Below are 54,139 nucleotides of genomic sequence, written 5' to 3'. Positions count from 1 at the left end.
ACATTACATAAGTAATGTTTGAATTGACTGTGCTGAATCCGAAGATTCAATGGTCACTTCGTATCATTGAAACCTAATTTGATACCAAGGTATCGAATTGGATTATCATCAACGAGTGCCCACACAGATTGATAGGTTCTTATTTTTAAAGAGCTTTTCTAACGTTTTCAGCAACTTAGTTGCTCGTCGTTAGGGGTGCGTATCTTACTTCACACCGTGAGAGAGTCAAGCATTTTTTTCAAATTCTTTTTTCTCTCTTCTCGACTCGCTGTGTGACTTTCGTCTCACTCCGTGTCGGTGGATGCGCAGTATAGGGGGTTGAGAAATTAGTACAAGCGTTTTTTGCAAATAAAAAACCAACCGGTCACAAATTATCCAAAAGTGCGATATTTGCATATTTCTTCGTCACATTTGAGACATATCACAGCAATTGGTTGGAAAAACACCAACCATATACGTAAGATTCATGTGTCTATTCTGTTAATGGACAATCGATCTCTTTATCACTATGTGTAGTAATTAAAATGACGTCTAAAAAAAATCTGATTTTATGTGTTGGGCTGGCCATCGTTGGGGGAATCATCTTCTCTCAATTCATCATCCCACCAGCCTTGAGCTTCCTCATTGGTGTTATCGCTACTGCTTTTCTTTTTTCATTTTCTAGCAAAACACCTATTCTTCAATCTTCGGATCCTGATCCTTCAACTAAAACGCTGTATGTCGGCAACCTTCCTTATAAGGCCAATGAGAGTCATGTTCGCGATTTGTTTGCTGAATATGGACAGGTCTATGCAGTACGCTTAATGAAAGATAAGCGCACTGGAAAAAGAAGAGGGTTTGGTTTTGTAGTGATGGCTGCGGCAGATGCCAAGCCAGCTATCGCTAAACTTAATGAAAAGGAATATATGGAGAGAACGCTAAAAGTGAGAATTGCGAACGATCCTAAACATCCGGATGGCGGTAAACCTGAACAGGATTAAAACCTAGCTTCTTTAAACAAATGTTCAGTGCATCTTCCTGCCAAGGAGTTGCACTGGCATAAATCGACTTACTTCCCTCTTCTGTATCCTCAATTTCATCACTTAATAGCAATGCTTTTACTCGACGTGCAATCGCTGCGCCTGAATCAATTAAAGTAACGTCCCCACCCAAAGCTTGATGAATCTCCTCTTTGATTAAAGGGAAGTGAGTACAACCGAGCACCGCAACATCGACTTTATCGCGAAGGGGAAGCAGGATATTTGTCAGTTCGTCGAGAGAAACGCTGTTGCCTCGCAACTTCTCTTCGGCCATATCTACCAAGCGAGTTGATCCCACCAGCTCAACTGGTTTGCCTTGCGCAAAGTCCCGTATTAACTCGTGAGTATATTGGCGTGTTACTGTCGCCGGAGTGGCGATCAGCCCTACCCCTTTTGATGCTAAAAGCGATGCGGGTTTAATCGCAGGGACAACACCAACAACGGGAATCGATAAATTTTCGCGTAAGGAAGGAAGCACTATGGTGCTCGCCGTGTTGCAAGCAATGACAACAACGTCGACTTGGTGTTCTTCGACTAATGAAGAGACCAGTTGGTTAACTCGTGAAATGAGTACAGCCTGATCGAGTTCACCATAAGGGTAAGCCTGATTATCGAATAAGTATAAGTAGTCTAACTGGGGCAATAGGCGATGTATCTCTTGGAATACAGAAAGACCACCAACACCAGAGTCAAAAACTAGGACTTTTTTCTTACTTGCTACTCGCACGAGTCTTACCTAAAGAACAGAAACGTTGCGATCATACTGCGTAGATTTGTTTTGGCAATGCTTTAGCATGGTATCTTTGATGGCTGAATCTATCTCCAGATTCTACATCTCGCTCCGTCAACTCGATATGTCCTTGAAAAGATGGCGAAGACGTAACCAATGTGTGAAATTCACCATTTTCCCCACAGGGATCAATTTGACTTGGTAATGACTCTATTAGGGCTTTGTCATACCAGCGACCACACCATTCTGGAGGGAGAACTCTTCCGTCGATGGTGATTAACATAGTTTGAATACCACGCTCTATGATTTCCATCGCTAGTTTTTCGCTGCTCTCCCCTAATAGAGGAAAGACGCATTCCCAGCCAACAGGTTCAATATAGCTGCGTCGGTAATCGGCAATGCCATTACAAAACATATCACCAAATGCGACAGCTTCTATATTCAGACCACTACTTTGTAATGCATTAACGATGGTCGATTGATAAATGTCGTTACTTGGAAAGACTTCAGGTAGCTCGATAGTAATGAGCGGAAGCGCAAGTAAGTCTGCTTGCATTTGTACGACTTCAAGCGGAGTTGCTTGGAAAGGGACTTCTTTCCCTACGTAAGTCGTGTACAAACCGACAACTTGATAATTTGGATTCTCGTTAAGGCGCTCAAGCGTTAATGTCGAATCTTTACCGCTGGACCAACTGATCACCACTCGCTTGGGTTTCTTCATTCGATTTTCCACCACAAAATATTAAAAACCGCCCGAAGGCGGTTTGTGCTCATTCACGATTAGAATTCGTAGCCAACGTTGAGATAGTACGCTCGCTCTGCAGCAGGGTAACCTTTTGCCATCTCATACTCTTCATCAAGTAGATTATCGATACGAGCGCTAATAGAGGTCGACTCATTCGGATAGTAAGTCACCGCCGTATCAACCAACGAGTAAGAAGAAAGCGTAATATCTTGTGAAGGCCAAGTGCTGTAATCCACATCTGGACGCTTACCGACGTACTGATAGCTAACCGACCAATCCACTTTATCGAAGCTCACTAAAGCATTCCACTTATACATTTCTTTAGCGCGGCGCTGCAACTGATGCCCTTTATCGTCTTCAGCATCTTTGTAATCTGCACTCAACTGGTGCTGCACAATCCCTGTATCAAACTCAGCAACAAGCTCCACACCTTGGATATGTGTTTCACCATCGACATTCAAATATTTGTATGTGGTTGGATGGTAATCGATAAGATTCGTGATTTTATAGTCATAACCCGTGACGGACCAAAAAACGCCTTGGACATCACCGCTGAATGCTAGCTCCCAAGCATCTGACTCTTCCGGCTTCAGATCTTTCTCACCGTATGTTGGGTCATACTGTTGATATAGGTTTGGAGCCTTAAACGCAGTACCAAAAGAAGCTTTAACCCCAAACTCTGGCACAAATTGGTAACCAGCCGCTAAACTGTAAGTGAACTCACTACCGTATTCTTCGTTATCATCAAGGCGAGCACTGCCCTCAAGCATTGCTTTATCAATACTAGTCGTTGCCATACCAAACAGAGCGCCATTGGTACGATCAAACGTTTTATTCGCACTCTTGTCTTTATAAGACTCATTACGCCAATCAATACCACCAGCCAACGTCGTATTGTTGTTTAGCAAGTAACTGTTGGTCCACTGTACATTCTGCTGCTCAAGTTCATCTTTAGTACCTGAGTGTTTGCCTTTTGCTTGCTCATAGTTCCAAGACTTCTGTTTCTGTGCCGTTACTTGTAGTTCTGACATTACATTATCAGACTGATACTTACCGCCCAGAGTGACAGAAAGATCGTCTTTTTCTGCTTCGTAGTAACCGCGACTGCCGTAGCTGCTGTCATATTGATAAACATTTTCGTAAGCACGTAGGTTACCAAATGCAGACCACTGATCATTGAAGTTATGCACGTAACCTAGCAGACCATTCTTTGTATCAAAGCCATGGCGATCACCGTCATTAACTCCCGGTACAGGACGAACGTTATAACCATCATCACTTTCACTACCAAGCGCGATATTTAGCTGGCCGCTCTCTGTGACTTTAATACCAGATGCCACACTCAATTCCTGGTAATCTAAGCTGCCTAAACCCGCACTTAACTTCGTTCCTTCTTCGTCAGCACGCGCAATGGTGATGATATTGATCACGCCACCAATCGCTTCTGAGCCGTAAAGTGACGCACGCGCACCACGCACGTACTCAATACGTTGAACGTAAGTAAGCGGGATTTGGTTAAAGTCCACAGCGCCCTTCGCTGCTCGTGCAAAACGTACGCCATCAACCAGTACTAAAACTTGGTCGGAACTGGTTCCACGAACAAATAAAGACGCTAGCTGACCACGACCACCATTTTGTGAAACTTGAATCCCGGTAAGGCGACGCAATACATCTGGTAGGGTTTTCGCTTGAATGCGATCGATGTCTTGTCGAGTAACTACTTCGACATCTGCCAACGTACGGCTTTCGGCTTGCTCAAAACGGTTTGCCGTAACAACGATGGTTTCGTCAGTGGAGGTTTCTTGGGCCTGTAGATAAGAGACAGGTGAAAGCAGCGATGCCAAAGTGATCGCCAGTGCGGATTTTCTCATTGTATTGTCCTAAATCGCGTAATTCCTTCCGAGCCCTGTCATCATGACAGTCCAGTGCTGTGGCTCAGTTGTTGGCAGGTATTCGGACTCAAGAGCACGGGTGTACCGCCTACTTGCTCGACTTCCCACATAAACTAATGCAGTGTCTGATGAGCGTTCGTTCTCTTTTACCGCTGCGCGTCAGTTCTGGATTCACACCAGATTCCCATTTCAGCCATCTAGATTGCTAGATAGCACCAACTTGAGGCAAATATTATTCAGCTATTGATTATTTGTCCAGCCAATATTGCCCTTAGAAGTTGTAACGTTTTGATTGATTTTGCTTTCTACTCTGCCTGTACGCACTATCTTTAAATCAATTCCAGTACAAAACTGGACATCCTATTGAGATTGAATAAAATCTGCGCTCTTAAATTGAATGCACCATAAAAGGTAAGATCATGGCTACTCTTGATGTAAACCCACAACGCTACCAAGAACAACTGGCTGAAAAAGTCGAACGTCTCACGGATATGTTCGCGCCATACAACATGCCAGAACTGGAAGTGTTTGAATCACCAGAGCAGCACTACCGCATGCGTGCTGAGTTCCGTGTTTGGCATGAAGGCGAAGATCTTTACTACATCATGTTCAACCAAGAAACTCGTGAGAAGTACCGTGTTGACCAATTCCCTGCAGCAAGCCGTCTGATCAACGACCTGATGCCGCTATTGGTTGAAGCGATGAAAGACAACGACTCACTACGTCGTAAACTGTTCCAAGTGGATTTCCTATCGACGCTAAGTGGTGAGATTCTGGTCTCACTCCTTTACCATCGCCAACTTGATGAAGAGTGGATTGAAAACGCGAAAGCCCTTAAACAGCGTTTAAATGATGAAGGCTTTAACCTAAACATCATTGGTCGCGCTCGTAAGATGAAGATTGTCCTAGACCGAGACTACGTTATCGAGAAGCTCGATGTAAATGGTCAAAGCTACATCTACCAACAAGTAGAGAACAGCTTCACTCAGCCGAACGGCAAAGTCGCAGAGAAGATGCTGGAATGGGCGGTCGACTGTACCCAAGAAAGCACTGGCGACCTACTAGAGCTTTACTGTGGTAACGGTAACTTCTCGCTGGCGTTGGCACAGAATTTCGACCGCGTACTGGCAACTGAGCTAGCGAAGCCATCTGTGGTATCTGCACAGTACAACATCGCCGCCAATAAGATTGATAACGTACAAATCTTACGTCTATCGGCAGAGGAATTTACTCAAGCGATCGAAGGTAAGCGTGAATTCCGTCGTCTACAAGATGCAGGTGTGGATCTGAAGAGCTACAACTGCAACACGATTTTTGTCGATCCACCACGTGCTGGGATGGATGTCGATACTTGTAAAATGGTGCAAGGTTACGAGCGCATCATGTACATCTCTTGTAACCCTGAGACTCTAAAAGAGAACTTGGACATTCTATGCGAAACACACAACGTGACGCGTTTTGCTCTGTTTGACCAATTCCCTTATACACACCACATGGAAGCTGGCGTGCTATTGGAACGTAAAGCTTAGTCCACCAGCTTCAGACAAAAAAAAGCGAGCTCAATGGCTCGCTTTTTTTAATTTGATTCGTTTGCTTATTCCGCAGAAGTCTTCTTGCTGACAAAACCTAGCTTCTTACCAATCCATGCGAGTAAGATCATTGAAACCATGATCGCGAAGAAGTTTGAGCCTGCTTCTGGGTATTGCGCTTTAATAAACGCAGAGTGACCAAACGCACCTACGAAGAAACACGCCAAGCCAACTAATGGGATATCTTCTGATACCGGATTATTTAGGTACTCTTGGTAAAGAGCTTGTACAGCCAGTACGAGTGCAATCAATGGGAAGATTGAAAAAGACACTTCACTCATGGTCAACCATGACAACAAAGCATCACCACACATACCTGCAACCAGTGCCAAAATCAGCGTTTTCTTTTCAGATTTATTTCCATTCGACATTATTCTATCCCGCCTTTTAATCGGTTACGTTCACGTTCTTTGCGATACCAATAGGCCCCTTTGGCTATCATTCGCAATTGCATGATCAATCGCTCGGCGAGTTCATCGCGCTCACGTCGATCTAAATCTAAAGCTTCAGCCCCCGAACTGAAAACCAAAGTCACAGACGCTTCTGCTTGAGTATACGCCTCTTCTCTGGTCACGCCGGTGCTCATTAAATACTCGGTTAATTCTGCCGCAAAATGCTGGATTTCTCGAGCAACAGCGGTACGAAATTCAGCAGAAGTGCCGGAGCGCTCACGCAACAACAAACGAAAAACGTTCGGACTACTTTCAATGAATTCCATAAAGGTTTCGACCGAGGTACGAATTACGCTACCTTCTTTCACAATACGTTGACGCGCCTGACGCATCAGTTGGCGTAGTAGCAAACCGCCTTCATCAACCATGGTTAAGCCTAGCTCATCCATATCTTTGAAGTGACGATAAAAAGAAGTCGGTGCAATCCCTGCCTCTCGGGCGACTTCTCGCAAGCTAAGGCTGGAAAAGCTGCGATCCGCACTTAACTGACTAAATGCCGCATCGATCAATGATCGACGTGTCTTCTCTTTTTGCTGTGCGCGGATTCCCATCGATTTCATTCTTAACTTGCTCTTTTTCTATAGGGTACAAGAGCCTCAATATAACGCAATTTGCTCCTACGGAGAAAGATATGTTGCTTCGCTCGCTCTGAGCGCCGAGAACGTTACTATTGGCATGCATCTAATTGCAATGTTCTCGATGCAATTTATAGACATACAACATACCAAATCACCCTTTTGGTCGATTCTGCGTGATCACTTCCACTCTCTAACAGGCATGACGTGTACCAATAGAGTAAATGAGTTAAAATCGCGCTAAAGCAATGTTAAGCAAATATAACAAGGAAGGCATCATGGCGCATGTTAATCACTATGACGTGATCGTAATCGGTAGTGGCCCTGGCGGAGAAGGGGCTGCAATGGGATTAACCAAAGCGGGACTGAATGTTGCCATTGTCGAGAAAGAAAGCAGTGTCGGCGGCGGTTGTACTCACTGGGGTACCATTCCATCAAAAGCACTGCGTCATGCCGTTAGCCGCATCATCGAATTTAATAGCAACCCGCTATTTTGTCGAAACAACACCAGCGTTCATGCAACATTTTCTGACATTTTAGATCATGCTAAATCGGTCATTGATAAGCAAACTCGACTTCGTCAGGGCTTTTATGACCGTAACTCATGCACACTTTTGTTCGGAACCGCGCGATTTATCGATAACTACTCAATTGCAGTGATGCAAAGCGACGGTACAGAAGAAATCTATTCTGCAGATAAGTTTGTCATCGCGACGGGTTCTCGTCCGTATCAGCCTAACGACGTAGATTTCTTGCATGAGCGCATCTACGACAGTGATTCCATTTTGAGCCTGAAACACGACCCTCGCCATATCATCATTTACGGTGCGGGCGTTATCGGTTGTGAATACGCTTCTATCTTCCGCGGACTTGGAGTGAAAACCGACCTTATCAATACCCGCGACCGCTTGTTGGAGTTTTTGGATAACGAAGTGTCAGATGCGCTGTCTTACCACTTCTGGAACAGTGGTGTGGTAATTCGTAATGATGAGACCTATGAAAAAATCGAAGGCACAGAAGATGGCGTGATTATTCACCTACAATCTGGCAAGAAGATGAAGGCAGACTGCTTGTTGTATGCGAATGGTCGAACAGGTAACACCGATAAGTTGAATTTGGGTGCAGTGGGTCTGGAAGCGGACTCTCGCGGACAACTAAAAGTAAACCGTAACTACCAAACCGATATCGAACACATTTACGCTGTAGGCGATGTCATCGGTTACCCTAGCCTTGCAAGCGCCGCTTATGACCAAGGGCGATTTGTCGCACAAGCCATTACGAAAGGTCAGGCAGAAAACTACCTGATTGATGATATTCCAACGGGTATCTACACCATCCCAGAGATTAGCTCTGTGGGTAAAACCGAGCAAGAGCTAACAGCTGCGAAAGTACCGTATGAAGTAGGACGCTCTTCGTTCAAGCATCTAGCTCGTGCACAGATCGCAGGAAAAGACATCGGTAGCTTGAAGATATTGTTCCATCGTGAAACCAAAGAAATTTTAGGGATTCACTGTTTTGGCGAACGTGCCGCGGAAATTATCCACATCGGTCAAGCCATTATGGAGCAAAAAGGCTCAGCGAATACCATCGAGTATTTCGTCAATACCACCTTCAACTATCCAACAATGGCCGAAGCGTATCGTGTCGCTGCGTTGAATGGTTTGAACCGCTTGTTCTAATCGATGCTTCTTGATAGCAGACAGAAAAACAGCAGGCTTGGACCTGCTGTTTTTATATCAACATTGTGCTAGGAAGGTATCCTTGTGCCATTGGTAGAGAAAGATAACCCCTAAACCAATACCCCGCATCAACATAAAGCTCGTCATTGCAAACCACAGCGCGTGATTTTCCCACTCGGCGAATAAGTAAAAGACAACGAAGAAACTGCTGGTCGCGACAAACATACTATTGCGCATGTCTTTGCCTTTGGTTGCACCGACAAAAATGCCATCCAATAGAAAGCACCACATCGACGCAAGTGGCATCACCACCAGCCAAGGTAGATACACCGCTGCTTGCTGTTGGACCGTCTCAATTGAAGTGATCATGGCGATCAACTCCGATCCCGCCAAACCAAAGAGCGCGGTCAGTCCTAAGCAAATAACCAAACTCCAAAAGAAAGTGCCGACAAGCGATGCACTCAATTGTTGCCTATCTTTGGCACCAATCGCCTTCCCGACCATGGCCTCCATCGCATAAGCAAAGCCATCCATGCCATACGAGATAATCATCAGGAAGCTCATCAGAACCGCATTTGCAGCGACAACCTCATCACCCAAGCTCGCGCCTTGGAACGTCATAAAGCTAAAAGCCGCTTGCAGACACAAAGAGCGTAAGAAAATATCGCGATTCAATTTCACGAATCGCCCTAAACCGTGTTGAGTGCTGGCTAGCAACTTTTGAGGTGATGGTAATTGCCTCTCTCGCCAGGTTTTCCAGACACACATGAGACCAAAACCCATGCCAGAGTAGTCAGCAATCACCGATGCCAGCGCAGCGCCTTCTACTTTCCACCCCAAACCAATCACAAACAACAAATCGAGGGCAATATTCGTCACGTTGGTGATGATCACCATCCACATTGGTGCTTTGGAATTTTGCGTTCCGAGCAGCCACCCCAACAACACAAAGTTCATTAGCGCAGCGGGGGCACTCCACACACGGATAGAGAAATATTGCATACCGTAGTGTTTTACCTCTGCGCTGGCGTCACTCCAACCAAAGATCAAATCAGCTATCGGGGTATGGGCAATAAGGAAGACTAACGCAAACAGCAGCGCCATAAGTGAGCCTTGCATAAACACCAAGGCAAGTTGCTTTCGGTCTTCACCGCCATAGGACTGCGCCGCCAACCCAGTAGTCGACATACGCAAAAAACCAAGCAGCCAAAACGTCACGCTGATCATGGTGCTGCCCAACGCAACACCACCCAAATACCAAGCGTGGTCTAGATGACCAATCACCGCAGCATCGACCAAACCAAGCAATGGAACAGTAATATTCGACAGCACCATAGGTATAGCTAAAGCTAAGACTTGGCGATGAACTTTTGGGTTAGATAAAGGAGAGAAGATTGAATTTGTCACAGGCACCTCATCAGTAAGATCGACGAGTGTACCTGAGCGCTTAACGACTAGCCAATTACCACTTGATATGAACGAGTACTGGCGTGAGGCGATGCTTCAACATTGGAATCTTATTAAGCCAACGCTGCCAAGCTTTCCAACGAGAACAGAATCTATCGAATGGCGAGAAAGCTTTCACCCACTGTGCCCATGGTAACCATTGCAATATCTGTGCTGCAGGCGCTTCAAAGCCATGAGCATAACGATCAGAGCCAAGCTTTTGTCCCCACTTGGTTTCCGTTAAATCTCCTGCCAGCACCATACACAGTTCAGCAGAAACAAAATGTCGACCTAAGGTTTGAATAAATTTCGCGACTTGACGCTCTGTGCAATCGAGCAGTGCCATTTCACATAAAATGAGTACCGGTGCTTGCTCTGGAATGGCTAACGTCTCTAGCCACGACATTTCATCCACACTGCCACAGCGATGTTCATAACGTTCATTTTTGTGGAACAAACGCTGACGCCATACCAAATTTTCCGTCACATCCAGCTCTATCCAATGGCAGCGTCCATTATCCAAACGATAAAAGCGGGTATCCAACCCCGCTCCGACATTGATTATCCAGGCATCGGGATACTGCTGTAAGAAGTGACTAACCTGCTGGTCACAAAGCTGAGTCAGCGTCACGTGCAGCAATTGCTTCTGCGCAATATCACCACTCAAACAATCCGGCGCCATCTTACAGCTCAAACACGCTTTAGCAGCTATCGGATCGTACACCAAGCCATTGTCGACCATGCTTTCACGGCTACGCAATAACAGTGGCTTTAATAAATGGTTAGGAACTTGATGTTTAGACTGAGACATGGGCATTTCCTGCGCCAGAGAGAAAACATAGACATTAATAAAGATGATAATGAATATCAATTACATTATCAAGCTTATAAATTGGTCAAAACAAACAAGGTCAAGATGATGAGCAAGCTTTTGGAGGAAGTAGAAAAAGAGAAAAGACAAAACAGCCCAGATGAACTGGGCTGCTTAAACACACTTACATCCAATCGGTATTGCGAATAATACCAACGGCTAAGCCTTCAATCGTAAGGTGCTGAGACGTTAAGTCCACTTGGATTGGGGCAAACTCTTCATTCTCAGCATGCAGTAATATGGTTGAACCTTTGCGCTCCAAACGCTTCACAGTCACATCATCATCAACACGCGCAACGACAACTTGACCGTCTCTCACATCTTGGGTTTTATGCACCGCGAGCAAATCGCCATCCATAATCCCGATGTCTTTCATACTCTCGCCATTTACACGAAGTAAGAAATCCGCTTGCGGTTTGAACATCGCAGGATCGACTTGGTAGTGCGCCTCTACGTGCTCTTGAGCCAGAATTGGCTCACCCGCTGCGACTTGACCAATCAAAGGCAAACCCTGCTCATCATTGGCTGCGTCTTCAAGCAGGATACGAATCCCACGAGAAGCGCCTGGAATAATTTCAATTGCTTGCTTACGAGCAAGCGCTTTTAGGTGTTCCTCTGCGGCATTCGCAGAGCGGAAGCCAAGCTCACGCGCAATCTCTGCACGAGTTGGTGGCATTCCGGTGTCGTCGATTTTACTTTTAATCAAATCGAAGACTTGTTGTTGGCGTGGCGTTAACGGCTTCATGTCTCACCTGTCTTTTTATACAGTTAACTGTGAGTATATCCAGTAAATGCTCAAATGAAAACCCAATTGGTTGTTTTTTAATTTATTTGTGGGGAGCTTTCAGCTTACCAATTAAGTTCATTCTTTATTCGTTTAAAACACCGACTTTTCAGTTAATCAAGTCAAAGCAATAACTTAGGGGTTCGACTAATTTACAGCCAATAAAATTAAAAGGTTTGACCAGTTTCTGGTATCCTTGCAGCGCTTAAATTTTATCGCCTAGGCTTATTTCTATTGCCGTACTCATCTCTTTTTATAGAGAAGACATGCAAAGCGGAAACTGAAATAAGGTTAGGCCTGTTTGAATACCTATTGAGGCTGTGAACTTTATGTCTTCTGGACAATCATTTTCACGTTCATTACTAAAACTACCTTTATCGGTACTGGTAAAGGGCACCGCAATCCCGTCGAACCCGATTGAAGATCTGAACATCGACCTAACTAAACCGATTGTATATGCCCTGCCGTTCCGCTCGAACGTGGATTTGCTGACACTGCAAAAACAAGCCATGAGCCTTGGTCTACCCGACCCGCTCAGCCCGCTGGAAATCAATGGCAAAACGCTGAACCGTTTCGTCTTTATCGCTGCGCGTCCAACTGTGATGAACAACGATAATGATGTCCCAACCGATTCTGTTTCTCTGTTCACTGACTTACTGGAACTGCACAAGCTGGATAGTGAGTTGGATGTTCAAATGATCCCTGCAACCGTGCTTTGGGGTCGTAAGCCAGGTAAAGAAGAGAACCAAAAGCCTTACCTTCAACCGATGAATGGTCCGCAAAAAGCCAAAGCGGTAATGGCGGCGGGACGCGACTGCTTAGTTCGCTTTAGTCCCGTGGTATCTCTGCGTTATATGGCAGACTCCCACGGTACCGACAGCGCAATTGCGCACAAACTGGCTCGCGTGGCGCGTATCCACTTCTCACGCCAGAAACTGGCTGCTTCAGGCCCAAACCTGCCACAACGCCAAGTGTTGTTTGCTCGTTTACTAAAATCTCCAGCTATTGAACTGGCGATTGCTGACGAAGCCAAGAGCAAAAACATCTCGATTGATAAGGCACGTAAAGAAGCCCACGACATCATGGATGAAATCGCTGCCGACTTCTCCTATAGTCTGGTGAAAAACGGCGACCGCATCCTGAGTTGGTTATGGACAAAACTATACCAAGGTTTGCACATCAATAACGCCTCGACTGTGCGTCGTTTAGCGCAAGACGGCCACGAAATTGTGTACGTTCCTTGTCACCGTAGTCATATGGACTACCTGCTGTTGTCTTATGTTTTATACCATGAAGGCATGGTGCCTCCGCACATTGCGGCAGGCATTAACTTGAACTTCTTCCCGGCCGGTCCCCTTTTCCGTCGTGGTGGGGCGTTCTTTATTCGTCGTAGTTTTAAAGGCAACAAACTGTACTCAACCATTTTCCGTGAGTATCTAGCTGAGCTGTTTGCCAAAGGCTATTCAGTCGAGTACTTCAGTGAGGGTGGTCGTTCACGTACAGGTCGCTTACTGCAAGCGAAAACGGGTATGCTGGCTATGACCATCCAAGCAATGCTACGTGGTTTAAACCGCCCAGTAACGCTAGTGCCGGTCTACATAGGCTACGAGCACGTAATGGAAGTGGGCACTTACGCGAAAGAGCTGCGTGGCAAACGCAAAGAGAAAGAAAACGCAGGGCTTGTACTGCGTACTCTGCGTAAACTGCGTAACTTTGGTTTGGGCTATGTGAACTTCGGTGAGCCAATTCAGCTCAACCAATACTTGAACGAGCATGCTCCTGAGTGGACGAAAGACATCGACAGCATGGGTGGTAACAAACCACAATGGATGAATCCTGTGGTGAACGACCTTGCTAATAAGATGATGACGCACATCAACGATGCGGCGGCGGCAAACGCGTTGACCTTGTGTGCAACCGCACTGCTTGCTTCTCGTCAACGTGCACTTTCTCGTGACTCGCTGATCAATCAGATTGAGTGTTACTTAAAGCTACTCAAAAATAACCCGTACTCAAGCACCTCCACTATCCCTACCGAAAGTGCTGAGGAGTTGGTCGATCATGCAATTTCGCTTGATAAGTTCGTGATTGAAACCGATAGCATGGGTGACATCATTTCGCTGGACCGTAGCCAATCGATCCTGATGACCTACTATCGCAACAACATCATCCACTTGTTCGCTCTGCCGTCATTAATTGCCCAAATGCTCATTCGTCAGCGCAACCTTTCGGTAGCCAAGATTCAAGCGAATGTCGCGCAAATCTACCCATTCTTGAAGAAAGAGCTGTTCTTAAGTTACCAAGAAGACGAGTTAGATGAATTGGTCGTTAAAACACTGCATGAATTTGCCGATCAGAAAATGATTAGTCTGGATGGTGATAAGCTAGAGATCAATCAATCGAACAACCAGCCTTTGGTTCTGTTAGGTCGAACGATAACTGAAACGCTGCAACGCTACTCTATCGCGATGAACTTGCTTGTTGCTTACCCTGAGCTGGGTAAATCGGACCTAGAGCAGAAGAGCCAAGATATTGCTCAGCGCCTAGGGCGTTTGCACGGTATTAATGCGCCAGAATTCTTCGATAAAGGTGTGTTTACCGCCATGTTCAATACGCTCAAACAGCAAAAATACCTCGATAACGATGGTAACTGTGACACGAAGAAAACGCAGCAATTTGCACGGCTACTGTTCACTCTGCTTTATCCAGAAGTGAAACTGACGATCGAAGAGAGTATTCACCAACTTCGGTCGTAACCGTTTTACCTTCTTCCAATAAGAAAAAAGGCATCCAATCGGATGCCTTTTTCTATTTCTTCGCTTACCAAAATGCGACCAGTAACCCTATCGCTATCACCATGCCAACATAATTGTTGTTAAGGAAAGCCTTAAAGCACAACTCACGCTCACGGTGACGAATTAAGTGCTGCTGATAAACAAACAACGACGCTGCAATCAAAAGGGTCCAGTAGTAACTTTGTCCCAATTGGTAGAACTGCCCTAACCAAACCAACATCGCGAGTGTAATCAGTTGCAACACACCAATAATAAGCTTGTCATGACGACCAAACAGAATTGCCGTCGATTTAATGCCAATCTTTAGATCATCATCTCGGTCTACCATCGCATATTGAGTGTCGTACGCAATGGTCCACAAAGCATTAATGAGGAACAAAAACCAAACAATTAATGGTAATTCCCCAGTTTGTGCAGCCCACGCCATTGGAATCGCCCAGCTAAAAGCCAAGCCTAAAAATAGCTGTGGAATATGAGTGTAACGCTTCATAAATGGATAGATGAACGCCAACACAATGCCAGCGAAGGATAGCTGAATCGTCAGCGGGTTCATGGTCAGCACTAACAAAAACGAGCTGATACCCAAAACCAAAAATAATCCAATCGCTTCTTTTGCTGTCACTTTCCCTGATGGCAGTGGACGTTGCTTAGTACGCTTTACATGGCCGTCGACTTTGCGATCTGCAAAATCATTAATCACGCACCCCGCACTACGCATTAGGAAAACACCCAATACAAACACGATGAATACATCCCAACTTGGCATCCCTTGGGCTGAGATAATTAGCGCCCAAATCGTTGGCCACATCAGTAACAGTGAACCAATCGGGCGATCCATGCGCATCAGTTGCCAATATGCTTTGGCTTTTTCTGCGGACATTTACACTGTCTCCTTAGCGTAAACTGGTGAATTAGATAAGAATAACTCGGCGACTAGCATCGGTTTGTGATTCATCCACAACCTTGAGCGTCGCGCTAACAAACGTCCTTCTGGTACGGCTACCCATCCCATTTGCAAAGAGTCCCGCTCAACGTTATCTGCGCTGAACACAGTTAGTCCTAATGGGATATCCCCTTGTTGAGCCAAATCATACTGCTGATCAACTAAGGTTGAGCGAGGAATCAATGTCCGCCCAATAACCCAGTTATTATTGTCACCGCACAAAATTACCTCTCTCAGTAAGCAATCTTGTTCGGACAATAACTGGCTTTCGTCCTGTTTTAATGTCGCTGCAGTGACGATCTGATTTTGTAGCAATTCTACCGTTAACGCTTGGCAGTGCTGTTTTAAACGACGTGACAAAGACCCTTGCTCTTCAAGCCAGTGCTTGGCAAATTCATTTGGAAATTCGAATTCTTCGGGGTTTTGCCACTCTACTTCCAATAAAGAAGCAAGATAGAGTGATGTTGGCTGATTCATACTAGTATTCAATTGGAGGCTTTATGCGTACAATAAAGCAACAACTTACCGTCCATAGTAATGTATGTAACCGTAAGTTCCGTTATTTGTTATAGACGGCCCATTGTATCAAGACTGAAGCGATTCGAATATCGCGATCCAGAGAAAGAAAAGTTAGAAATATGTACAAACGTTATATAGCCCAAATTATTTTTGCGTTAACCATACTATTCGCCGCACCAAGTTGGGCTGAAACGGAAGAAGCTGGACCTAAGTTGGCATACTTTACCCTAGAGCCTGACCTCACTACTAACTTTTACACCAAAGGCAAAAAGTTAGGTTATGTGCAAGTGCGCATCGACATCATGGTAATGAGTCAACAAGATTTATCAGTTGTTGAGCATCACCAACCTTTGATTCGCGATGCAGTGATTGAATTATTGGGTAAGCAAACAGAAGATACGATTAAGTCCCTGTCTGGCCGAGAAGATCTGCGCAAAACCTTAGTGACGACCCTCAACGAAACGCTTTTGCCTGAAACAGGTAAAACCATCATTGCCGATTTGTTGTTTACAAAATACCTTTATCAATAAACCCAAATCCGTTTTGAACATAAAAAAGACCGCTCTTGAGCGGTCTTTTCATTTCATCTGCTTTAGGCTTGCTGTTGGTATTTCATCTTGCCTGAATCAAACAGCGCAATCGCCATCCCCGACAGTAGCCCAACTAAGTGAGCGGTGTTTGCAATCGCCATAAATGGCTGCACAAAACCAAGAACTAACCATACCAACATAAAGACGATGATTGGCTTAGGTAGCGTAAGGCCTAAATGTGGCAAGCGGTAACCTAATATCCACAAATAACCAAGCAGTGCATAGACCACGCCAGACAAGCCGCCGAAGTTAGCCCCTTCAACATAGAACTGGCCTGCCCCTGAAAGCGCTGCCGACACCACAAAGAGTTGCAATAGCTTACCGGAACCTAGACGACGTTCGATGTCGCCACCCAACTGCCACCACCATAGTAAGTTAAACACGATGTGAGTTACTGAAAAGTGCAGTAACGCATGACTTAGCCATCGCCACACTTGCCATTGTTGCCCCTCAAAAGCCGGGAAGTGCAACAACTTAAACACGCCATTGCCAAAGCCAAACATTTGTAACAAGTAGATGATGATACAGACTGTCATGATCAGCAAAGTCATGGGGCCAGCTTTCGCTTTGACCATGCTCATGATACTCGGGCTGGAATAATGAAATGTGCTCTTACGAGTATCGGCAACGTCCCACGAGGCGGCGCTGTATTTTGAATCAGACGGGTTAGCAAGGAACAGCTTAAGTTCGGCTTCCGCTTCTATTTCATGCTGGCTATCAGTCAGCCACAGCGCAAATTGCCCATCCCCTTCTGGCATCATTTCGATGTCAATTTGGCGAGAGGCCATATAATCAATAAAGGCTTGCGCCATACGTGGATTATTTAACGTTACCAATCTCTTCATTAACTTCTCACTATCGGTAGTTCTGCTCGATGCCAGGCTTCAAAGCCACCATCTACACTGTACACCTGTTCAAAGCCTTGGTTAACCAAATATTGCGCCGCACCTTGGCTACTAATGCCGTGGTAACACATCACCAGAATAGGTTGTTCGAACTCCACTTCATCCATAAACGCAACGATCGTATCGTTAGTTAAATGATACGCGGACTCCGCATGCGCAACGGCAAACGATTGAGGGTCACGGATATCTACAAGCTTCGCATCACCCTGCTCGAGCAGCGCTTGCGCACCTTGTACATCGATATGCTTAAACTGATCCATTTACTTTCTCATTGTCTTATTAATATACCCAAGCAACCTCGAACCTAACGTACTAATCAGCACCCGTGGTACAGCATAAAATCCATATTTGAAGCTGCTTGGGTATACTGCCGCTATTGTAACCTATCCAACGGCAAACTTAGACACATGGATAATCAGGTTTTCCAAAAGTGTACACATTCCAACCATTTGTGGATAAAGCTGTGAATTGCGTTGATAAAGTGTATTTGGATCTTTTGATCCACAATATGTAGTGATGATCCTGATCTAACTGTGTGTATATCTATAACTATCCCCAGATGGAAAAGTGCTTGAATCCCTTATTTTGTCCGGGTTTCGAACAGTTGATAAATAATTACTTCACAGAGTTATACACAGGTAGCACATAAAATCCAGATCGCAAACGCTATCGATTTTCGATCGACAATAAAAAAGCCGAGATCACATGATCTCGGCTTTCTATGAAAATCTTACTTTCAATTAGCAGTGGAAATTAAAATTCACCCACGGCCAATTTTAGTTTCTTCATTGCATTTTTTTCTAGCTGGCGAATACGCTCGGCAGAAACACCGAACTCATCAGCTAAGTCTTGCAATGTTGCTTTCTCATCATCTAACCAACGAGAACGCACGATGCGCTGACTACGCTCATCCAAACTCGCTAATGCATGACCCAAGCGATTGTTGGTGTGCATTTCCCAGTTGGCGGCTTCAATGTTGTCGGCCACATCAGACGATTTGTCTTCTAGGTATAGCATCGGCGCTGTGTAAGCGTTTGAACTGTCGTCTTCATCAGTTGGCATATCAAAGGTTGAATCCACCGCCGCTAAGCGTGATTCCATCTCGCGAACTTCAGAAGGCTCAACACCTAACTCGCGCGCAACGGTTTCCACTTCACCGTTGTTAAACCAACCCAAGCGCTTTTTCGACTTACGCAGGTTGAAGAACAATTTACGTTGCGCTTTAGTGGTCGCAATTTTCACGATACGCCAGTTACGTAGCACGTATTCGTGGATCTCTGCTTTGATCCAGTGGACAGCAAAAGAAACCAAGCGAACCCCTACTTCTGGGTTAAAACGCTTAACGGCTTTCATTAGACCGATGTTACCCTCTTGCACAAGATCCGCCATCGGCAAACCGTAGCCAGAGTAACCACGAGCAACGTGAACAACGAATCGTAGGTGCGAAAGAATTAGACCTTTTGCAGCCTCAATCTCACCTTTATAGTGTAATCGTTCTGCCAGCTCACGCTCTTCGTCTGCAGTCAGCATTGGGTAGCTGTTTACTGAGCGAATATAGCTATCAAGGCTATCTTGCGTGACTAGAGCCATCGGATACGCTTCTTTTGTCATTCAATTCCTCATCAATCTCTGATCTGGAGCATTACATTGCAATTTAGCTTCGATATCTTGAACTCAAAATGAACAAGTTTCAAGAAGGGGAAGCAATTATCCATAAACATTTGGTCTAAGCAAGGGTTCAAAATTAGCTAGTGCTAATGAAATCCAAGTAATAAGACCGCCATCACTTAAACTGGTTCAATTTCTTTTAAATGTCGTTGCGCAGAAAAACGCGCCGCAATACATCCCAAAAGACTCCCAATGATGATTAATAACAAAGATTCATCCCAACTTAGACCAATCAGGCGGAACTGGCTATCGTACAACGCAGCAAGGTCTTCCACCGCACTATTCATGACAATGGTCACTAAAGCCGTTACCAACCACGCAATAGTGGCACCTAACACGCCAAACCACATACCTGTGTACAAGTAAGGGCGCAGAATAAAACTGTCCGTCGCACCGATCAGTTTCATGGTTTGAATCTCTTCTTTATTCGCCAGCACATTAAATCGCAATGTATTGCCAACGATTAAAAATACCGCACCGAGCATCAGCACTGTCAGGGTAATGACAATAATACTCGCGAGAGTTTTGATGGCATCAAGACGCGCCAGCCAGTCTTCGTCAAGTCTCACGTCGGTCACATCTTGTTGCTCTCGAACGTCTTTGGCTAATGACTGAATATCACTTTTTAGCTCCGAATCTGGCGTAATCACCAACACACCAGGAAGCGCATAGCCACTTAAAAGACTGATAGCTTGGTCGAACCCTGCATATTGGCTTAAATCAGATAGACCTTGTTGCGGTGAAATATATTCTACCTCTTTTACCAAAGGCCAAGTTTCAATTTGATCTTTGAGAACCATCACTCGCGCATCCGGCATGCCTTCAACTAAGTAAGCACTAACTTGTGAAGGAGAAGCGACATCTTCCGCTGCCCCTGCAACGTTTTTCCCCAATAGATACAAACAAGCTGGCATGGCAAGTGCCATGGAGATGACCGCTAGGGTCAGAATGTTGCCTAGTGGTCGTTGCCATAAGGCGCTAAAAGAGGATTTAGCTTGTTTTGCGTGGACAGAGAAAAAACCATCGGTATTCGCACGCTTGGCACTACGGCCTTTCCCCTTCTTTTGGGAGTGCTTGTTACCTGCCATAGTCTTCTACCTCACTTAGGAAGCCTTGGTTCAATTCAAAATGACGATACTGTGGGCGAGTGTTTACTAACCCCACATCGTGCGTGGCAAGTAGTATAGTCACGCCCGCACGGTTAAATTCTTCGAATAGACGCAACACACGGTTGGATAATTCTGGGTCAAGGTTACCCGTAGGCTCATCAGCCACCAGCAACGTTGGTCGATTAACCACAGCACGGGCAATACCGACGCGCTGTTGCTCACCACCAGAAAGTTGACTAGGTAGACAACGAGCTTTATCGAGTAAGCCCGTTTTATCTAACGCCGCAGAAACACGGCGTTTGATTTCGTTTTCAGAAATCGATTCGATACGCATTGGCAGAGCGACATTGTCGTACACACTGCGATCCATCAATAGGCGATGATCTTGAAAAACAATCCCAATATTGCGGCGCAAAAAAGGGATGTCTTTGCCTGGAATACGCGTGATGTCGTGGCCATTAAAATGGATTTTGCCATCGGTTGGTCGCTCTATCGCGCAGATCAATTTCAGCAAGGTACTCTTACCAGCCCCGGAATGTCCGCCTAAAAACGCCATTTCACCGCGCCTCAGGTGAAAATCGACTTTTTGCAGTGCTTGTCGACCACCTCGGTAAGCTTTGCTTACTTGCTGAAATTTGATCACCGTTGATTTCCTCTAACTCTTTTTATTCTTCACGACTAAACAGTGCGTCAATAAACTCTTGAGTTTCAAATGGACGCAAGTCTTCGATACCTTCACCCACACCAATGTAACGAATTGGAATACCGAACTGATCAGCAATAGCGAAAATTACGCCGCCCTTGGCTGTACCATCCAGCTTAGTCAAAGTAATCCCGGTTAGAGGGGCAACATCACTGAAAAGTTTCGCTTGGCTAATGGCATTTTGTCCTGTACCTGCGTCAAGCGTTAGCATGATCTCATGTGGTGCAGAGTCATCAATTTTCTTCATCACACGTACAATCTTACGCAGCTCTTCCATTAGGTTCGCTTTGTTCTGTAGACGACCTGCTGTATCAGCAATCACCACATCCACACCACGTGCTTTTGCCGCTTCAATCGCATCATAGATAACAGAGGCACTGTCTGCGCCAGTATGTTGAGCAATCACAGGAACATTATTACGTTCACCCCACACTTGTAGCTGCTCAACCGCTGCGGCACGGAAAGTATCGCCCGCTGCAAGCATCACTTTTTTGCCTTGAGTTTGGAACTGCTTGGCAAGCTTACCGATGGTCGTGGTTTTACCCACGCCATTTACACCCACCATCAAGATGACGTAAGGCGTTTTGTTGCTATCGATTTCTAGTGGCTGTTCGACTTTAGAAAGAATCTCAGCCATTTCTTCTTTCAACAAACCATAAAGGGCTTCGCCGTCTTTCAGATCGCCACGTGTGGCTTTTTCTGTCAGGTTGTTGATGATTTTTGTTGTGGTATTCATGCCCACATCAGCAATAAGCAGTTGCTCTTCTAACTCTTCAAATAAGTCTTCATCGATTTTCTTACCGCTGAATAGACCGAAGAAGCCAGCACCAATATTTGCTTTTGTTCGGCTTAGGCTGCGTTTAAGACGAGCAAAAAAGCTTTCTGTTGGCTTTTCTTGTTCTTGAACACGAGGCGCGGCCGATACGACTTCTGGCTCTTCTGCTTCTGCTTCTGCTTCTGCTTCTGCTTCTGCTTCTGCTGGGGCGGCCTCTGATTGTTTCGCTTCTTCTTCAAGTTCTGGCGTTGCTTCCGCTTGCTCAGCAACCGCTTCGGTTTGCTGCTCTTCAGAAGGCGCTTCCACTGCTTCTTCTTTTACTGTTTCTTCAGTTTTTGGTTTTGGGCTTTGTTCTTCGTCACCAAAACCTAGCCACGAAAGTAATCCGCGCTTCTTTTTTTCCGTCATCTGGGGCTATCCTAGATTGTTCTTTTATCTATTAATGACTCTTTTTTGACAAGATTATTATCTGTCTAAAAAAGGCTAATGACAAAGTTCTGAAAACTTTCCGATTAGGTAATTCTAATCTTATTAGTGTTACACTCTGTCATCTTGAATATTCTGGGCTGTATCCAAGCTCCAAGCTCATTGCTTGGGCGATTAGATATAGTATCACTTTATTAGCGGTCAAAAAATCTATGGTAAGACGTCGCCAGCAAAACTCATCACAAAAAAAGCCAACAACGGGCTTTGTTCGCATTATTAGTGGCTTATGGAGAGGCAGAAAACTTCCTGTACACGATGCTGAAGGCTTACGCCCCACGACCGATCGCGTCAAAGAAACGCTGTTTAACTGGTTAGCTCAAGATGTACCACAGGCAAAATGTCTCGACTTATTTGCTGGCTCTGGCGGCTTGGGATTTGAGTCAGCTTCGCGCCAAGCAGAGCAAGTGACCATGGTTGAGCTAAACCCACAAGCTTTCCAACAGTTACAAAAGAATGTTGCCTCTCTTAACGCGAACAACATCCAAGTGGTAAATACCGACGCACTGAGTTTTTTGAAGCAACCGGGTTCTGCTCACCATGTGGTGTTTATTGACCCACCGTTTCGCAAAGGTCTATTGGATGAGACCGTGGCTCTGCTAGAACAAAATGGCTGGCTCGCGGAAGATGCGATGATTTATATTGAAACAGAAAAAGAACTCAATATTGCCGACTTACCAGAAAACTGGCAATTACATCGAGAAAAAACAGCAGGCCAAGTGAGCTATCGTCTGTACGAACGTACCTCCGCATAACGCCTCGATTTAAAAGGATACTTAAATGAAAGCACTAATTATGCTGGCCAAAGCGGCTATCGCCTTTGTTTGGTTAGTATTAATCCTAAATATTTTTATGCCCTTTCCCGGCAATGCCGCGATTGCGCTATACATCATGACCGCTTTTTTGTTCATCATGCACGGTTTACAAATGGCCATCTTCATTGGTGCATTTGGCGACAAAATAAAAATGAGCAGTTGGGAAAAATATTCAATCCTGATTTTTGGTATTTTTGCCCTACTCGATATTCGTCGTAAACACATGATGTAATCGCTCAGATACGAAAAAGCCGCTCTTGTGAGCGGCTTTTTTCTGCGTTTCGTTCGTCACCCAATGTAACTTTTTACACCATCTAAGAACATTTGAGTGGAGATCATCACCAGTAACAAGCCCATTAAGCGTTCTACCGCCTTCAAGCCACGTTCACCCAACAAGCGATTAAAGAAGCCATAAAACATCAGTATAAAAAATGTTGCGCCCCACGCAATTACGACTGATGCTGACATTTCCAACATTTTCTCTGGATGTTGCGAAGACAGTAAAAGCAAGGCAGCAATCACTGAAGGGCCCGCGATCATAGGAATGGCCATCGGAACAATAAAGGGCTCCTCGCCTGCTGCCAGTCCAGTGATGCTGCCAGCACTCGGGAAAATCATCTTAATCGCAATAATGAAGAGAATAATGCCACCTGAAATGCTGAGCGTTTCTGGCTGGACATGCAAAAAACTTAAGATGCTTTGTCCTGCAAACAGAAACAGCATCAAAATCAGTAAGGCAAACAGTAGTTCACGAATCAATACCTTACGACGACGCTTGGGATCGATATGTTTGAGAATAGACAACACAATCGGCAAGTTACCGAGAGGGTCCATGATTAGAAACAGCATGGTCGCTGCAGAAAGAATGTCCATATTCTGGCCTCACCTAAAAAATGGCGGCCAGTGTATAGCAAACTGACAACATGAGTATATGACTGAGGGCGAAAACACCATAGTCACCCTCGATCTTAGCCGCCGTTTAGTGATTGCAAACTCGCGCCATATTGACCACAAACTTACCTTCAAGCTCACGAATTTTGTCGCGCTTGAGCAAAAATGCTAGTAATGCATCTAAGTCTAGATCATTCAGTTTACAGGTGTGAAAGCGAACGCTAGCACCAAAGTGCTGTGTGAGGGCTTCGCGATCCATTGGTGTTTCTCTAAGTAGGTTTAGCAGCTCGTGAGCATGGATTTCACTCATTATTGACTCCAGTTATTAAGAACAATGCGTTCAGTTTACTGAAATCCTCAAGAGCTGCTTTGACTTAAATTAGTAAATGATTGAGGCAACAATGAGGGCATGAGCAAAAAAGTAACTGCCACTCACCCACAAATAGGCGTGTTTCATCGGTTTTCGATAACCGTGTATCGCGTATGCCAGCGCCGAATAGATGAGAACTAAGGTTCCGCTAAAGCCGATAGCATTGGCGTAACTCGGCACTTGTAACCAAACTTCACCGGCTGCCCAAGCAAGTTGAACCAGCATCATCCCCATGATCACAACAGGGAATACCAGAGAGTCGAGTTGAGGTAGCAACAAAAAGAACGCCACGATACTCGCTGCAAGCAGCAGGGCCAACAGCCACCAGACAATCTCACCATTAAGCTGCACCCAAAATGACTTGCTGTAGCATACCTGGGCAACCAGATAAGCCGTAAAATAGATTAGCTTACGAGTTTTAAACGAGTGCAGCGTATCTGCCACCATAGACACAATAAGCCCACCCGCAATCCAGTAGGTATATGTTGCGGATGCACCTTGAGTTAACACCAACACAAGAAGAAGTAGCAGAGTAAAGATTTTAAACACGAGGGATTGTGTCGGGTTAGCTTGCTTTGCTCCCAACACGGAATACACACCTGATAGCCCTATCGCCAGCCAACTCCACATGCAGTATACACCTTTTACTTAAACTCGCCGCTAGTCTAGGTAGACCAGTTTTGATGTAAAGACACAATCTACGAAAGTTGGATCTCGCTAGCGATTCGAAACATTTTGTAACCCTCAGCCTACGTAATAATAAAGCCGATGAGCCTGAATGATGCCACTAAACATTGGGGCCAAGCTTTGCTCATCAGCCGAACCCATCAAATCACACGACACAATAACCAACGCTTTCTAAAACTATTTAACTGAAAAACAGATAAGTGCTCCAGGTAAGCCGCTACTTCACAAACTGACGATTAAACCACCAGGATGTATGCAATGCAGGCAACAAGAATAAATAACAGACACAAAATAGAAAATAGTCTTAGTAGCGCCCTAAGAGAGGAAAAACTACTGATGACTAGGGGTAAAAACTAAGAAAACCGACCTTAATTCAGTAAAAAAAACATCAGACAAGAAAAGTAAGTCAATGATAAATAAAACCATAATTTCAATAACAGATAAAAGTGCGGACTTCATAAACCATAAAATCACTAAACACTTTTGAAGCCCATATTTTCTCATAAGGTAAGAAAATCTCACTCCATGCTTTCGATTTGACGATGCAACCTCATAGCACATTTTTTAATTTTCTCAATTTTTGAGAAATACAGACAAAATAAAGACCCAACATACCATTCGAAACAAAAAACAATTACAAAGCCAACACCACAAACCATTTAACATTATAAAATCAAACACTTAAAACCCAAAAGGATAAAAAAAAAACAATGTGAACACTTTAAATACAGGACAAAAAACATAGTTTCATTAGTCAGAATCATGTAAAACCAGACAAGTTAAGTGTGGTTTTTGAAAAGATTAACGAGCATATGTTGATCAAACCCCAAAAACAGTGCTATATTAAATTCATCGAGTTCATCAAAGATTAAGGGGTAGTGTTATGATTTCATCTTCTCAAAAACAAGGGCTGGTTATGATTGCAGTGGTTGTGGGTTTAATGACACTGCCAATGATGTACTAACCCAATGATTTAAAATAAAAAAGGACGCAAATGCGTCCTTTTTTATTTATCTGTATAGCTCTACTGAATGTGCTTAGACAAAATATCCCAGTGCATATAGTAGAAACCAAGAGCGGCCAGCGTAATCAACGTCATTAGCAAAATTGCTGTACGCCAAATAAAGCGAGAGCTTCTTGGTGTCAGCTCTTTTTCACAAGCATCACATGCCGCCATAAAGCCTTTACGATCATCCAGCTTGTAATCGTCTTCGTGCACCACTTTGTTACGCACGGTTGCGATGAATCGAAGCTTTGCTATCACGTCATGCGGTAAACGTTCTTCACAACTATTAATAAGTTGGTGCAACCCTTTCCCTTCTGCATGGTACTGAGTACGCAAAAGTTTTTCGATCGTTCGGGTACGCATGACTACTTTTTCAATATCTGACATCGTAACCCTCCTTACCAGACCCTTCCTATGTTCATTATTTTTATTCTTCTATAAATTTAGAGCTTTTTCGAGCCGTTAAGTGCAATTTTACTTTCAATTTGTGCCCTTGAGCTCATATAGCCTAACAAGTGAAAGCCGCTTCGTTCAGCTTTAGTGACTTCGCTTGCAGATGAAGCGACGATTTCATCGTGCATCATTAAGATAAATCGTGAAGTGCGCCGAATAATCTCCATATCCCTTTCATTAGATTATGAATAAGCTACCTCAACTCATCGTTTCGTCAGCGAGTTCTGTAGAATGGGACCCGATAAAACATTGGAGGTTAATATGCCAATCTCACTTATTGTCGCCCTATTCGCCCTTATTGCCTTGGGCGCGTGGGTGTTTTTCCGTTTTTATAGTAAGCACTATGTGGGCGAAGACGCTCCAGAGCAAAGCGCGCAGGTAACGGTTTTAGATAAACAAGCGATAGACATACCAAACGCACCACCAGGTCAAGACGATCAAGAGTATTGGATTTACGTTCAACGTGGTTCTATCGGTCCAAAGCGTGAATTCCAAATTGGAGTGCATTACTACCATGCACTCAACCCTGGAGATAAGGGAACACTGACCTATCGCGGCAACAAGTTCCTTCACTTCGCTATCAAACGTTAAGGCAGTAACCAACGAGTCTTGGCAGAACGAGAAAAGAGATAGCTCATCGCCAAGGCTCCAGATCCACTTAGAACGATCCAGACTGGAATCACCCAAGCAGGATGTCCTGTGTACCAACCGAACTCTTTCATCGGCCATAAGAAAATAGGGTGAAGTAAGTAAATCCCCAAGCTGTGCTGACTGATCACACTGACCGCTTTTTGTACTTTTGGTGATAAGCCTTCACCAAAGTAACGCCCGATCATAAAAATCATCGAAGCCGCTAGAATCACATTCAGTGTTTTATAAGAGAGCCAGCGCCCAACCGTATACTTCTCCGCCTCTAAGCTATTTGTCACAACCATCGTAAAGGTCACTGCCAACGCCACGAGTCCTAGCCCAACAAATAAGGTCACCATAGAGCGATTCAAAGGTACCTTTTGAAATAAAACATACCCCAGTGGAAGGTAACCCATATAAAGCCACATCTGATTACTCCAAGGGCCATCAATCTTGAACAAGAACAGAGTGCTGGTGAAAAGCCAAAATGCGAGATAGGTATACAAGACGTTGTCATCCACGTTGCGTACCATCCATTGAAACAGCGGAATCACAAAATACAGTGGTATAAAGTAATAGAAAAAGCCGAGATGGTAATACGATGCGTGGAATGGGCTATTGCTTAATACCTCTTTTACGGTTTCAAAATCAAAGCCTTGAGAAGTCCAGCCTGAAAGGTATGCATAAAACATCGACCAAATAAGAAATGGAACTAAAACTTTGCCCAAACGCCTTTTGATATAATACTTACCGTCAAATGGTCGAGTGTCACTGAGCATTAGCGCTCCGGTGATCAAAATAAAAACTGGCACTGCCCAGCGGGTTACGCTATTCACGCCTACCGCTGTCAGCCATTGGTCAAATGGAATCACTCCTAACTCATTTCGATACGGTGCCAAAACGTGAATGGCGATCACTGCTACCGCTGCGAAGCAGCGCAATAAATCAAAAAACAGAACCCTTTCTCTCATACCTTTCCCTACTTTGAGTCGCTTATCGTTTATAGCATAGGGTAAATCTCAACCAGTGAAATGGTTAACAATCTGTTTTTGCTTATTTTTAACTCAACAATGACCTACAACGGGGATTTCATCACCACTCTAATCACTTAACGAGAACCAAAAACCAAGCATCAGTATTCACTCTCGATGCCAAACCGACACAATCTGATTACAGCAAACGGCGCATAAGAAACAAAAATGGCTCCGATTTGGAGCCATTTATACCATCGACAGATAGCGATACTGGGGATAGTTACGCAGTAGCAACATTAGCTTTTGGCAACTTAATTGAAATCAGCGTCGTCATTGCCAAGAAAGCAAAAGAAACCCATAAGCACGCTGCAAGACCAGCCTCTTGGTAGATCCAACCCGATAATACCGTGCCAATCAAACGTCCCATCGCATTGGCCATGTAGTAAAAACCGACATCCAACGAGACGCCATCGCCTTTAGCGTAGCTCACTATCAAGTACGAGTGCAGCGAAGAGTTAATGGCAAACACAGCGCCAAAAATCATCAAACCTACCACAATCACCAATTCAGGCTGCCAACCGATTTGCACACCATAAGCAATACCAGCCGTAATTAACGCTAGGACTCCTGCCCACACCAATGCTGCACTACCATCAGGCACACGACCTTGCGCTTTGCCAGTAATACGCGGCGCAAAGCCTTGCACAAACCCATAAGCAATGACCCACGCTGCGAGAAAGCTACCAACCCACAAGTGATCCCAGCCAAACACGCTACCAAGATAAATAGGCAGAGCAACGACAAACCACACATCACGAGCACCAAACAAGAACATGCGTGCTGCGGATAAAATGTTTATCGATTCAGACTTGGAGAATATTTGGCGAAACTTAGGTTTACTCTTTGCTTTACCCATGTCCGCTTCTAGCCAGATCATGCTGCAAACAAACACTAATGTAAGTACACCCGCCATAATAAACATCGAGTTTTGAAAACCCACCCAAGACAGCAGCAAGCCACCAACAAAAAAGCCCGCTCCTTTGAGTGCATTCTTCGAGCCAGTCAAAATCGCTACCCATTTGTAGAGCGCACCTTGCTGTTCGTCTGGTACTAGCGTTTTAATCGCGCTCTTAGCACTCATTTTGTTCAGATCTTTGGCAATCCCCGACAGAGCTTGCGCTGCCATCACCCAAGGAATGGTCAGCCATGCATTTGGTACTGCGAGCATCAGCAACGCAAACACTTGCATCGCCAAACCAATGTTCATGGTTTTATTTAGGCCTAACCTTGCGCCCAACCAACCACCAACCAGGTTTGTCACCACACCAAAAAATTCATAGAAAAGAAACAGTGAGGCAATAGCTAACGTGGAATAACCTAAGTCATGAAAATAGAGCACCACCAGCATACGCAGTGCGCCATCGGTCACCGTAAAGTTCCAATAGTTAAACGTCACTAACATGTACTGACGAATACTTTTGCTTAATTGAGAAATCATATTGACCTCATATGTACAGCGATAGAAGCATTTAGATCATCATGTTCTAAATACTTCCTAACCTGTACAGCAACATTGACCAATACAATGTTGCTGTGATTTTCAAAAAATGCCCCAACATCAATAAAAAGCAAAATACACCTTAAAAACAATGTATTAGTTAATATTAATGGCTTTTTTTGTAAACAGTCGTATCCTGAAGAAGCTCGAATTTAGCTTTTGGGTCATAATGAACCAAAAGCTATTTAAGCTGATCAAGCGTCTTGAGCCACGCGTTCGATGTACTCAACTTGCACAGGTTTTGTAAATGCACCAGGGCGCAATGCCTGTACTTCTCGCACGATATCTTCTAACTGCCATTCCTTTTCTAGGAGTAGGTGAGCAGCGAACAAACCTGTGCGCCCCGAACCACCCATGCAATGCATCGCAACTTTGCCACCTTGAGCAAGAATCGCGTGCAGTTCCGGACTGGCTTGTTGCCACTTCGTCGCAAATTCTTCATTTGGTGCGCAGTCGTCTTCAATCTCGATCTGGAACCATTTCATTCCCAGTTGCTGAGTGGCTTCACCCAATGCAGAGACATTCTTCGCAGCTAATTCACTATCATCTAATGCAGTAACGACCGCTTGAACACCCTGCTCTTTCAACTGTTCTAACGACGCATGCAAATCGACACCTTTCGTTCCTGGGCACGGTGTTAAGATTAAAGCACCGGAGTCCAAATCTAATTGCCATGTAGGATGAGACATTGTGACCCCCTTTTAAGCCAAACCAACGTTACGAACCAGCTCTGCTGTGCGCGTTGCATAACCCATTTCGTTATCGTACCAAGCGTAAATCTTAACCATACGAGAACCCACAACCATGGTTGATTGCGCATCAACGATGGTTGAACGTTGGTCGCCTTTATAATCGATAGAAACTAAAGGACGCTCTTCGAAGCCAAGGATGCCTTTCAAATCACCTTCAGATGCTTCTTTTAACAGTGCATTCACTTCTTCTGCCGTGGTATCACGCTTCACATCAAAAATGATGTCTGTTAACGATGCGTTTGCTAGAGGTACGCGAACCGCATGACCATTAATTTTGTCTTTTAATTCTGGGAAAATTTCGACAATCGCCTTCGCGCTACCCGTAGTGGTTGGGATAAGGCTCATGCCGCATGCTCTTGCACGGCGTAGATCTTTGTGTGGCGCATCCAAAATAGTTTGCGTATTCGTCAGGTCGTGAATGGTCGTAAAAGAAGATTGTTCGATACCCAATTTCTCATGAATGACTTTAACCACAGGTGCGATACAGTTAGTCGTACACGAAGCTGCTGTCACGATACGATGTTTTTCAGGGTCGAAAATATGGTCGTTCACGCCCACCACAATGTTCGCAATACCTTCTTCTTTCACAGGTGCGCTTACCACGACACGTTTCACGCCTTGCTCTAGGTATTTGTTTAGGAATGATGTTTTGCGATGTACGCCTGTCGCTTCAATCACAACATCACAATCAGACCAGTTCACCACATCGATATCGCGTTGTTGAGTCGTGGCAACACGCTTGCCGTTGATGACGAGCTCACTGCCTTCGACCTGAACTCCATGATGCCAACGACCTTGCACTGAATCGAATTCTAATAAGTGACCAAGCGTAGCTGCGTCACCTGCGACATCGTTGATTAACACAAACTCCAATTCTGGCCAATCAAATGCCGCTCGCAGCGCTAAGCGACCAATTCGGCCAAAGCCATTAATTCCTACTTTAATTGTCATAGTTTTACCCTCTAATCTTCTACCTTGAATCTCTATTCGCTGTTAACAGCAAGCCTCACGACTTTTATCGTGTAAGCGTGTGATGTCGTCTTGGTATTCCTGCTTCAAACAGTTTGATGCCACTAAGTCTTCAATTAACTTTCGCATCCAACCTGGTAATTGCTGTGATAACTCGTAATACACCCATTGCCCTTGGCGTTTATCCACCAAGATGCCACTGGATCGTAACTGAGCAAGATGACGAGAAACTTTCGGCTGGCTCTCTTGTAGAGCAAACGCCAAATCGCCAACGCAAGTTTCACCTTCACGGGCCACGAGCATTAAACAACGTACGCGTGTTTCATCGGATAACAGCTTAAAAAACTGATGTGGAAGCATAATGAACATACCTATATATGGATATGCGTATATGTTTATTTAATTAAGATATATCGTCAAGAGGAAACCGTCCATCGTCATAAAAGTTTCACATCTAACGAACAGCTTGATTGTAAAGAGAGAGATTCAAAGAGATAAAAGATAAGACAAGAAATTATGCAGTCGCGATGCTTTGACTCCAGCGAGCCGCTTCACCTAAGGAGAGCTTCACTTCCTCTAAAGGCAACCCCAATTGCATCGTGATTTTTTCAACCCCTGACCAATCGGCACGCTCGTAGCACTCTTCGAGGGAAATAAGTGCACCATAAACCCCTTTGCGATGTAATAGCGCTTGTTGTACTGAATGACTAAGCGGTAACTGCCTAACTAAAGATTCCACCGAAAGATCCAGCAGCGCATCTAGAATCGACAGCAAACCAACCATGAAACCTTGCTCGTTGAGGTGAGAGAATGGCTGATAGCGCGACATCAATTGGCAAAATTGAGCTCGTTGCAATGAAAGGTGATACAGCTCTCGAGGCTTGTTACTGGAGATATACGATGCCACAACCAAAGAGACAAACTGCTTAAGGTTATCCTGGCCAAGATAAATCAATGCCTGACGAAAAGAGCTGATTTCGACAGCCAAATTCGGCGCTTGCGTATTTACAAAACGCAATAATTTATATGACAACGCGACATCTTGCGTAATGATGGACTCGATACGAGTAAAGTCAGGCTCAGGAGCACAAACTTCACGAAACAGTTGCAATGCCAACACTTGCTCAGGACTGACGTATTTAGTCTGCGAGACGAGTGGCTTGCTAAAAAAATAACCTTGGAAAAATTTAAAGCCAGCCGCTTTCGCTTGCTCAAACTCTTCTGCGGTTTCAACACGTTCTGCTAAAAAGTGGTATTTGACGCGTTTGGCAAGGTGTGTTTTGACCAGTTCACAGGCCTTTTCGAGCCCCATCGCCATAATGTCGAGCTTCACAATATGCACATATGGCAAAAAACGACGCCATTCTGGTGTTAGGGTGAAGTCATCCAAAGCGATCAAGTAACCTTCTCGATAAAACTCACGAATCGCATCAAGAAGCTCATCCGTAGGTTGGCACGTTTCCAACACTTCGATGACAATTTTGTTTTTCGGCAAACTGCGCGGCAAACGTCGCACCAAGCTTTGATGAGGAAAGTTAATAAAGCATCTTGAAGAGGCAATCACTGGGTTAGTACCCAGTGATAGGAAGTTTTCGACGATCAGTCGGTATGTCGCTCGATTTGAATCAATATGTGAAGGGTATGCGTTACTCTCCCCGTCTCGAAACAACAATTCATAACCCAGCGTCTGTCTTTTTCGGTTAAAGATCGGCTGGCGAGCGACATACGTTGTATTCATGCTAAAGAAGGACCTATAAATGGCTTATGACTTTGCAGCTGCTAATAATGCACCACAACCCATGAACATTGAACCGAATACTTTGTTTATTTTTCCCATGATTTTATCGGAGCGAATAAAGCGTCCCATTTGTGCTGCCAAGCTCGTGTAACCCAACATTACACACGCATCAATCACGACCGTAGTGACGCCAAGCACCAACAGTTGCGTGATTTGGTCTTTTGCCGGGTCAATAAACTGCGGAAACAACGCCACCAGAAAAACAATCGATTTAGGGTTGGTGAGGTTAATCAACACTGCCTTGTACAACAGCGCCGTGCCTGACATCTCGTTATGGTTTTCAGCTGCGACTAAGCTTGATGTATCGCGCCATTTCTGAATCCCCAGCCAAACCAGATAAGCGGCACCAACCCATTTAATGACAGAAAAGCCGGTTGCTGACTGCGCGACAAGCGCACCAATACCCGCCCCCACCAGCGCGATGTGGATAACTAAACCAATTTGTAAGCCAATAATGGCACCCAGTGATTTACGGGTACCGTAACTCAAACCATTACTGATTGAGTTCACCGTGCCAGAGCCCGGAGCCAAACTAAAAACGATTGCTGTTACTACATAAGCTAACCAGACATGGGTATCCATTGCATTTCCTCACTAATTCTTCGATGATACATCGCGTAAACAACGTATCTTCAGGTAATCAACTAATGGCGACTAACCATTCACCTTTGACTTATACTCAAGAGACATTATTTGAGCAAGCAATTGGTGGTCCGATCGCAGCACTTTGGCAAACTCGCCAAGAGGGCTTTGTTAAAGGGACTGAGAAAAAGAACATTTACTGGTGCAAGCTAACCAACCCAGAGCATAAAAAAGCCGTGCTCATCGTAAATGGACGCATTGAGTCTTCCTGGAAATACCAAGAGCTGTTTTACGATCTCTACCGCCAAGGTTTCGATGTCTATTCCTTTGACCACCGCGGTCAAGGTTTATCAGATCGTTTATTATCTGACTCAGATATGGGTCACGTCTATGACTTTACTGATTATATTGATGATATGGACATCGTCGTAAAAAAACACGACCTTAGCGAATATCAACAATGCTTCATCATCGCGCACTCTATGGGCGGCGCGATCGCCACACGTTACCTGCAAACTCACCCAGAACACCCTTTTACTGGTTTGATTCTAAGTGCGCCCATGTTTGGCATTAACCTGCCATGGTACCTATCACCAATAGCGATTCCGGTCACACAAATTATGTCAGCGGTATCGACTTTGCCACGCTATGCACCAGGACATCAGGCCTACTTCCCTAAGCCCTTTGAAGATAACCCACTTAGCCAAAGTTACGGCCGCTACCAATGGTTCCGAAACCTATATACGGAAAAACCGGAACTGCAAGTCGGTGGGCCAAGCACTCGCTGGGTTTGGCAAGGGCTCATGGCCGCTAAGCAGTGCTTTTTATTAACTCGCCAAGTCAAAATACCAGTCATCCTAATCCAAGCCGGAAACGATCGGATTGTTAGCAATCTCGCGCAAAAGCGTTTTATTGATAAATTGCGGAAAACCAACCCGCACGCGGAGCTGCTTTCTATCGAAGGCGCACAGCATGAAATCTTGTTCGAGACCGACAAGTATCGTAATCAAGCGCTCGATGCGATTTTCCGCTTTATGAATGACCCTAAATCGCCATCAAACGAACAAGCACAATAAGAACTCTAGGCGACCATTTCACGACTAAGATTAAAGAGGAAATGTCTACACATCGATTTACCCTCTTTTTCATCCTCATTTTGGCGTACACTGCTTGAACTTGGCTACTTTGACACTGTGTTTAACCACATAGTGCTACGAGCCCAAGTTCCCCCGCATTCGGAGCAGTACGATCTAGTCAGTCTGCTGTACTCCGTTTGCAATTCACCTGTTCCACACTATCCAAACCGTTTACGAGGACTTCATGAGCACATCGCTACCTTGCAAAGAGATCACCAAAATCGTTGCCTCTGATCTGGATGGCACGTTACTCGCACCTAACCATCAGCTCAGTGCTTACTCAAAAGAGACGCTAAAAGCGCTGCATGAAAAGGGTTATACCTTTGTCTTTGCAACCGGCCGTCACCACGTAGACGTTGCGAGCATCCGTCGCCAAGTTGGCATTCCAGCTTATATGATCACGTCGAATGGTGCCCGAGTGCATGACCAGGAAGATCAGCTAATGTACAGCGAGAATGTCCCTGCGGAACTGGTACAAGGCGTGATCGACACGATCAAACATGATCAAGAAATACTTATTCACATGTATCAAAATGATAGCTGGTTGATGAACAAGGATGATGAAACGTTACGTGACTTCCACGATGAATTCACTTACGTCTTATTTGATGAAGACCACGCCCCAACTGACGGTATTGCGAAAGTTTTCTTCACGCATCCAGGAGAAGACCACGAACGTTTGGTCGTATTTGAAAACAAACTACGTGAGCAGTTTGGTGATAAGCTGAATATCGCATTTTCAACGCCTTGGTGTTTGGAAGTAATGAGCGCTGGCGTGTCTAAAGGTCATGCTCTTGAAGCGGTAGCGAAAAAACTCGACCTCACGTTAGAAAACTGCGTAGCATTTGGTGATGGCATGAATGACGTAGAAATGCTGTCGATGGCAGGTAAAGGGCTAGTTATGGGTACATCACACGAAAAAGTGATGAAAGCTCTACCAAATAATGAAGTAATTGGCAGCAATGCAGAAGATGCGGTTGCACACTACCTACAAGAACACTTGCTGTAAGCTTCAATACTCCAAATAATGAAGGGCTGCACATTCGCAACCCTTCTCTTTTATCGCTGACTTGGCAGCTTCTCTTTGCCAAGAATCGCGTCCCATTCTTCTTCTGTCACGGGCATAATCGACAAGCGATTTCCACGTTTCACCAACGGCATGTTCTCAAGTTCTGGCATCGCTTTCATCACCGACAACGGAATCACTCGCGCCGTTTTACGTACAAACTCGACATCCACCATAATCCAACGCAGGTTGTCTGGGTCTGACTTTGGATCGTAATAATCGCTTTCGGGATCGAATTGGAAATGATCGGGATAGGCTTCTCTCACAACTTTAGCAATACCTGCCACGCCAACATGTTTACAAGAAGAGTGGTAAATCAGGACTAAATCGCCCACCTTCACTTGGTCACGCATCATATTGCGCGCCTGATAATTACGAACTCCCTCCCAACATGAAACCTTTTGGGTTCGAAGCGTGTCAATAGAAAAGGTATCTGGTTCAGTTTTAAATAACCAATATGCCATAATGCCATCCGATGCCGATTGAGTAACAATAATGAGGAAGATATAACATGAAGGCTTTGAAAAACCCAGTGGCGCTTGCCACCCTGCTGGTTCTGCAAGCATGTAGTTCACAGTCGCCACAATCTGGTGCCGCTGACCTAACCTCTCCACCAGCAACCTTAGATAAGCCTGAAACCATTCAACCTCAAACTTTTATGCTGCTCGGAAAAGTGATCGTCGGTCACGAGAGCCAATACATCATGCCTTGTGGCAGCGACAAGCAATATTGGTTGCAACTGTCACCACAGCAAATGCAACGAGCAATTCAGTTAAATAACGAGCCTTACCAGACCATGTATGGCGAGGTTATCGGCCACCTCAACCCACCGGGCATCGATGGGTTTTCTGCTGATTTCGATGCTAACTTTGTCGTGGAACAAGTGAACTTCCTCACAACGGAAAATCCAAACCGTTGTCAGCAACCAAACAAACCAACTCGCGTGTTTGGTAATGAGCCTTCTTGGTCGGCAAGCTTTGAGGCTAATGGACTAACATTCCAGCAAATCGGCAAACAAACCACAAAATTAGCGATTAAAAGCAGTCAGCTTCAACCTCGCCAGCGCACTTATCAACTGCAAGGTGGTGAGCTTCGCTTAACAGAAAACCTCTGCTCAGACACAATGAGCGATTCTTTGTATGGCTGGAAAGCAACACTAAAACATGATGGCGAGACGTATCAAGGTTGTGGTATGGCTGCAAACGTCGATGCAACGCTTGGCTGGGCTAATACCTATGTCGCGACCTCAACCCAATCACAAGGCTTTGAAGTACAAATGACCTTAAACCCAGACCACAGCGCCACAACAAAATACCGTTACGCCAATGGACAAGCACCATTAATCGAGCGTGGTTACTGGCAACAGTTAAGTCCGTCTCAGGTTCAAGTTGTCATGACGCATCATCAACAGCAAAGGCTAATGTCAGAGCGACTGTTTACTCGAGAAGGCAATCAGCTCAAAGCGACCAAAGAAAAAGTCGGTAACTTGGTCTACCCAATCGCCGATGGTGGTTTAGTCCTTTATCCTGCCACCGTTCGTGATGAAGGCATCATGCAACCAGCCGAAAAACGCACCAACAACCCCATCGGTAGTGCTGACGTACCTTCTAGTGCAGAGTTTGATTCAAAAGTAGATGCCGCGGTGCGCAACTACTTCTTTATCCATCAAACCAACCCCAACAATAACCAATACCTTTGGCTAACTTACGACCTAAACAGCGATGGTAACGAAGAGCTATTGGTACAGTTGGATTGGTGTGGTTCCGGTGGCTGTACATTGCTAATATTTGAACATCACGAAAAGGAATGGCGCTTTAATAGCCGCATTACACTAGTGCAAAGCCCGATTATGCTCGGCCAACAAACCTCTCATGGTTGGCGAGATCTGATTTTTAATGTCAGCGGTGGCGGAGCTAAAGCGGCTCAACATGTTATGCAATACACTGGGGTTAGCTACCCACTCAACCCAAGCATGGCGCCAACGGCAACGCCAAACCAAGTCAGTGGTGTGCGTCTGTTCTCTGATGGGATAAGCCCGGTGCGAGAAGGAGTTCGTCTTTAATGTCTCAACCGTGTCCAACCTGCGGTTTTCAATTCAATTGTATGTGCTCGCTGATGCCGAAACTTACCAGTGAGCACAACATCCTGCTGTTAATGCATCCGAATGAACTGAAGCGTGATACTAATACCGGCCAGCTACTAGAGCATTGCCAACTCAACATTGAGCGAGTAATCTGGGATCGCAAACAGCCACCAGCAGAATTACTCTCTCTATTAGCTGATCCGTCGCGGTATCCGGTGTTGCTCTTCCCCTGTGAAGAAAGTATCACACTCGAAGATGTGGTACTCCAAAGCCAGCAACAAACCAAAACTCCGCTGTTTATTATTTTGGATGCCACCTGGCAAGAGGCGCGCAAGATGATCAATAAGAGCCTTTGGTTAGAAGGTATCCCTACTATGGGATTGTCTGCGTCGGCGGACTCACAATATCAGCTGCGACGCAACCAACAACAAGGTAACTTGTGCACGTTTGAAGTCGCTGCACATTTGCTCGGGCAACTTGGAGAACAAAACAACCAACAACAAATGCAGCGCTTTTTTGCCCATTACCTCGCTCTGTTCCAAGCTGAAAAGAGTGGACACGCTCTTAAGCGTTAACCATTAAGCTCAGTAGAAGAACCAAACAAAAAACGCAGCCTACGCTGCGTTTTTTACGACAAGAAGTTTCACGTGAAACATCATTAAAACAGTCGAGTCGGCTCGCCAAGATAGTAACCCTGCAAATAATCCACCCCCATGTCTTGTGCAATGGTACACACCTCCTGATTGTGGACAAACTCCGCCACCGTCTCCGCGTTAAACACCTGGCACAAACGCACCAACTGGGAAGCGATCTTGCGCTGTTTTAAGTCTTTATCAATATCACGAATCAAGCTGCCATCGAGCTTTATGACTTCTGGCTCCAACTTTAGGATTTCATCGATATTCGAATAGCCGGCCCCAAAGTCATCAACAATGATACGCGCCCCTAAGCTTCTAAAATGACTGCACACTTCTATCATTCGGCCGTAGTCTTTGATCTGCTCAGATTCCAGCACTTCTAAACCAATTCGCCTTGGGTCATTTAGCTGGCTAATTTCATGCTCTAAAAGCATTAAAGTTTTATCACTGAGCAAATCTTGCGGCGATAAGTTTATAGAAAAGTCACCTTGCTTATCTCGCATATAATGCAACGTAGAATGAATCATATGCCGACTTAGTCGAGTGTAAAGATGCGTATCAGAGATAATTGGCAGAAAACGCCCTGGCGCAATCACCGTCCCATCGGCTTCCAGAATACGAACCAAACATTCTTGGCTTGCCAATTTGTGGCTACCCGCATGCACAATAGGTTGGCTATAAGTGATGATATTCTGTTTGAGAATGGCTCTACTGACGCAACTTAGCCATCCAAGTTGCTCTTTACGCACATCCTCACTGACTTCAATATCTTTCGCATTACAGATATGAGTATTACTGCGTACACCGGAGCGTCTCGCTTCGATGCCTTTGAGTAAGAGCTCATCCACTGAAGCGGATGGAAAATCTCGACGACTCACTAAGCCGCCGCATAGCGAGATAGAAAGATAATCTATTTCACGTAGACCAATTGGCTCAAAATTAGTTTGTTCTACCGCATCGGCAAAACGCGTAAAGTGCTGTTTGATGGTTTCGCTGCTTTGGTCAGCTTTAAATATGAATGCCCACTCACCAACCCCAATACTATAAAGCTGTAAAGCCGTTGGCATGCCAAAACGCTTTCGTAGTCGATTCGTAAAGTGCATTGAGAGATCTTTGAGTAATTGATCTCCCACTCGGTAGCCGTATTTTTCGTTGATATGACTAAAGTTAAGTAGCTTTAGAGTCAACAAATGCTCATCCAAATCGATGTTACTCAGCCGCTCTTGCAATGCGACCCGGTTTTGTAACCCCGTGCGACTGTCGCGTCGATAGCTTTCTTGTAACTTGCGCGTTTGGCGATCGAGTTGATATCCCATATGCGCGTTCATATGGTTGAGATCGCCGATCGCATTTCGAATCAAGCTAAACAGCGGTGAAATAGAGGAGCTAACGGGCGACTTAGGCAAGTTCAATGTTTGCACTTCGTCTCCCTCTCGCATCGCTAAATACGTCAGGCTGTGATGAAGAATTTCGGGCTGACCAATACCACCATGCAGTTCCCCCATACAGTAACTACCAAACGTCGTCGCAATATCTTTGAAGGCTTGGACTTCGTCGCTGCTGTCAATAAAGTCTAACCGTGACGCGCAGTTAAAAATCATCACGACTTCAGGTTGGTGCATGGCTAACTCAACCACACCATGCCGCACTTGCTCGAGCGTTAACGAGGGATGGTTATAGCAAAATTGCACTTCGTCACCAAGACACCAGGGCCTGTCGAAGCTCATACTGCCATCAGCGTGTAGCTCCGTTACCGTACAAACTTCCTTTCGCCCTAAGCTTTCTCGATACAATGGAAAGCTGAGCAGTTGACTCAGCGTCACGTCATGGCCATCCGCCAAGTAACGCTTGTATACGTCCAGCGCTTTCTTCTCACCTAAACAATACAAGCGCGTTCCTTTTGCATGAGTGACTTTGTGTGGCATGCCAATCGGGTTCCATTCCGAATACGCATCAGTCCATAGCTTCAAAGTATCACTGTGCAAAGCTACGGCAACCACAGCGTTATCGTAAACTCGGTTTTGATATAGCACCCAGCAGCCATCGTCAATACTCTGCGCCAACCCTCCAGAAATCACTACTTCTTCACTGGCGAAGGTTTGAAACAAGGGATAGTCACGTCGTTCAATTTGCACAGCAAAGCTGAGGATCACCTGTGAATTATGCTGCATTAGAAGAGAGCGCTTGAGCTCCCCGCCATCAATGTCAGGGGAGTAAGAGTATGTTTGTACCGCAGAAGTCAGCGTGGTTTGCTCAAATTCAATCACACTCACTAGGCAACCAGAGGTAAATATCTCCCCTTCCAGAATCACATTACGCGTACTATGCCCCATAACATGAGCATTCGGCAGCGACGACAAAACGGCGTCTGCAAGTGTGGTCGTAATTTCGCGCGATTGCGTCGACAATATTTGTACTAAATATTGTTTATCTGAGGAAGTCGGAAAAGTGACTAAAAAGTCATTCAGTTGACTGACATCGTGAACCAGTTTTGAAAAAGCTCGCATGGACCTACCACTGCCGTAACACTATCTTCACCACGACGTGTGGCGTTACTATTTTTATTTAATAGAGAATAATTTACGTGGCTTTGCGCTGCTTTTCTAGACACAAAATGAGATTAGAATGGATTAATGCGAAAGCAATTAAAAAAGTGTGAGTAACGGCTGCAAACTATTGATTTCAATATCAGGTAAAGTACGTGTTTTTGAATGGTTAATGACATTTTTATTCATATCATTAAACCAACAGGCTGCAAAACCAGCCAACTTTGCACCATGCACATCCGTGGTTAGATGATCACCGACATGCAGAATATTCTCCGCAGGAATATCCAAGAATCGCTTCGCTTTAGTAAACATATCGGTTGCGGGTTTCGCCAATCCATCTGGTCCTGCTTTAAGTACCTTTTGGAAATAAGGCGTAAGACCGATGCGGTCTAAATCCACATTACCGTTGGTGATTGCTACCAACGGGATGTGCTGCGCGAGTTCCTCCAGTACATCGAGGCTTTGCTGCGGCACTTCAAAACGGTTACGCCAGTCCAACGCAACGTCTACTGCGGCTTTCGCGGCGGCATGTGCTGCGTCTTCGTCGTAGCCTACTTGGGAGAAAGCTTGCTGAAGTTGCACTAAACGCCATAAAGTGACATCGCTCTTCAGCTCGGGTTGTTGCTGCACAACTCGCTGTTTGAGAGCAAACCAATCCGCTTTGTTCATATGAGCAACCGCTGGATGATGGTGCTTGAGCCAAGATAGCAACTCACGCTCCATGCGAACGATCACAGGATAGTTGTCATAGAGGGTATCATCTAGGTCAAAGGTCATTGCCTTAATAGGCTCGATACGGCGATAAAATTTCATACTTCGGCTCACTCCCCGTTCTTTTTGCGTGCGCGTGGGTGGGCTTGGTCGTAGGCTTGCGCCAAATGTTGGAAATCCAAGTGCGTGTAGATTTGGGTCGTCGAAATGTTCTCGTGCCCTAAAAGCTCCTGCACCGCACGTAAGTTATTGCTTGATTCGAGCATATGTGTCGCAAATGAGTGACGCAATTTATGCGGACTAATATGGCTTGCGACAGACTGTTTCTGCCCCCATTCAGCCATGCGCTTTTGCACGCTACGATGCGAAATACGCGTTCCGAGCTTAGATACAAACAAGGCGGGCTCACCTGGAGCGGCTAAATCACCACGAACGCGTAACCACTTCCCGACCCACTCGGTTGCCATCCCAGAGAACGGTACTTTACGTTCTTTATCGCCTTTACCAATAACACGAAGCTCACCACTACGCAGTTGTACATCACGTACATCCACACCCACCAACTCAGCCAAACGTAAGCCGGCGCCGTACATCAGCTCCATCATGGCGCGATCGCGCACAGCCAACGGGTCGTCCTCGTTGACTTCAAGTAATTGGCTCACTTCGTCAACATCGAGGTTTTTGGGCAACGGGCGTTTTTTGCGAGGTGCTGAAACCCCTTTGGCTGGGTTAGCCGACATCTCGCCACGCAGAATAAGGAAATCGAAAAAGCTACGCAGCGATGAGAGGCGCGTTGCCAAACTGCTGGCTTTCATGCCTTCTCGCATGCCCTTACCTGCTAATTGGCGCACCCAACCAGCATCCACTTGAGACCAATCTTTGAGCCCCATTTCAGCTAGGTGCTGCGCCATTGTTTCTAGCTGCTGTTTGTAATTGCGCTGAGTATGTAGGCTAAGCCCCTTTTCGCTTCGTAAGAATTCATAGAAGCGCTCAAGAGGCTTTTGCAGATTATTTGGCAGAGGAGTGTTGGGAGTTGTCGTCATCGTAACTTTGCCATACCAGTGTTTGAGCGAGATGTGCCACTACTAATGATAGGTGACGCAAAAACAAGGTATCCATATCTGGCTGAAAATGGCCGCCATCTTCACTAGAAAAAGCAAGCACGCCCAGTGTTTGCTGTTTCACGAGCGGTAGTACCACATAGGACCCCATTTCCGGCACTTCCATGTTGCCAAACAAAGCTTCACGATCCACTTTGCGAAGACGTCCTAAGTACGCATCTTTGCCATTTAAGTGAGTGGTCGCAAAGCGTTGATAACTTTCCTTACTCAATTGAATCGATGCGTCGCATTGACTAAACAATCGAACAAACGCACGTAAGCCCAATGCTTTGGCTTTCTCTTCGATAGAGTGAATGACTTGTTTAAAGTCACCACACTTTAGAATCTGCCCCTGCAAATCCATAAATTCGTAAAAGGTGCGATCATTGTTCGCCGCAAGCGACATTAGTGTAGTGATCTCTTCCTCTAACTCTTCAATGCGCTGACGTTGGCGATTCATTTGGATGTGTACCAAAGATACCGCGCCTAAGTCTGAGTGTGGGAAAGATAAACGATCCACAAGCTCTGGACGCTGCACAAAAAAATCGGGATGATCTTTGAGGTACTCGGCCACCACTTCAGCCGTTAAGGCATCTGCTTCTACTTGAGACAAACCGTTTCCTTTTTCTTCTACTAGCAAGACAATTGACCATCAAATACATGCGTTGTAGGTCCGGTCATAAACAACGGCTTACCCGGACCTTGCCACGCAATTCGCAGTTCACCACCTGGTAGAGAAACCTTAACGTTTTCATCCAACAAGCCCTGCAGAATCCCAACCGCTACCGCCGCGCAAGCGCCGCTACCACAAGCTTGTGTTTCACCTGCGCCTCGCTCGTAAACTCGAAGACGAATATGGTCACGACTCACCACCTGCATAAAGCCAGCGTTGACGCGCTCTGGGAAACGCTCGTGCGACTCAAGCAGCGGGCCTAATGTATCGACATCAGCAGTATCCACGTCATCGACCACCGTCACCACATGCGGGTTACCCATGCTTACCGCGCCACAGAACAGCGTTTTTTCACCAGCGCGCATGATGTAAGTTTTCTCTTTTTGCTTCGCTTTGAAAGGAATTTTGTTCGGTTCAAACTCTGGCACGCCCATGTTGACCGTCACTTCCCCATCATCTTCGATGTTGAGAATCATCTTTCCTTTCTTGGTGCTTACGCTGATGCTGTATTTATTGGTCAGCCCCTTCAAGCGAACAAAGCGGGCAAAACAGCGTGCACCGTTACCACACTGTTCAACTTCACTACCATCGGCATTAAAAATCCGATAATGGAAGTCGGTTTCAGGGTCGTAAGGGGCCTCTACCACAAGCAATTGGTCAAAACCAACGCCAGTATGACGATCCGCCAAGCGGCGGATCAGGTCTTGCGAGAAAAACACGTTCTGGGTAATACAGTCGACGACCATGAAGTCGTTGCCCAAACCGTGCATTTTGGAAAAGTGGAAATGCATTTGTTGTGTGTTACTCCGGTAGAATCTGTTCCAGCTGCCACAAACTGGTCAGCTCCTCACGCTGGCGAACTAAGTGGCTTTGTTTACCGTCCACCATCACTTCTGCCGCTCGGGTACGAGTATTGTAGTTCGAAGACATCACAAAACCATAGGCACCTGCTGAACGAACCGCGAGTAGATCACCTTCTTGCAAAACGAGTGCGCGATCTTTACCCAAGAAGTCGCCGGTTTCACAAATAGGACCAACCAAGTCGTAAGTCTGAGCTTCACCCTTTCGCGGTGAAACTGGCACAATATCTTGCCATGCTTGGTATAGCGCAGGACGCATCAAGTCGTTCATTGCAGCGTCGATAATCGCAAAGTTTTTATGCTCAGTATGTTTTAAAAACTCAACACGCGTTAGCAAGATACCTGCGTTCGCAGCAATTGCACGGCCTGGCTCAAAGATCAGCTCCAAGTCTTGGTGATTTTCAAGACGGCCTAGTAACGCTTTGGCGTAATCAGAAGGCTGAGGTGGTAATTCATCACGATAGACCACACCCAAACCGCCACCGACATCAAGATGGCGAATGTTAATGCCTTGCGCTTTTAAATCATCAATCAGAGCTAATAAACGGTCTGTCGCGTCGATAAATGGGTCTATATTGGTCAGCTGAGAACCAATGTGGCAGTCGATACCTTGCACATTCAAGTTAGGCAGGCTTTGCGCGAATTTATAAACATCTGGCGCACGATCAAACGCAATGCCGAATTTATTGTCGCGAAGACCAGTCGAAATGTAAGGGTGTGTTTTCGCGTCGACATCTGGATTGATACGAAGAGAAATTGGCGCAATCACACCAAGCTCACCCGCAACCTTGTTCAAACGTTCTAGCTCTGGCTCAGATTCAACGTTGAAACATTTGATACCTAGCTCAAGAGCGCGCTTCATCTCTGCCGATGTTTTACCAACACCAGAGAAAACGACTTTTTTCGGATCACCGCCTGCGGCAATCACACGCTCAAGTTCACCACCCGACACGATGTCAAAACCCGATCCCAAACGCGCTAGCGTGTTCAATACGCCTAAGTTTGAGTTGGCTTTCACCGCGTAGCAAACCAGGTGAGGATGCTGACCCACAGCACTATCAAACGCCTTCCAATGGCGCTCTAGCGTGGCTCGAGAATATACGTAAAGAGGAGTGCCATATTGCTCTGCAAGAGCTTGAAGTGGGACGTCTTCGGCCCAAAGCTGGCCATCATCCTGATAGTTGAAGTAATCCAAAATTCGCTTCCCTTATTTTATTCGACTGCTGAACCCTAATTTCACCCTAAGGTGCGGTTATTTATTGTGATTGCTCATTCTGTTGAGTGTCATCTGGAATGTATAGTGAGCCAGACTGACCACACCCCGCTAAGGTCGCGGCAACCATCACAAACAACACAGTAACTAATTTTTTCATTTCGCATATCGTGATTATTGAATCAATGCCCCCTATAATCGCACCACACTCAGGAAAAGCAATAGGATAGACGGATGAACGATACTGAATTTCATCAACTGGTGGATGCGCAGATGCAAATCATCGAAGAATCCATCGATGATTCAGGCGCAGACATTGATTACGAAGTCACTGGCAACGTAATGACATTGGAATTTGAAGACCGCAGCCAAATCATCATTAATCGCCAAGAGCCGATGCATGAGATCTGGCTAGCGTCCAAATCTGGTGGTTTCCACTTCAAACTTATTGAAGGTAAATGGACCTGCTCAAAAACGGGTATGGAGCTATTTGAAATGGTGAAGCAAGAATGTGAAAAGCACGCGGGCGAAGCCATTGATTGGGCATAATTCTGGTCAATCGTCACCAAAACAAAAAGAGCACCGAAGTGCTCTTTTTGTTTATTGATACGGGTTTAATTACGCGTTCACAGTTTTGGTCGGGCGACTCGGTGAACAACCGTCATTACGGTAAGGAATGATATACGCATTCCCCTCTTCAGGGTGAATAATTTGATAGTACTGAGGCAGGTTAAAGTTAATAAACTTAGACGCGACGCGACTATCGTCTTTTACCGACGTGTAGAAGCTGTTTACAGACGAAATCATTTCATCTTTAGAGCCGCTAAATTGGTGATACACTTCCACTTGATTTGACTCATCCAACACATAAATATTGAAGCCATCTTCGTTATCTTCAAAGAAGAACTGCACCAGACCTTCACTGGCAAACCCATCCACCGCTTCCGGCATTTGATATTCTTGCTCACGATCGAGCATTAACAGCGGCGAGCCTTTGAGTTTGTTAGTAGAAATGCTGCGGTAGAAATCGATGGAATTTTCTAGCTTCTGCACCGACACACCACGACGTTCAAAGAACAACCCATAAGTCTGGTTACCAAGACGCATCGCTTTAAAGCGGCGGCGTTTCTCTTGCTCTACTGGTTTCAAGCGTAAGTCGATACATTCAGCTAAAAGCTGGTAAACCATATTACGCATCACACCACGCATGTTCTTCGCATAGCAGAACACATCCACTGATTCTGGTGGCAACGCATCTTGGTGCATTTTGCCCAAAATGGTTTTCAGTGCATCCAGCATCGCCGTTTCCCCTTTGAAATGCAGCGTACGCACTTCATGCCAAGAGTTACGGTAAACAAGGTCAACACTGCCGACTAAATTTTTATGTTCTGGACCAAAGCTAAAAATATCGGTGTTCTTAACATCCACTTTCAGCGAACGACCAGAAAGTTCAGACGTCGGATCATTTTCGAAGTTGATGAACATCGCAAGCTGGCTTATTTCACAAGGACTCGCTAGCGCCTGCATAGATGGACGACGCTTACGCAACGCAAAAGTATTTCGTAAGTCACTCACCATTTGGTAAAACTTATCAATATCTAGCTGCGCTTCACGTACCACGGCATGTAAACGAGTCGATTCAGTGATCAAGCCATTGAAGAATGCCCAAGCAACCAACTTACTCAAGTATTCATGATGCTCTAGATATGGTTGCCCCAAAATGCGGTGCGCAATAAGCGGTTGTTTATAGAGGTACCAACCAGACTTGTTTACCCCCCCTTTTTTCACTTCGATAAAGCTCAAGTCAGGCTCGTGCAGATCAGGTGAAATCTGTGGGTTTAGTAACGTTACTTTGCCCGGCAATACTTCAAAAGCAGCGTAGAGTTTACGGGCCAAAATACTGATGTCTTGCGGACTGATAGCAGAAGTGATGTCGTTACGACGCGCAAATTGAATCAAGTTACGGTAGCTTTGCATCAACGCATCCAGCAATGCATGATGTACCACCTTTACTTGTTCAACCTTCCAATTACGGCGGTCATCGAGCTCTGCAACGACACTGGCATCCCAATTCCATTTTGCAATCATATCGCTCAGTGCTTCACGACGCCAAGCTACTGAGCCAATATTCGGCTCACGAGATAGTTTTTCATGGGTTTTGAGATAGAAACAGCGACGCACCAAATCCAAACGTGTATCGTCTTGAATTCGCTCTAAGTAACGGGTTACTTTTTCCAACATTAAGTAGTACGCATCCATGCCATAGAGGTCAGGCTCATGGGCAAAGAAACGACGCTTAGTGTCGATACTTAACAATTGAGTATGCGGGTATTCCCACGAGTAAGCTTCTAGCAAGATGGCTTTTAATACCGATTTGTAGGGAGAGTCGATGCTTTTGTATAACTGCCACAAGTTCGAGCCGAAGTATTCTTCAGCAGGAATGCAGTTCAATTTACCAAAGTCGATCCATTCACTACAGTCGATGTAACCATCACTGCACAGTTGAGAAACGTACTCGTCGTAACACTCTTCCATTTCTGGCGGCACGATTTGCCATAACAAACGCTGTCCGGCAATACGCACCGCACTACGATAGAATTCATCTAGCAAAAGTAAGTGCTGAGATGAACCACAGTTATCACCTGTCATCTCCTCAGAATGATTGCTTCTAAAGCGCTCTTTATCCATTAAGAAAAAGTTCGCTTCCACGCCTTTGCTTTGTGCCCAATCCGTGATGAGTAAGCATTTATTGGTCAATAACTCGCGTTCGTCACAATCCATCTCTGGTGAGATACACACCCAAATATCCAAATCACTGGAAGTACTTTGACCAATCGAGGAGGTACTGCCCATGGTGTACAAACCCAATATAGCGGGCTTTTCTACCGTCTTGAGCGGCTGACCAATGGCAAGTTGAATATCATCTATGAATTGTTGCTGAATGCTATTTAGTTCAAGCCCATGCACACCAAAAGGGACATCGGCATCATAATAGCCAGGAATTACAGGATGGTTGTAGTTCAACAAGGCAGGAATCAAATGGAAGACTTGCTGGCTTTGCGAATCCATAAGCGCCAGCGCGCGATCAACTCGCTGCTGATTCAAATTATCTAGTCGCTGGATGATTTTTTGGGTGTAAGCCTGCAAGGGGAATTCCTTGGTTGAACAATCACGAAAATCTGCTGACGTTTTAAACCAAAATGGTTTAAAAACGTGATCAATTTAACACTTTTATTGGTGCGGGTAAAGCTTCACGCCCGCGTATCACTCTGGATACAAAACCATACTTTAGTCACAAAATTAATCGCGCGGTAGTGTCGCTCTTATTACCTATTACTAATAATAGTCCTTAGTCTAATTGAGAATCCAGTCACACTATTTTCATAACGTCATGTAATTCCATTCATAGCCTTCAGAGATAACGAACTAACAGTAAGCATTTCTTGATGAGAATGGTAGGATAAACCCAAATCCAAACAGCATTGAGAAGATCATGACACAATCCACACCGATTCGCATTGCAACTCGAAAAAGCCCTCTTGCTTTATGGCAAGCTTACTTTGTTAAAGACGCCCTTCAAGCCGCTCACCCTGGCTTGGAAGTCGAGTTAGTAACCATGGTGACCAAAGGTGACGTGATTTTAGATACACCACTAGCAAAAGTTGGCGGCAAAGGCTTGTTCGTAAAAGAGCTTGAAGTCGCGATGCTAGAAGGACGCGCAGACCTCGCCGTTCACTCAATGAAAGACGTACCCGTCGATTTCCCAGAAGGCCTTGGCCTCGTGACCATTTGTGAGCGTGAAGATCCTCGTGATGCCTTCGTCTCTAATACCTATAGCCACATTGATGAGCTCCCTCAAGGTGCCGTGGTTGGTACTTGCAGTTTGCGCCGTCAATGCCAACTGAAAGAATATCGTCCGGACATCATCATCAAAGAGCTTCGCGGTAATGTGGGCACTCGCCTTGGTAAGTTAGATGCGGGTGAGTATGATGCAATCATTCTTGCTGCGGCTGGCCTCAAACGATTGAAGCTTGAAGAACGCATTCGTAGCTTTGTCGAACCAGAGCAATCACTACCAGCGGTAGGCCAAGGTGCTGTCGGTATTGAGTGCCGCCTTGACGATGAAAGACTGCTTAAGCTGCTTGAGCCACTTAACCACCAAGACACCGTAGACCGCGTTTTGTGTGAGCGCGCAATGAACCTTACGCTAGAAGGCGGCTGTCAGGTACCTATCGGCAGCTATGCCCTGCTAGACGGCGACAACATTTGGCTACGCGCATTAGTTGGCGAACCAGATGGCAGCGAAATTGTGCGTGGTGAAATTCGTGGCCATCGTAAAGATGGCGAAGCATTAGGAGTGCAGCTAGCCAATGAGCTGCTAGATAACGGCGCTCGTGACATCCTAACTAAGCTGTACGCAGATCACGAATAACCATGGCAGTGTTGGTCACTCGGCCGGGAGAGCAAGGCAACGCGCTTTGCTCTCTGCTCGAAAGGCACGGCATTTCCGCATATCACCATCCTCTGATCGACATTGTCGCCGATCTCACGGACACGCACCTCTCTAAACATCTACATCAAGCTCAAATTGTTATCGCTGTTAGTCGACATGCAGTGCAATGTGCACAGCAAATCTTAGCCAGCAACGGGATGTCATGGCCGAAACAAGCTATTTACCTTGCCGTTGGTCAAAAAACAGCACACTATTTAAGCAAATGTACCCAACAGAAAGTACACTATCCCCAAGTCAGTGATAGTGAACACTTATTGCGACTGCCAGAGCTCAACAATGTGGCACAACAACAAGTTCTTATCCTTCGTGGTAACGGCGGAAGAGAGCTGATCAAAGATGCATTGGTGAGGCGTGGCGCAAAAGTTCACTATAGTGAGACTTACAAGAGAGAATTCATCCCATTCGATCCAGTAAGCTGTATCTCACTATGGAAAAACCTACAAATTAACCAGATTATTGTCACCAGTGGTGAACAACTGGATTATTTGTGCAGCCAATTGACGTCGGAGCAATTGACTTGGCTTAATCAACAAGAGTTGTATATCCCCAGTCAGCGTATCGCTGACATCGCAATTCAAAGGGGGTTCACTCGCGTGAGATGCACGGGAAGCGCATCCAACCAAGAATTACTGGCGGCTCTCCAGCCCTAGCTACACAGGATATAGGCATGACAAGTAAAAATAACGACCAAAAAAATAACGATAAAAACCTTTCCGAAGAAACCTCATCGGCACCGCTAGTCGAAAAAACCACATCGCAGCAGGATGCGGACCTTAAAAAAGAGCAACCACAAGCGGCCGAGCCCCCAAAAACAGCAGAGCCAACCAAAGTCGAGTTTGAAGAAAAACAAGGTAAACGCGGTGTCAAACTAGGCACGGTCGCTATCATCTTATCGATTATTTTTGGCGGTGGCCTCGCGTACAAGCTGCATCAACAGCAAGCCGATTACCAAGCGCAGATCGCCCAACTAAAAAGTCAGCTAGAAAGCACTCAAGCTTCCATGAAGCAAGAGCTCAGCCGGGTACAAGAAGAAACCATCGAGAAAGCAACAACCGTGACACACAAAGCGGAAGTGGTACTTGGACAGCAACAGAAGAGCATTGAAAGCTTACAGCTCGCCGTTGCCGATGTGAAAGGTCGTCGACCAAACGACTGGCTATTGGCGGAAGCCGATTACCTCGTCAAATTAGCCGGCCGTAAATTGTTCTTAGAGCACGATGTAGAAAGCGCGACTCAACTGATGGAAAGTGCAGACCAACGCATTGCAGCGCTGAATGACCCTAGTCTCGTCAAACTACGTAAAGCAATGGCAAACGATATCACCAAACTTCGCACTATCCCGCTAATTGACCGTGATGGATTGGTACTACGCTTAACTGCCCTGCAACAGCAAGTAGACAAGCTCCCTCTCGCCAATGCACTGCTACCTGAAGCTGAAGCCGTAGAAAACACTGAAGTGTCTGAAGATATCGCAAACTGGCAAGATAACTTAATGACCTCTTTGAAGGACTTTTCAGAAAACTTCATTACCTTCCGCACGCGCGATGGTAACGTCATTCCACTGCTTTCTCCTGAGCAACACTTTTACCTGAAAGAAAACATCAAAGCCAAATTGGAAACGGCAATAAAAGCGGTGTACCAAGAACAAGGTGAAATTTACACCACATCTCTAAAAACAGCCGACAAATGGGCATTAGCTTTCTTCAACCAAGACGATAATTCCGTTAAAGAGTTCAACAAAACGGTTAACCTGCTAAGTCAGCAAAATATTCAAGTGGAATACCCAACAAAACTGCAAAGTCAGTCTCAACTATCAGATGTCATCCGTGAACGCCTACGTCGTGAAGTCACAACGATGACAGGCATGGAGGATAAGTAATGTTTCGTCTTATTTTCCTATTTGTTGTACTAGGCGCAGGACTATTTGTTGGCACCCAGTTTTCTGGTCAGCAAGGCTATGTACTCATCTCCATTGCCGAGAAAACGATCGAGATGAGCGTAACGACATTAGTGGTTTTCGTTATCGCAGCACTCGCAGGTCTTTTTCTGCTTGAGTACCTGATTAAGAAGTTAGTTTATGCTAGTTCTACAACATGGAACTACTTCAGTGTTCGCAAAATGCGCCATTCCCGCCGATACACCAATGAAGGCATTATTAAACTTCTAGAAGGTGACTGGAAAGGTGCTGAGAAAAAAGTAACTCGCTGGGCAAATCATCACGATATGCCGCTGCTTTGCTACTTAGTTGCCTCTGAAGCCGCACAAGGTCAAGGTGATAAAGCAAAACGAGATCACTATCTAGAGCTAGCGAGCCAACAAGAGAATGCCCATCTCGCAGTAGAGCTGACTCGAGCGAAACAATTTATCCGCGACAACGAGTTCGAGTCCGCTTTCGATACCTTGCAATCGTTAAAAAGTCAGTATGCGAGTAACTCTATTGTATTGAACTTGCTGAAAACAACGTACATGCAGCTAAAGTTGTGGCAACCTCTTATTGACCTCTTGCCACAACTAACCAAAGCAAAACTCATCTCGGACGAAGAACATGCAGAGCTGATTCAAAAGGCGCAGTGCGGCTTACTCCATGAAGTAGCGCAGCAACAGGGTAGCGAAGGGCTAATCTCCCATTGGAATAGCCTCTCACGTAAAGTGAAACAAGACACACACCTCGTTGCCTGTTTTGCTCGAGAACTCATCACACGAAAAGCTGATGCAGAAGCCTTTACCGTGCTAAAAGAAGCATTAAAAAAACAACCAGCCCCAGAGCTTTATCAACTACTGCCAGATCTAAATCTGCCAGATACCCACCCTGTCGTGGTCTTCTTAGAGGGAGTAGTGAAGAAAGAACCGGATAACGCCGCTGCCCATAGCGCATTAGCGCACTTCTATTTCCGTCAAGAGAAGTGGCAAGAAGCCCAGGATCACTTTGAGATCGCCTTAAAGCTTCGCTCTGACGTCTCTGACTATGCATTCCTAGCAGACACACTAGAGAAGCAAAATCTAACCAAAGCTGCTCACGAAGTCTCTCGTAAAGCTCTCACGCTCGTACAGAATGACTAACTTAAGATGACCTAACCAAGCCGACAGCTTACCTGTCGGCTTTTTTATTGCCTGCTATTAACCCTTCAGTCCTTAGTCATCAATATGTTTATCCAATTCATTGGCTCCCAAGTAGTTCTCAACTTCCTAGCAACTCACTATCGTTTCACTTTCCTCTTCTCTTTGACTACTCTGATCCTGTCATTCCAGCAGAATCCAAAACAATTTTAAAAAATGCAGGAATACGTAACTTTAGCCTGTTGATGTATGGTTTTAAGACGTAGCTAGATTTAGGCAATAGAGCACACGCGTCGCTAGACTGAGTAAAACAAAAAGATACATCAGTGAAACAGTGGCTATTTGAGTATGCTTATTTGTTCGGTCTATCCGGTAAAAGGGGCTAGAGAAGCAATGGTAGTGCTTTAAGAGAACGATAAGGCAATAGATGGTTCAACACCTTAACAAAGCATCTCCAACAACCTTATCGGGACAGCATGCAGTGATGAGGATGAACAGCTTTAGAGGCAACTGCACTTCTTAGCAAAAATCAAAACGTCACAACCAATACCAATACCGATACCGATACCGATACCGATACCGATACCGATGTTACTTAGTCCAAAAGTAGATCGCATATGGAATTGATTTTTGGCAAGCACAGATAGAGTAATAAAGATGTGCGGAAATGAAAAAAGCCTCGCTATTTCTAACGAGGCTTCTTATTAGTGGCGGAGAGATAGGGATTTGAACCCTAGATACGCTATTAACGTATGCCGGTTTTCAAGACCGGTGCTTTCAACC

The 54,139-nt window shown here is 45.3% G+C and carries 53 protein-coding genes and 1 riboswitch; of the genes, 17 read left to right on the top strand and 36 right to left on the bottom strand.

Annotated elements, in window-relative coordinates; genetic code table 11:
* Positions 1–524: 524 nt before the first annotated feature.
* Positions 525–980 (top strand): RNA-binding protein, encoded by a 456-nt coding sequence (locus R7127_RS21905; RefSeq protein ID WP_033907260.1) that lies wholly within the window; start codon positions 525–527, stop codon positions 978–980.
* Here R7127_RS21905 and murI read toward each other — a convergent pair.
* Genes murI through btuB form a run of 3 tightly spaced genes read right to left on the bottom strand, consistent with a single transcriptional unit; the run spans position 943 to position 4,365 of the window.
* Positions 943–1,746, bottom strand: a complete 804-nt coding sequence (gene murI / locus R7127_RS21900; protein ID WP_033907261.1) for a glutamate racemase — start codon at positions 1,744–1,746, stop codon at positions 943–945. The two genes, R7127_RS21905 and murI, sit on opposite strands and share 38 nt — an antisense overlap.
* A 31-nt stretch (positions 1,747–1,777) precedes the next feature.
* Positions 1,778–2,470, bottom strand: coding sequence for an ATPase (locus R7127_RS21895; RefSeq protein ID WP_318148532.1), 693 nt, complete (start codon positions 2,468–2,470; stop codon positions 1,778–1,780).
* Positions 2,471–2,529: 59 nt separating this feature from the next.
* On the bottom strand, positions 2,530–4,365 hold the full coding sequence (gene btuB / locus R7127_RS21890) for a TonB-dependent vitamin B12 receptor (RefSeq protein WP_033907262.1): 1,836 nt from the start codon (positions 4,363–4,365) through the stop codon (positions 2,530–2,532).
* 55 nt (positions 4,366–4,420) lie between these two features.
* Positions 4,421–4,621: riboswitch (cobalamin riboswitch) on the bottom strand.
* 184 nt (positions 4,622–4,805) lie between these two features.
* Between btuB and trmA the strand changes: the two genes are divergently transcribed.
* Positions 4,806–5,915 carry a tRNA (uridine(54)-C5)-methyltransferase TrmA gene (gene trmA / locus R7127_RS21885; protein ID WP_033907263.1) on the top strand — a complete coding sequence of 370 codons (1,110 nt, stop codon included), beginning with the start codon at positions 4,806–4,808 and terminating at the stop codon, positions 5,913–5,915.
* Between the two features lie 65 nt (positions 5,916–5,980).
* On the opposite strand, the gene R7127_RS21880 is transcribed toward trmA, so the two are convergent.
* Positions 5,981–6,346 carry a YijD family membrane protein gene (locus R7127_RS21880; protein WP_005378634.1) on the bottom strand — a complete coding sequence of 122 codons (366 nt, stop codon included), beginning with the start codon at positions 6,344–6,346 and terminating at the stop codon, positions 5,981–5,983.
* Positions 6,346–6,987, bottom strand: a complete 642-nt coding sequence (gene fabR / locus R7127_RS21875) for an HTH-type transcriptional repressor FabR (protein WP_005378632.1) — start codon at positions 6,985–6,987, stop codon at positions 6,346–6,348. The genes R7127_RS21880 and fabR overlap by 1 nt, the downstream gene beginning before the upstream one ends.
* 263 nt (positions 6,988–7,250) lie before the next feature.
* Between fabR and sthA the strand changes: the two genes are divergently transcribed.
* A complete protein-coding gene (gene sthA / locus R7127_RS21870) occupies positions 7,251–8,681 on the top strand; it encodes a Si-specific NAD(P)(+) transhydrogenase (RefSeq protein ID WP_006742759.1) in 1,431 nt (476 codons plus the stop codon).
* Between the two features lie 57 nt (positions 8,682–8,738).
* On the opposite strand, the gene dinF is transcribed toward sthA, so the two are convergent.
* From dinF to lexA, 3 genes are all read right to left on the bottom strand, one after another.
* Entirely contained in the window at positions 8,739–10,088 is a 1,350-nt protein-coding gene (dinF, locus tag R7127_RS21865) for an MATE family efflux transporter DinF (RefSeq protein WP_017636071.1), read from the bottom strand.
* Positions 10,089–10,143: 55 nt separating this feature from the next.
* On the bottom strand, positions 10,144–10,938 hold the full coding sequence (locus tag R7127_RS21860) for a class I SAM-dependent methyltransferase (protein ID WP_005378679.1): 795 nt from the start codon (positions 10,936–10,938) through the stop codon (positions 10,144–10,146).
* Between the two features lie 184 nt (positions 10,939–11,122).
* The gene (gene lexA / locus R7127_RS21855) at positions 11,123–11,743 is read right to left on the bottom strand and encodes a transcriptional repressor LexA (RefSeq protein WP_005378682.1); all 621 of its coding nucleotides are present in this window, start codon (positions 11,741–11,743) and stop codon (positions 11,123–11,125) included.
* 368 nt (positions 11,744–12,111) lie between these two features.
* Here lexA and plsB point away from each other — a divergent pair, with 368 nt between their 5' ends.
* Positions 12,112–14,538, top strand: a complete 2,427-nt coding sequence (plsB, locus tag R7127_RS21850; RefSeq protein ID WP_033907264.1) for a glycerol-3-phosphate 1-O-acyltransferase PlsB — start codon at positions 12,112–12,114, stop codon at positions 14,536–14,538.
* 64 nt (positions 14,539–14,602) lie between these two features.
* On the opposite strand, the gene ubiA is transcribed toward plsB, so the two are convergent.
* On the bottom strand, positions 14,603–15,457 hold the full coding sequence (gene ubiA, locus R7127_RS21845; RefSeq protein ID WP_005378684.1) for a 4-hydroxybenzoate octaprenyltransferase: 855 nt from the start codon (positions 15,455–15,457) through the stop codon (positions 14,603–14,605).
* Positions 15,458–15,997 carry a chorismate lyase gene (locus R7127_RS21840; protein WP_005378686.1) on the bottom strand — a complete coding sequence of 180 codons (540 nt, stop codon included), beginning with the start codon at positions 15,995–15,997 and terminating at the stop codon, positions 15,458–15,460.
* 161 nt (positions 15,998–16,158) lie between these two features.
* On the opposite strand from R7127_RS21840, the gene R7127_RS21835 reads away from it, so the two are divergent.
* Positions 16,159–16,569 carry a flagellar basal body-associated protein FliL gene (locus R7127_RS21835; protein ID WP_005378687.1) on the top strand — a complete coding sequence of 137 codons (411 nt, stop codon included), beginning with the start codon at positions 16,159–16,161 and terminating at the stop codon, positions 16,567–16,569.
* Between the two features lie 62 nt (positions 16,570–16,631).
* On the opposite strand, the gene glpG is transcribed toward R7127_RS21835, so the two are convergent.
* From glpG to ftsY, 6 genes are all read right to left on the bottom strand, one after another.
* Positions 16,632–17,474 carry a rhomboid family intramembrane serine protease GlpG gene (glpG, locus tag R7127_RS21830; protein WP_017636076.1) on the bottom strand — a complete coding sequence of 281 codons (843 nt, stop codon included), beginning with the start codon at positions 17,472–17,474 and terminating at the stop codon, positions 16,632–16,634.
* Positions 17,474–17,794, bottom strand: coding sequence for a thiosulfate sulfurtransferase GlpE (glpE, locus tag R7127_RS21825; protein WP_005378691.1), 321 nt, complete (start codon positions 17,792–17,794; stop codon positions 17,474–17,476). Before glpE ends, glpG begins: the two co-directional genes overlap by 1 nt.
* A gap of 493 nt (positions 17,795–18,287) precedes the next feature.
* Positions 18,288–19,145 carry an RNA polymerase sigma factor RpoH gene (rpoH, locus tag R7127_RS21820; RefSeq protein WP_005378693.1) on the bottom strand — a complete coding sequence of 286 codons (858 nt, stop codon included), beginning with the start codon at positions 19,143–19,145 and terminating at the stop codon, positions 18,288–18,290.
* Positions 19,146–19,321: 176 nt separating this feature from the next.
* Complete coding sequence (ftsX, locus tag R7127_RS21815) at positions 19,322–20,290, bottom strand: permease-like cell division protein FtsX (RefSeq protein ID WP_005378695.1); 969 nt, start codon at positions 20,288–20,290, stop codon at positions 19,322–19,324.
* The gene (ftsE, locus tag R7127_RS21810; protein WP_005378697.1) at positions 20,280–20,954 is read right to left on the bottom strand and encodes a cell division ATP-binding protein FtsE; all 675 of its coding nucleotides are present in this window, start codon (positions 20,952–20,954) and stop codon (positions 20,280–20,282) included. The genes ftsX and ftsE overlap by 11 nt, the downstream gene beginning before the upstream one ends.
* A 22-nt stretch (positions 20,955–20,976) precedes the next feature.
* Positions 20,977–22,197, bottom strand: a complete 1,221-nt coding sequence (gene ftsY / locus R7127_RS21805) for a signal recognition particle-docking protein FtsY (RefSeq protein ID WP_064368850.1) — start codon at positions 22,195–22,197, stop codon at positions 20,977–20,979.
* 230 nt (positions 22,198–22,427) lie between these two features.
* On the opposite strand from ftsY, the gene rsmD reads away from it, so the two are divergent.
* Together rsmD and R7127_RS21795 are read left to right on the top strand one after the other, a co-directional pair.
* A complete protein-coding gene (gene rsmD / locus R7127_RS21800) occupies positions 22,428–23,027 on the top strand; it encodes a 16S rRNA (guanine(966)-N(2))-methyltransferase RsmD (RefSeq protein ID WP_005378702.1) in 600 nt (199 codons plus the stop codon).
* Between the two features lie 25 nt (positions 23,028–23,052).
* Positions 23,053–23,319, top strand: a complete 267-nt coding sequence (locus R7127_RS21795; RefSeq protein WP_005378704.1) for a DUF1145 domain-containing protein — start codon at positions 23,053–23,055, stop codon at positions 23,317–23,319.
* Positions 23,320–23,375: 56 nt separating this feature from the next.
* On the opposite strand, the gene R7127_RS21790 is transcribed toward R7127_RS21795, so the two are convergent.
* From R7127_RS21790 to R7127_RS21775, 4 genes are all read right to left on the bottom strand, one after another.
* On the bottom strand, positions 23,376–23,960 hold the full coding sequence (locus tag R7127_RS21790) for a YhgN family NAAT transporter (RefSeq protein WP_005389671.1): 585 nt from the start codon (positions 23,958–23,960) through the stop codon (positions 23,376–23,378).
* A 106-nt stretch (positions 23,961–24,066) separates the two neighbouring features.
* Entirely contained in the window at positions 24,067–24,288 is a 222-nt protein-coding gene (locus R7127_RS21785) for a YecH family metal-binding protein (protein ID WP_005378711.1), read from the bottom strand.
* A gap of 69 nt (positions 24,289–24,357) precedes the next feature.
* Positions 24,358–24,978, bottom strand: a complete 621-nt coding sequence (locus R7127_RS21780; RefSeq protein ID WP_005389670.1) for a lysoplasmalogenase — start codon at positions 24,976–24,978, stop codon at positions 24,358–24,360.
* 1,081 nt (positions 24,979–26,059) lie between these two features.
* Positions 26,060–26,428, bottom strand: a complete 369-nt coding sequence (locus R7127_RS21775) for a hypothetical protein (RefSeq protein ID WP_005378717.1) — start codon at positions 26,426–26,428, stop codon at positions 26,060–26,062.
* A 327-nt stretch (positions 26,429–26,755) separates the two neighbouring features.
* Between R7127_RS21775 and R7127_RS21770 the strand changes: the two genes are divergently transcribed.
* On the top strand, positions 26,756–27,085 hold the full coding sequence (locus tag R7127_RS21770; RefSeq protein ID WP_005389668.1) for a DUF2500 domain-containing protein: 330 nt from the start codon (positions 26,756–26,758) through the stop codon (positions 27,083–27,085).
* Here the strand turns inward: R7127_RS21770 and R7127_RS21765 are convergent.
* The 7 genes from R7127_RS21765 to rhtB all read right to left on the bottom strand — a co-directional run bounded on the left by R7127_RS21765 (position 27,082) and on the right by rhtB (position 33,757).
* Positions 27,082–28,095, bottom strand: a complete 1,014-nt coding sequence (locus R7127_RS21765) for an acyltransferase (RefSeq protein ID WP_318148531.1) — start codon at positions 28,093–28,095, stop codon at positions 27,082–27,084. The genes R7127_RS21770 and R7127_RS21765 overlap by 4 nt on opposite strands.
* Positions 28,096–28,378: 283 nt before the next feature.
* On the bottom strand, positions 28,379–29,596 hold the full coding sequence (gene arsJ, locus R7127_RS21760) for an organoarsenical effux MFS transporter ArsJ (protein ID WP_104979841.1): 1,218 nt from the start codon (positions 29,594–29,596) through the stop codon (positions 28,379–28,381).
* A 254-nt stretch (positions 29,597–29,850) separates the two neighbouring features.
* The gene (locus R7127_RS21755; RefSeq protein WP_005383629.1) at positions 29,851–30,345 is read right to left on the bottom strand and encodes a cyclin-dependent kinase inhibitor 3 family protein; all 495 of its coding nucleotides are present in this window, start codon (positions 30,343–30,345) and stop codon (positions 29,851–29,853) included.
* A 12-nt stretch (positions 30,346–30,357) separates the two neighbouring features.
* On the bottom strand, positions 30,358–31,359 hold the full coding sequence (locus R7127_RS21750; protein WP_172563451.1) for an ArsJ-associated glyceraldehyde-3-phosphate dehydrogenase: 1,002 nt from the start codon (positions 31,357–31,359) through the stop codon (positions 30,358–30,360).
* A 42-nt stretch (positions 31,360–31,401) separates the two neighbouring features.
* Complete coding sequence (locus R7127_RS21745; RefSeq protein ID WP_005378730.1) at positions 31,402–31,737, bottom strand: metalloregulator ArsR/SmtB family transcription factor; 336 nt, start codon at positions 31,735–31,737, stop codon at positions 31,402–31,404.
* A gap of 154 nt (positions 31,738–31,891) precedes the next feature.
* A complete protein-coding gene (locus R7127_RS21740; protein WP_005378731.1) occupies positions 31,892–33,115 on the bottom strand; it encodes an EAL and HDOD domain-containing protein in 1,224 nt (407 codons plus the stop codon).
* 24 nt (positions 33,116–33,139) lie between these two features.
* Complete coding sequence (gene rhtB, locus R7127_RS21735) at positions 33,140–33,757, bottom strand: homoserine/homoserine lactone efflux protein (RefSeq protein ID WP_206971447.1); 618 nt, start codon at positions 33,755–33,757, stop codon at positions 33,140–33,142.
* 65 nt (positions 33,758–33,822) lie between these two features.
* Here rhtB and R7127_RS21730 point away from each other — a divergent pair, with 65 nt between their 5' ends.
* Positions 33,823–34,833: an alpha/beta fold hydrolase gene (locus R7127_RS21730; protein ID WP_005378733.1), complete on the top strand. Its 1,011-nt coding sequence runs from the start codon at positions 33,823–33,825 to the stop codon at positions 34,831–34,833.
* 244 nt (positions 34,834–35,077) lie between these two features.
* The gene (locus R7127_RS21725; RefSeq protein ID WP_017636084.1) at positions 35,078–35,902 is read left to right on the top strand and encodes a Cof-type HAD-IIB family hydrolase; all 825 of its coding nucleotides are present in this window, start codon (positions 35,078–35,080) and stop codon (positions 35,900–35,902) included.
* A 50-nt stretch (positions 35,903–35,952) separates the two neighbouring features.
* Here the strand turns inward: R7127_RS21725 and R7127_RS21720 are convergent, their stop codons facing one another.
* On the bottom strand, positions 35,953–36,423 hold the full coding sequence (locus R7127_RS21720; protein ID WP_172563449.1) for an EVE domain-containing protein: 471 nt from the start codon (positions 36,421–36,423) through the stop codon (positions 35,953–35,955).
* Positions 36,424–36,470: 47 nt separating this feature from the next.
* On the opposite strand from R7127_RS21720, the gene R7127_RS21715 reads away from it, so the two are divergent.
* Positions 36,471–38,021 (top strand): COG3650 family protein, encoded by a 1,551-nt coding sequence (locus R7127_RS21715; RefSeq protein ID WP_172563448.1) that lies wholly within the window; start codon positions 36,471–36,473, stop codon positions 38,019–38,021.
* On the top strand, positions 38,021–38,617 hold the full coding sequence (locus R7127_RS21710) for a tRNA-uridine aminocarboxypropyltransferase (RefSeq protein WP_172563447.1): 597 nt from the start codon (positions 38,021–38,023) through the stop codon (positions 38,615–38,617). The genes R7127_RS21715 and R7127_RS21710 overlap by 1 nt, the downstream gene beginning before the upstream one ends.
* A gap of 83 nt (positions 38,618–38,700) precedes the next feature.
* Here the strand turns inward: R7127_RS21710 and R7127_RS21705 are convergent, their stop codons facing one another.
* From R7127_RS21705 to lptM, 7 genes are all read right to left on the bottom strand, one after another.
* Positions 38,701–41,187, bottom strand: coding sequence for an EAL domain-containing protein (locus R7127_RS21705; protein WP_172563446.1), 2,487 nt, complete (start codon positions 41,185–41,187; stop codon positions 38,701–38,703).
* 138 nt (positions 41,188–41,325) lie between these two features.
* Positions 41,326–42,042 carry a 5-amino-6-(5-phospho-D-ribitylamino)uracil phosphatase YigB gene (yigB, locus tag R7127_RS21700; RefSeq protein WP_172563445.1) on the bottom strand — a complete coding sequence of 239 codons (717 nt, stop codon included), beginning with the start codon at positions 42,040–42,042 and terminating at the stop codon, positions 41,326–41,328.
* An 8-nt stretch (positions 42,043–42,050) separates the two neighbouring features.
* Positions 42,051–42,983 (bottom strand): tyrosine recombinase XerC, encoded by a 933-nt coding sequence (gene xerC / locus R7127_RS21695; RefSeq protein ID WP_053350819.1) that lies wholly within the window; start codon positions 42,981–42,983, stop codon positions 42,051–42,053.
* On the bottom strand, positions 42,949–43,680 hold the full coding sequence (locus R7127_RS21690) for a DUF484 family protein (protein ID WP_005383398.1): 732 nt from the start codon (positions 43,678–43,680) through the stop codon (positions 42,949–42,951). Before R7127_RS21690 ends, xerC begins: the two co-directional genes overlap by 35 nt.
* Positions 43,674–44,504 carry a diaminopimelate epimerase gene (dapF, locus tag R7127_RS21685; protein WP_006743008.1) on the bottom strand — a complete coding sequence of 277 codons (831 nt, stop codon included), beginning with the start codon at positions 44,502–44,504 and terminating at the stop codon, positions 43,674–43,676. Before dapF ends, R7127_RS21690 begins: the two co-directional genes overlap by 7 nt.
* A gap of 10 nt (positions 44,505–44,514) precedes the next feature.
* Positions 44,515–45,768, bottom strand: a complete 1,254-nt coding sequence (gene lysA, locus R7127_RS21680; protein WP_033907276.1) for a diaminopimelate decarboxylase — start codon at positions 45,766–45,768, stop codon at positions 44,515–44,517.
* 61 nt (positions 45,769–45,829) lie between these two features.
* Positions 45,830–45,946, bottom strand: coding sequence for an LPS translocon maturation chaperone LptM (gene lptM / locus R7127_RS27100; protein ID WP_005378746.1), 117 nt, complete (start codon positions 45,944–45,946; stop codon positions 45,830–45,832).
* A 74-nt stretch (positions 45,947–46,020) separates the two neighbouring features.
* Between lptM and cyaY the strand changes: the two genes are divergently transcribed.
* Positions 46,021–46,335, top strand: coding sequence for an iron donor protein CyaY (gene cyaY, locus R7127_RS21670; protein WP_005383391.1), 315 nt, complete (start codon positions 46,021–46,023; stop codon positions 46,333–46,335).
* A 69-nt stretch (positions 46,336–46,404) separates the two neighbouring features.
* Here the strand turns inward: cyaY and R7127_RS21665 are convergent, their stop codons facing one another.
* Complete coding sequence (locus tag R7127_RS21665; protein ID WP_005378748.1) at positions 46,405–48,933, bottom strand: class I adenylate cyclase; 2,529 nt, start codon at positions 48,931–48,933, stop codon at positions 46,405–46,407.
* Between the two features lie 346 nt (positions 48,934–49,279).
* Between R7127_RS21665 and hemC the strand changes: the two genes are divergently transcribed.
* Genes hemC through R7127_RS21645 form a run of 4 tightly spaced genes read left to right on the top strand, consistent with a single transcriptional unit; the run spans position 49,280 to position 53,359 of the window.
* Entirely contained in the window at positions 49,280–50,218 is a 939-nt protein-coding gene (hemC, locus tag R7127_RS21660) for a hydroxymethylbilane synthase (protein WP_172563444.1), read from the top strand.
* A gap of 2 nt (positions 50,219–50,220) precedes the next feature.
* The gene (locus tag R7127_RS21655) at positions 50,221–50,949 is read left to right on the top strand and encodes a uroporphyrinogen-III synthase (protein ID WP_005383386.1); all 729 of its coding nucleotides are present in this window, start codon (positions 50,221–50,223) and stop codon (positions 50,947–50,949) included.
* A gap of 17 nt (positions 50,950–50,966) precedes the next feature.
* On the top strand, positions 50,967–52,178 hold the full coding sequence (locus tag R7127_RS21650) for a uroporphyrinogen-III C-methyltransferase (RefSeq protein WP_005378751.1): 1,212 nt from the start codon (positions 50,967–50,969) through the stop codon (positions 52,176–52,178).
* The gene (locus R7127_RS21645; protein ID WP_005383375.1) at positions 52,178–53,359 is read left to right on the top strand and encodes a heme biosynthesis protein HemY; all 1,182 of its coding nucleotides are present in this window, start codon (positions 52,178–52,180) and stop codon (positions 53,357–53,359) included. Before R7127_RS21650 ends, R7127_RS21645 begins: the two co-directional genes overlap by 1 nt.
* The last annotated feature ends 780 nt before the right edge of the window (positions 53,360–54,139 follow it).

Source organism: Vibrio sp. 1159, assembly GCF_033340395.1.
In the GTDB taxonomy this organism is placed as follows: domain Bacteria; phylum Pseudomonadota; class Gammaproteobacteria; order Enterobacterales; family Vibrionaceae; genus Vibrio; species Vibrio alginolyticus.
Note: the sequence above shows the minus strand (reverse complement) of the source record. Positions and strands in the feature narration are given on the sequence as shown.

Coding starts and splice junctions, on each gene's coding strand:
- R7127_RS21720 (WP_172563449.1), bottom strand. CDS start 36,423: ATGGCATATTGGTTATTTAAAACTGAACCAGATACCTTTTCTATTGAC.
- btuB (WP_033907262.1), bottom strand. CDS start 4,365: ATGAGAAAATCCGCACTGGCGATCACTTTGGCATCGCTGCTTTCACCT.
- hemC (WP_172563444.1), top strand. CDS start 49,280: ATGACACAATCCACACCGATTCGCATTGCAACTCGAAAAAGCCCTCTT.
- R7127_RS21725 (WP_017636084.1), top strand. CDS start 35,078: ATGAGCACATCGCTACCTTGCAAAGAGATCACCAAAATCGTTGCCTCT.
- rsmD (WP_005378702.1), top strand. CDS start 22,428: ATGGTAAGACGTCGCCAGCAAAACTCATCACAAAAAAAGCCAACAACG.
- R7127_RS21895 (WP_318148532.1), bottom strand. CDS start 2,470: ATGAAGAAACCCAAGCGAGTGGTGATCAGTTGGTCCAGCGGTAAAGAT.
- R7127_RS21795 (WP_005378704.1), top strand. CDS start 23,053: ATGAAAGCACTAATTATGCTGGCCAAAGCGGCTATCGCCTTTGTTTGG.
- rpoH (WP_005378693.1), bottom strand. CDS start 19,145: ATGACAAAAGAAGCGTATCCGATGGCTCTAGTCACGCAAGATAGCCTT.
- glpG (WP_017636076.1), bottom strand. CDS start 17,474: ATGAAGAGATTGGTAACGTTAAATAATCCACGTATGGCGCAAGCCTTT.
- R7127_RS21905 (WP_033907260.1), top strand. CDS start 525: ATGACGTCTAAAAAAAATCTGATTTTATGTGTTGGGCTGGCCATCGTT.
- R7127_RS21790 (WP_005389671.1), bottom strand. CDS start 23,960: ATGGACATTCTTTCTGCAGCGACCATGCTGTTTCTAATCATGGACCCT.
- R7127_RS21705 (WP_172563446.1), bottom strand. CDS start 41,187: ATGCGAGCTTTTTCAAAACTGGTTCACGATGTCAGTCAACTGAATGAC.
- yigB (WP_172563445.1), bottom strand. CDS start 42,042: ATGAAATTTTATCGCCGTATCGAGCCTATTAAGGCAATGACCTTTGAC.
- ftsY (WP_064368850.1), bottom strand. CDS start 22,197: ATGACGGAAAAAAAGAAGCGCGGATTACTTTCGTGGCTAGGTTTTGGT.
- R7127_RS21765 (WP_318148531.1), bottom strand. CDS start 28,095: ATGAGAGAAAGGGTTCTGTTTTTTGATTTATTGCGCTGCTTCGCAGCG.
- R7127_RS21650 (WP_005378751.1), top strand. CDS start 50,967: ATGACAAGTAAAAATAACGACCAAAAAAATAACGATAAAAACCTTTCC.
- trmA (WP_033907263.1), top strand. CDS start 4,806: ATGGCTACTCTTGATGTAAACCCACAACGCTACCAAGAACAACTGGCT.
- R7127_RS21710 (WP_172563447.1), top strand. CDS start 38,021: ATGTCTCAACCGTGTCCAACCTGCGGTTTTCAATTCAATTGTATGTGC.
- R7127_RS21780 (WP_005389670.1), bottom strand. CDS start 24,978: ATGTGGAGTTGGCTGGCGATAGGGCTATCAGGTGTGTATTCCGTGTTG.
- R7127_RS21655 (WP_005383386.1), top strand. CDS start 50,221: ATGGCAGTGTTGGTCACTCGGCCGGGAGAGCAAGGCAACGCGCTTTGC.
- sthA (WP_006742759.1), top strand. CDS start 7,251: ATGTTAAGCAAATATAACAAGGAAGGCATCATGGCGCATGTTAATCAC.
- rhtB (WP_206971447.1), bottom strand. CDS start 33,757: ATGGATACCCATGTCTGGTTAGCTTATGTAGTAACAGCAATCGTTTTT.
- R7127_RS21840 (WP_005378686.1), bottom strand. CDS start 15,997: ATGAATCAGCCAACATCACTCTATCTTGCTTCTTTATTGGAAGTAGAG.
- R7127_RS21745 (WP_005378730.1), bottom strand. CDS start 31,737: ATGCTTCCACATCAGTTTTTTAAGCTGTTATCCGATGAAACACGCGTA.
- R7127_RS21750 (WP_172563451.1), bottom strand. CDS start 31,359: ATGACAATTAAAGTAGGAATTAATGGCTTTGGCCGAATTGGTCGCTTA.
- fabR (WP_005378632.1), bottom strand. CDS start 6,987: ATGAAATCGATGGGAATCCGCGCACAGCAAAAAGAGAAGACACGTCGA.
- ubiA (WP_005378684.1), bottom strand. CDS start 15,457: ATGTCCGCAGAAAAAGCCAAAGCATATTGGCAACTGATGCGCATGGAT.
- R7127_RS21730 (WP_005378733.1), top strand. CDS start 33,823: ATGGCGACTAACCATTCACCTTTGACTTATACTCAAGAGACATTATTT.
- dapF (WP_006743008.1), bottom strand. CDS start 44,504: ATGCATTTCCACTTTTCCAAAATGCACGGTTTGGGCAACGACTTCATG.
- R7127_RS21755 (WP_005383629.1), bottom strand. CDS start 30,345: ATGTCTCATCCTACATGGCAATTAGATTTGGACTCCGGTGCTTTAATC.
- R7127_RS21715 (WP_172563448.1), top strand. CDS start 36,471: ATGAAGGCTTTGAAAAACCCAGTGGCGCTTGCCACCCTGCTGGTTCTG.
- R7127_RS21645 (WP_005383375.1), top strand. CDS start 52,178: ATGTTTCGTCTTATTTTCCTATTTGTTGTACTAGGCGCAGGACTATTT.
- cyaY (WP_005383391.1), top strand. CDS start 46,021: ATGAACGATACTGAATTTCATCAACTGGTGGATGCGCAGATGCAAATC.
- R7127_RS21880 (WP_005378634.1), bottom strand. CDS start 6,346: ATGTCGAATGGAAATAAATCTGAAAAGAAAACGCTGATTTTGGCACTG.
- R7127_RS21740 (WP_005378731.1), bottom strand. CDS start 33,115: ATGAATACAACGTATGTCGCTCGCCAGCCGATCTTTAACCGAAAAAGA.
- R7127_RS21770 (WP_005389668.1), top strand. CDS start 26,756: ATGCCAATCTCACTTATTGTCGCCCTATTCGCCCTTATTGCCTTGGGC.
- R7127_RS21835 (WP_005378687.1), top strand. CDS start 16,159: ATGTACAAACGTTATATAGCCCAAATTATTTTTGCGTTAACCATACTA.
- lptM (WP_005378746.1), bottom strand. CDS start 45,946: ATGAAAAAATTAGTTACTGTGTTGTTTGTGATGGTTGCCGCGACCTTA.
- plsB (WP_033907264.1), top strand. CDS start 12,112: ATGTCTTCTGGACAATCATTTTCACGTTCATTACTAAAACTACCTTTA.
- arsJ (WP_104979841.1), bottom strand. CDS start 29,596: ATGATTTCTCAATTAAGCAAAAGTATTCGTCAGTACATGTTAGTGACG.
- R7127_RS21775 (WP_005378717.1), bottom strand. CDS start 26,428: ATGTCAGATATTGAAAAAGTAGTCATGCGTACCCGAACGATCGAAAAA.
- glpE (WP_005378691.1), bottom strand. CDS start 17,794: ATGGATCAGTTTAAGCATATCGATGTACAAGGTGCGCAAGCGCTGCTC.
- ftsX (WP_005378695.1), bottom strand. CDS start 20,290: ATGGCAGGTAACAAGCACTCCCAAAAGAAGGGGAAAGGCCGTAGTGCC.
- R7127_RS21785 (WP_005378711.1), bottom strand. CDS start 24,288: ATGAGTGAAATCCATGCTCACGAGCTGCTAAACCTACTTAGAGAAACA.
- xerC (WP_053350819.1), bottom strand. CDS start 42,983: ATGACGACAACTCCCAACACTCCTCTGCCAAATAATCTGCAAAAGCCT.
- R7127_RS21860 (WP_005378679.1), bottom strand. CDS start 10,938: ATGTCTCAGTCTAAACATCAAGTTCCTAACCATTTATTAAAGCCACTG.
- lexA (WP_005378682.1), bottom strand. CDS start 11,743: ATGAAGCCGTTAACGCCACGCCAACAACAAGTCTTCGATTTGATTAAA.